Source organism: Arthrobacter sp. ISL-5 (assembly GCF_018613835.1).
Classification (GTDB): domain Bacteria; phylum Actinomycetota; class Actinomycetes; order Actinomycetales; family Micrococcaceae; genus Arthrobacter.
The window spans coordinates 115,344-170,188 of record NZ_JAGGPM010000013.1 but is presented as its reverse complement, the minus strand read 5'-3'; the positions used below and the strand labels follow the sequence as shown (position 1 = coordinate 170,188).

General features: G+C 62.7%; 53 protein-coding genes (1 of these 53 only partly in view). 34 read left to right on the top strand and 19 right to left on the bottom strand.

Going from position 1 to position 54,845, the window contains the following annotated elements; translation table 11 throughout:
- On the top strand, positions 1–767 hold a 767-nt coding region (locus J7I89_RS07420), incomplete at its 5' end, for a Na+/H+ antiporter NhaA (RefSeq protein WP_214968711.1).
- A 77-nt stretch (positions 768–844) separates the two neighbouring features.
- On the opposite strand, the gene J7I89_RS07415 is transcribed toward J7I89_RS07420, so the two are convergent.
- Positions 845–2,368: a SulP family inorganic anion transporter gene (locus J7I89_RS07415; RefSeq protein WP_214968709.1), complete on the bottom strand. Its 1,524-nt coding sequence runs from the start codon at positions 2,366–2,368 to the stop codon at positions 845–847.
- Positions 2,369–2,542: 174 nt separating this feature from the next.
- On the opposite strand from J7I89_RS07415, the gene J7I89_RS07410 reads away from it, so the two are divergent.
- The 4 genes from J7I89_RS07410 to J7I89_RS07395 all read left to right on the top strand — a co-directional run bounded on the left by J7I89_RS07410 (position 2,543) and on the right by J7I89_RS07395 (position 6,356).
- A complete protein-coding gene (locus tag J7I89_RS07410) occupies positions 2,543–2,926 on the top strand; it encodes a MerR family transcriptional regulator (RefSeq protein ID WP_214968708.1) in 384 nt (127 codons plus the stop codon).
- 159 nt (positions 2,927–3,085) lie between these two features.
- Complete coding sequence (locus tag J7I89_RS07405; protein WP_214968706.1) at positions 3,086–3,994, top strand: ABC transporter ATP-binding protein; 909 nt, start codon at positions 3,086–3,088, stop codon at positions 3,992–3,994.
- The gene (locus J7I89_RS07400) at positions 3,994–5,613 is read left to right on the top strand and encodes an ABC transporter permease (RefSeq protein ID WP_214968704.1); all 1,620 of its coding nucleotides are present in this window, start codon (positions 3,994–3,996) and stop codon (positions 5,611–5,613) included. Before J7I89_RS07405 ends, J7I89_RS07400 begins: the two co-directional genes overlap by 1 nt.
- A 365-nt stretch (positions 5,614–5,978) precedes the next feature.
- A complete protein-coding gene (locus J7I89_RS07395; protein WP_251045040.1) occupies positions 5,979–6,356 on the top strand; it encodes a potassium channel family protein in 378 nt (125 codons plus the stop codon).
- 455 nt (positions 6,357–6,811) lie between these two features.
- Here J7I89_RS07395 and J7I89_RS07390 read toward each other — a convergent pair whose 3' ends face one another.
- Complete coding sequence (locus J7I89_RS07390; RefSeq protein WP_214968702.1) at positions 6,812–7,459, bottom strand: low molecular weight phosphatase family protein; 648 nt, start codon at positions 7,457–7,459, stop codon at positions 6,812–6,814.
- 233 nt (positions 7,460–7,692) lie between these two features.
- Here J7I89_RS07390 and J7I89_RS07385 point away from each other — a divergent pair, with 233 nt between their 5' ends.
- Positions 7,693–8,802 (top strand): alkaline phosphatase family protein, encoded by a 1,110-nt coding sequence (locus J7I89_RS07385; RefSeq protein ID WP_214968700.1) that lies wholly within the window; start codon positions 7,693–7,695, stop codon positions 8,800–8,802.
- A gap of 30 nt (positions 8,803–8,832) precedes the next feature.
- Here the strand turns inward: J7I89_RS07385 and J7I89_RS07380 are convergent, their stop codons facing one another.
- Entirely contained in the window at positions 8,833–11,418 is a 2,586-nt protein-coding gene (locus J7I89_RS07380; RefSeq protein ID WP_214968699.1) for a bifunctional lysylphosphatidylglycerol flippase/synthetase MprF, read from the bottom strand.
- A gap of 521 nt (positions 11,419–11,939) precedes the next feature.
- Here J7I89_RS07380 and J7I89_RS07375 point away from each other — a divergent pair.
- Together J7I89_RS07375 and J7I89_RS07370 are read left to right on the top strand one after the other, a co-directional pair.
- Entirely contained in the window at positions 11,940–12,353 is a 414-nt protein-coding gene (locus J7I89_RS07375) for an SRPBCC family protein (protein ID WP_214968697.1), read from the top strand.
- A 143-nt stretch (positions 12,354–12,496) separates the two neighbouring features.
- Complete coding sequence (locus J7I89_RS07370; RefSeq protein WP_214968695.1) at positions 12,497–13,390, top strand: SGNH/GDSL hydrolase family protein; 894 nt, start codon at positions 12,497–12,499, stop codon at positions 13,388–13,390.
- On the opposite strand, the gene J7I89_RS07365 is transcribed toward J7I89_RS07370, so the two are convergent.
- The 6 genes from J7I89_RS07365 to J7I89_RS07340 form a co-directional block, all read right to left on the bottom strand.
- The gene (locus tag J7I89_RS07365; RefSeq protein ID WP_214968693.1) at positions 13,383–13,589 is read right to left on the bottom strand and encodes a hypothetical protein; all 207 of its coding nucleotides are present in this window, start codon (positions 13,587–13,589) and stop codon (positions 13,383–13,385) included. The genes J7I89_RS07370 and J7I89_RS07365 overlap by 8 nt on opposite strands.
- Before the next feature lie 462 nt (positions 13,590–14,051).
- Positions 14,052–14,399, bottom strand: a complete 348-nt coding sequence (locus J7I89_RS07360) for a VOC family protein (protein ID WP_214968692.1) — start codon at positions 14,397–14,399, stop codon at positions 14,052–14,054.
- A gap of 72 nt (positions 14,400–14,471) precedes the next feature.
- Positions 14,472–14,804, bottom strand: a complete 333-nt coding sequence (locus J7I89_RS07355; protein WP_251045038.1) for a hypothetical protein — start codon at positions 14,802–14,804, stop codon at positions 14,472–14,474.
- Between the two features lie 450 nt (positions 14,805–15,254).
- Positions 15,255–15,431, bottom strand: coding sequence for a hypothetical protein (locus tag J7I89_RS07350; protein WP_214968690.1), 177 nt, complete (start codon positions 15,429–15,431; stop codon positions 15,255–15,257).
- A 148-nt stretch (positions 15,432–15,579) separates the two neighbouring features.
- Positions 15,580–15,849: a hypothetical protein gene (locus J7I89_RS07345; RefSeq protein WP_214968688.1), complete on the bottom strand. Its 270-nt coding sequence runs from the start codon at positions 15,847–15,849 to the stop codon at positions 15,580–15,582.
- A gap of 141 nt (positions 15,850–15,990) precedes the next feature.
- Positions 15,991–16,674 (bottom strand): hypothetical protein, encoded by a 684-nt coding sequence (locus J7I89_RS07340; RefSeq protein ID WP_214968687.1) that lies wholly within the window; start codon positions 16,672–16,674, stop codon positions 15,991–15,993.
- 200 nt (positions 16,675–16,874) lie between these two features.
- Here J7I89_RS07340 and paaA point away from each other — a divergent pair, with 200 nt between their 5' ends.
- From paaA to J7I89_RS07310, 6 genes are read left to right on the top strand one after another with little or no spacing between them, the layout of a single operon-like run.
- Entirely contained in the window at positions 16,875–17,906 is a 1,032-nt protein-coding gene (gene paaA, locus J7I89_RS07335; protein ID WP_214968685.1) for a 1,2-phenylacetyl-CoA epoxidase subunit PaaA, read from the top strand.
- Positions 17,903–18,217, top strand: a complete 315-nt coding sequence (gene paaB / locus J7I89_RS07330) for a 1,2-phenylacetyl-CoA epoxidase subunit PaaB (RefSeq protein WP_214968683.1) — start codon at positions 17,903–17,905, stop codon at positions 18,215–18,217. Before paaA ends, paaB begins: the two co-directional genes overlap by 4 nt.
- The gene (paaC, locus tag J7I89_RS07325) at positions 18,214–19,116 is read left to right on the top strand and encodes a 1,2-phenylacetyl-CoA epoxidase subunit PaaC (protein WP_214968681.1); all 903 of its coding nucleotides are present in this window, start codon (positions 18,214–18,216) and stop codon (positions 19,114–19,116) included. Before paaB ends, paaC begins: the two co-directional genes overlap by 4 nt.
- Positions 19,117–19,127: 11 nt before the next feature.
- Complete coding sequence (gene paaD, locus J7I89_RS07320; protein WP_214968742.1) at positions 19,128–19,667, top strand: 1,2-phenylacetyl-CoA epoxidase subunit PaaD; 540 nt, start codon at positions 19,128–19,130, stop codon at positions 19,665–19,667.
- A 10-nt stretch (positions 19,668–19,677) separates the two neighbouring features.
- A complete protein-coding gene (gene paaE / locus J7I89_RS07315) occupies positions 19,678–20,916 on the top strand; it encodes a 1,2-phenylacetyl-CoA epoxidase subunit PaaE (RefSeq protein WP_214968679.1) in 1,239 nt (412 codons plus the stop codon).
- 38 nt (positions 20,917–20,954) lie between these two features.
- Positions 20,955–21,734 (top strand): enoyl-CoA hydratase/isomerase family protein, encoded by a 780-nt coding sequence (locus J7I89_RS07310; RefSeq protein WP_214968677.1) that lies wholly within the window; start codon positions 20,955–20,957, stop codon positions 21,732–21,734.
- A 49-nt stretch (positions 21,735–21,783) separates the two neighbouring features.
- On the opposite strand, the gene J7I89_RS07305 is transcribed toward J7I89_RS07310, so the two are convergent.
- Positions 21,784–22,344: a VanZ family protein gene (locus J7I89_RS07305; protein WP_214968675.1), complete on the bottom strand. Its 561-nt coding sequence runs from the start codon at positions 22,342–22,344 to the stop codon at positions 21,784–21,786.
- Between J7I89_RS07305 and galU the strand changes: the two genes are divergently transcribed.
- Entirely contained in the window at positions 22,343–23,236 is an 894-nt protein-coding gene (gene galU / locus J7I89_RS07300) for a UTP--glucose-1-phosphate uridylyltransferase GalU (protein WP_214968673.1), read from the top strand. The two genes, J7I89_RS07305 and galU, sit on opposite strands and share 2 nt — an antisense overlap.
- A gap of 164 nt (positions 23,237–23,400) precedes the next feature.
- Here galU and J7I89_RS07295 read toward each other — a convergent pair whose 3' ends face one another.
- The 4 genes from J7I89_RS07295 to J7I89_RS07280 all read right to left on the bottom strand — a co-directional run bounded on the left by J7I89_RS07295 (position 23,401) and on the right by J7I89_RS07280 (position 28,825).
- Positions 23,401–24,000 (bottom strand): LPXTG cell wall anchor domain-containing protein, encoded by a 600-nt coding sequence (locus J7I89_RS07295; protein ID WP_214968672.1) that lies wholly within the window; start codon positions 23,998–24,000, stop codon positions 23,401–23,403.
- 168 nt (positions 24,001–24,168) lie between these two features.
- Entirely contained in the window at positions 24,169–26,007 is a 1,839-nt protein-coding gene (locus J7I89_RS07290) for a DUF4012 domain-containing protein (RefSeq protein ID WP_251045037.1), read from the bottom strand.
- A 51-nt stretch (positions 26,008–26,058) separates the two neighbouring features.
- On the bottom strand, positions 26,059–27,372 hold the full coding sequence (locus J7I89_RS07285; protein WP_214968670.1) for a UDP-glucose/GDP-mannose dehydrogenase family protein: 1,314 nt from the start codon (positions 27,370–27,372) through the stop codon (positions 26,059–26,061).
- 64 nt (positions 27,373–27,436) lie between these two features.
- A complete protein-coding gene (locus tag J7I89_RS07280; RefSeq protein ID WP_374102005.1) occupies positions 27,437–28,825 on the bottom strand; it encodes a sugar transferase in 1,389 nt (462 codons plus the stop codon).
- A 363-nt stretch (positions 28,826–29,188) separates the two neighbouring features.
- On the opposite strand from J7I89_RS07280, the gene J7I89_RS25910 reads away from it, so the two are divergent.
- The 8 genes from J7I89_RS25910 (at position 29,189) to J7I89_RS07240 (ending at position 38,346) form a co-directional block, all read left to right on the top strand.
- Positions 29,189–29,626, top strand: a complete 438-nt coding sequence (locus J7I89_RS25910) for a DapH/DapD/GlmU-related protein (RefSeq protein ID WP_214968667.1) — start codon at positions 29,189–29,191, stop codon at positions 29,624–29,626.
- Between the two features lie 201 nt (positions 29,627–29,827).
- A complete protein-coding gene (locus J7I89_RS07270) occupies positions 29,828–31,312 on the top strand; it encodes a polysaccharide biosynthesis tyrosine autokinase (RefSeq protein ID WP_374102004.1) in 1,485 nt (494 codons plus the stop codon).
- Positions 31,313–31,490: 178 nt separating this feature from the next.
- Positions 31,491–32,807 carry a polysaccharide biosynthesis C-terminal domain-containing protein gene (locus J7I89_RS07265; protein ID WP_308159825.1) on the top strand — a complete coding sequence of 439 codons (1,317 nt, stop codon included), beginning with the start codon at positions 31,491–31,493 and terminating at the stop codon, positions 32,805–32,807.
- Positions 32,808–32,851: 44 nt separating this feature from the next.
- On the top strand, positions 32,852–33,991 hold the full coding sequence (locus tag J7I89_RS07260; RefSeq protein ID WP_214968661.1) for a glycosyltransferase: 1,140 nt from the start codon (positions 32,852–32,854) through the stop codon (positions 33,989–33,991).
- 400 nt (positions 33,992–34,391) lie between these two features.
- On the top strand, positions 34,392–34,985 hold the full coding sequence (locus J7I89_RS25760) for a glycosyltransferase (protein ID WP_214968659.1): 594 nt from the start codon (positions 34,392–34,394) through the stop codon (positions 34,983–34,985).
- Between the two features lies 1 nt (position 34,986).
- Positions 34,987–36,030 (top strand): glycosyltransferase, encoded by a 1,044-nt coding sequence (locus tag J7I89_RS07250; RefSeq protein WP_214968657.1) that lies wholly within the window; start codon positions 34,987–34,989, stop codon positions 36,028–36,030.
- 10 nt (positions 36,031–36,040) lie between these two features.
- The gene (locus tag J7I89_RS07245; RefSeq protein WP_214968655.1) at positions 36,041–37,258 is read left to right on the top strand and encodes an O-antigen ligase; all 1,218 of its coding nucleotides are present in this window, start codon (positions 36,041–36,043) and stop codon (positions 37,256–37,258) included.
- On the top strand, positions 37,255–38,346 hold the full coding sequence (locus J7I89_RS07240; protein WP_214968653.1) for a glycosyltransferase family 4 protein: 1,092 nt from the start codon (positions 37,255–37,257) through the stop codon (positions 38,344–38,346). Before J7I89_RS07245 ends, J7I89_RS07240 begins: the two co-directional genes overlap by 4 nt.
- A gap of 495 nt (positions 38,347–38,841) precedes the next feature.
- On the opposite strand, the gene J7I89_RS07235 is transcribed toward J7I89_RS07240, so the two are convergent.
- Both J7I89_RS07235 and J7I89_RS07230 read right to left on the bottom strand, forming a co-directional pair.
- Entirely contained in the window at positions 38,842–39,933 is a 1,092-nt protein-coding gene (locus J7I89_RS07235; protein WP_214968651.1) for an acyltransferase, read from the bottom strand.
- 374 nt (positions 39,934–40,307) lie between these two features.
- The gene (locus J7I89_RS07230) at positions 40,308–40,772 is read right to left on the bottom strand and encodes an Lrp/AsnC family transcriptional regulator (RefSeq protein ID WP_056634206.1); all 465 of its coding nucleotides are present in this window, start codon (positions 40,770–40,772) and stop codon (positions 40,308–40,310) included.
- A 159-nt stretch (positions 40,773–40,931) separates the two neighbouring features.
- Between J7I89_RS07230 and pdhA the strand changes: the two genes are divergently transcribed.
- The 8 genes from pdhA to J7I89_RS07190 all read left to right on the top strand — a co-directional run bounded on the left by pdhA (position 40,932) and on the right by J7I89_RS07190 (position 48,391).
- Positions 40,932–42,194, top strand: a complete 1,263-nt coding sequence (pdhA, locus tag J7I89_RS07225) for a pyruvate dehydrogenase (acetyl-transferring) E1 component subunit alpha (protein WP_214968649.1) — start codon at positions 40,932–40,934, stop codon at positions 42,192–42,194.
- Complete coding sequence (locus J7I89_RS07220) at positions 42,191–43,294, top strand: alpha-ketoacid dehydrogenase subunit beta (RefSeq protein ID WP_214968648.1); 1,104 nt, start codon at positions 42,191–42,193, stop codon at positions 43,292–43,294. The genes pdhA and J7I89_RS07220 overlap by 4 nt, the downstream gene beginning before the upstream one ends.
- Positions 43,295–43,298: 4 nt before the next feature.
- Positions 43,299–44,795: a dihydrolipoamide acetyltransferase family protein gene (locus J7I89_RS07215; RefSeq protein WP_214968646.1), complete on the top strand. Its 1,497-nt coding sequence runs from the start codon at positions 43,299–43,301 to the stop codon at positions 44,793–44,795.
- Positions 44,796–45,330: 535 nt separating this feature from the next.
- Positions 45,331–46,146, top strand: coding sequence for an MBL fold metallo-hydrolase (locus J7I89_RS07210; protein ID WP_214968644.1), 816 nt, complete (start codon positions 45,331–45,333; stop codon positions 46,144–46,146).
- An 87-nt stretch (positions 46,147–46,233) separates the two neighbouring features.
- Positions 46,234–46,419 carry a hypothetical protein gene (locus J7I89_RS07205; RefSeq protein ID WP_214968643.1) on the top strand — a complete coding sequence of 62 codons (186 nt, stop codon included), beginning with the start codon at positions 46,234–46,236 and terminating at the stop codon, positions 46,417–46,419.
- Between the two features lie 49 nt (positions 46,420–46,468).
- Complete coding sequence (locus J7I89_RS07200) at positions 46,469–46,612, top strand: hypothetical protein (protein ID WP_214968641.1); 144 nt, start codon at positions 46,469–46,471, stop codon at positions 46,610–46,612.
- 183 nt (positions 46,613–46,795) lie between these two features.
- Positions 46,796–46,942 (top strand): hypothetical protein, encoded by a 147-nt coding sequence (locus J7I89_RS07195; RefSeq protein WP_214968640.1) that lies wholly within the window; start codon positions 46,796–46,798, stop codon positions 46,940–46,942.
- 219 nt (positions 46,943–47,161) lie between these two features.
- Complete coding sequence (locus J7I89_RS07190) at positions 47,162–48,391, top strand: MinD/ParA family protein (RefSeq protein WP_214968638.1); 1,230 nt, start codon at positions 47,162–47,164, stop codon at positions 48,389–48,391.
- A 132-nt stretch (positions 48,392–48,523) separates the two neighbouring features.
- Here the strand turns inward: J7I89_RS07190 and J7I89_RS07185 are convergent, their stop codons facing one another.
- Positions 48,524–50,134: a hypothetical protein gene (locus tag J7I89_RS07185; protein ID WP_214968636.1), complete on the bottom strand. Its 1,611-nt coding sequence runs from the start codon at positions 50,132–50,134 to the stop codon at positions 48,524–48,526.
- Between the two features lie 800 nt (positions 50,135–50,934).
- Complete coding sequence (locus tag J7I89_RS07180) at positions 50,935–51,186, bottom strand: hypothetical protein (RefSeq protein ID WP_214968634.1); 252 nt, start codon at positions 51,184–51,186, stop codon at positions 50,935–50,937.
- A 33-nt stretch (positions 51,187–51,219) separates the two neighbouring features.
- Here J7I89_RS07180 and J7I89_RS07175 point away from each other — a divergent pair, with 33 nt between their 5' ends.
- Together J7I89_RS07175 and J7I89_RS07170 are read left to right on the top strand one after the other, a co-directional pair.
- Positions 51,220–51,507, top strand: coding sequence for a hypothetical protein (locus tag J7I89_RS07175; RefSeq protein WP_214968633.1), 288 nt, complete (start codon positions 51,220–51,222; stop codon positions 51,505–51,507).
- Positions 51,508–51,657: 150 nt separating this feature from the next.
- The gene (locus J7I89_RS07170; protein ID WP_251045036.1) at positions 51,658–52,854 is read left to right on the top strand and encodes a S1C family serine protease; all 1,197 of its coding nucleotides are present in this window, start codon (positions 51,658–51,660) and stop codon (positions 52,852–52,854) included.
- 148 nt (positions 52,855–53,002) lie between these two features.
- Here J7I89_RS07170 and J7I89_RS07165 read toward each other — a convergent pair whose 3' ends face one another.
- Positions 53,003–53,935 carry a LysR family transcriptional regulator gene (locus tag J7I89_RS07165; RefSeq protein ID WP_214968629.1) on the bottom strand — a complete coding sequence of 311 codons (933 nt, stop codon included), beginning with the start codon at positions 53,933–53,935 and terminating at the stop codon, positions 53,003–53,005.
- Between the two features lie 83 nt (positions 53,936–54,018).
- Here J7I89_RS07165 and hisD point away from each other — a divergent pair, with 83 nt between their 5' ends.
- Positions 54,019–54,845, top strand: partial view of a histidinol dehydrogenase gene (gene hisD, locus J7I89_RS07160; protein ID WP_214968627.1) — the 5' portion only. The gene runs 493 nt beyond the window's last position; 827 of the gene's 1,320 nt are visible here — the first part of the coding sequence; it begins with the start codon at positions 54,019–54,021; its stop codon lies off the right edge, out of view.

Sequence of the window (54,845 nt, the reverse complement as noted above, 5' to 3'; positions counted from 1 at the left end):
ACTCCAGCGACATCCAGGCCGGCCCGTTGCTGCTGGCCCTCATTCCGCTGGCGGTTTATACCTTCCTGGCGCAGAAGTACCGCCGGTTTTTTGGCACCAGGCCCGCTGCGGCGTGGGTGATCCTTCTTCCCTTGGGCGTGATCACCTGGGGGTTGGTGCATGCATCCGGTATCCATGCCACCGTCGCCGGTGTGCTGCTGGGGTTCGCCATCCCTGTGGTCCGGTCGCAGGCCAGCGGCGGCCCCTCTGCGGGTCCTGGCCTCTCTGAGATCTTCGAACACCGGTTCCGGCCGATTTCCGCCGGGATTGCGGTCCCGGTCTTTGCGTTCTTCTCCGCCGGTGTCGCCGTGGGTGGCTGGGACGGTTTGATCTCGGCTGTGACTGACCCTGTGGCCATCGGCATCATCGTGGCGTTGGTGCTGGGTAAACCGGTGGGGATCCTGGGCACCTCCTGGCTCCTGACGAAGGCCACCAGAGCGTCCCTGGACCGGTCCTTGAAGTGGATCGATGTGTTCGGGATGTCCCTTTTGGCCGGGATCGGCTTCACGGTTTCGCTTCTCGTGGCGGAGCTGAGCTTCGGGCAGGGCAGCGCCCACGATGACCACGCCAAGGTGGGAATCCTCGCCGCGTCGCTGCTCGCCGCCCTCCTGGCGGCGGCAGTGTTGGTCACCCGGAACCGTCAGTACCGTGCCGTGGAGGCGGAAGAGGCCATCGACACTGACCGGGACGGCATCCCGGACGTTTACGAAGAAGACCGCCGCCCGTGACCTGACCCGGTCCACACACGTGGAGGGTCCCCTACCGGCTATGCGGTAGGGGACCTCCCCGTTAAGAGGCGGCGGGGTCAGTGGCCGGCACCGAGTTTCCCGCCGAGGCGTTCGCGCATCAGGACGCTGGCGTCGTTGAGTCCGATGATTTTCACGTCCGTGCCGTGGTGGCGGTACTTCTCGGTGATCGCGTCCAGGGCCGCGATGGTGGACGCGTCCCAGAGGTGGGAGGCGTGCATATCGATGATCACGTGCTCGGGGTCCAGGGCGTATTCGAACTGGGTGTAGAGGTCGTTGGAGGAGGCGAAGAACAGTTCACCGTCCACGACGTAGGTCGCTGTCTGGTGCCCTTCTACTGTTTTCACGGTCCGTTCGACGGTGACGAAGTGGGCGACCCTGCGGGCGAAGAGGACCATGGCGACAATCACGCCAACCCCGACGCCGATTGCGAGGTTGTGGGTGGTGACTGTGCCGATGACGGTGGCGACCATGACCAGGGTTTCGCTCTTGGGCATCATCTTCAGGGTCCGGGGGTGGATGCTGTGCCAGTCGAACGTGGCCCAGGAAACGAAGATCATCACCGCGACCAGGGCGGCCATCGGGATCACGGAGACGACGCCGCCGAGGGCGACCACAAGGATGAGCAGGAAGACGCCGGCGAGGAAGGTGGAGATCCGGGTGCGGGCGCCGGAGGCCTTGACGTTGATCATGGTCTGGCCGATCATGGCGCAGCCGCCCATGCCGCCGGTGAACCCGGTGACGATGTTCGCCACGCCCTGGCCCCAGGCTTCACGGGTTTTGTGGGAGCGGGTGTCGGTGACGTCGTCCACGAGCTTGGCGGTCATCAGGGATTCGAGCAGGCCCACGAACGCCATGGCGAGGGCGAAGGGGAAGATGATCTGCAAAGTTTCGAGGTTGAGGGGCACGTTCGGGATGAAGAGGGACGGCATGGACTCGGGCAGGTCGCCCTTGTCGCCCACGGTCGGGACAGTCACGGAGGCAAAGACCGTGATGAGTGTCAGCACGATGATGGCGACCAGCGGGGCCGGCACTGCCCTGGTCAGCTTCGGCAGACCGAACACAATCACCAGCGCCAGCGCCACCAGCGGATAGACCAGCCACGGAACATTGATCAGTTCGGGAACCTGGGAGATGAAGATCAGGACGGCCAGGGCGTTGACGAAGCCCACCATCACAGAACGGGGAATGAACCGCATCAGCTTCGCGACCCCGGAAACGCCCAGGATGATCTGGAAGATCCCGGCCAGGATGACGGCGGCAATGAAATAGTCCACGCCGTGGGATTTGACCAGCGGGGCAATGACCAGGGCGATCGCGCCGGTGGCGGCGGAGATCATCGCCGGCCTGCCTCCCACGAACGCAATGGTGACGGCCATCGTGAATGAGGCGAACAGTCCCAGGCGCGGATCGACGCCGGCGATGATCGAGAAGGCGATGGCTTCCGGGATCAGCGCCAGTGCGACGACCAGTCCGGCGAGCACTTCGGTCTTGAGCCGACGCGGGGACTTCAGGGTTTCCCGAACAGACTGCAGCTGTTCGGGTGTGTAGGCAGGGGCTTCCCCGCCGGTTTTGACGGCCATTGCTGGCTCCGTTCATGGTCAGGAAGGCGCACGGCAGCGGCTTCGCTTTTTCGAAGAATGAAGGGGCGCAGCAGCGCGCCGGGAAGAAGGGAACTGCCCTTGAGGGGCTACTCACCACGAACTCTACCCTAACGTGATGGTAGAGTCTGAATCGGAACAGGATGGAGGCCCCTGATGACAGCAAAGACGAGCACCAGCACGATGCATATCGGTGAACTGGCAGAACGGATGGGCCTTTCCCTGAGGACCATCCGCCATTACGACGACGTCGGCCTGTTGCCCGCCACAGCGCGGACCGACGGGGGCTTCCGCGTCTATACGGAGGATGACTTCGCACGCCTCATGGTCATTAAGCAGATGAAGCCGCTGGGGTTTTCGCTGGAGGAAATGGCCGAAATCCTCGGCATCCTGGCCTCAAGCGAGGCCAGCGGCACCAGGGAAGAAGCGCCCGCCAGACTCTCCGAGATCCTGGAGAAAGCGGTCCATCAACGGGCCAAGATGGCCCGCAACCTGGCCCAAGCGGACGAGTTCATCCAGAGGCTCAGCGCACAGCCCTGACGGGCGGTTGCCGGTGGCTCTTCCCAGGCGGGTTGGACCGGACGTAGGCTGTGGATCGGAGAGCCGGGAAGCCTGGTCGGCCCGCGGGGTAGCGTGCCCGCGGAACGCCGTGGCAGCCGCCTCGGTCGTTGTCGCTGGACCGAGGGAACGAGACCCACCATGACATCAGCAGCAGATCCGGTCGTTGACGCCACACGGCTCGTGAAGACTTTCGGCAGGACCCGCGCCCTGGACGGCCTTGATCTGCGCGTCGGCCCGGGCGAGGTCCACGGTTTCCTTGGCCCCAACGGGGCCGGCAAATCAACAACCTTGCGGGTGCTCCTCGGCCTTATCCGCCCGATCTCGGGAACGGCGCGCGTGTTCGGGCTGGATCCCTGGCGGGACCCGGTCCGCGCCCACCGGGACATCGCCTATGTTCCCGGGGATGTGAGCTTATGGCCGAACCTGTCCGGCGGGGAAGTCATTGACCTGCTCACCGGACTGCGCGGCGGCTCCGAGGAGCGGCTGCGCCGGGAACTGATCGATGAGTTTGAGTTTGATCCGCGGCGCAAGGCCCGGACGTATTCGAAAGGCAACCGGCAGAAGGTGGCACTCATCGCAGCGTTCGCCCGCCCGGCCCGGCTCTATCTGCTCGATGAGCCCAGTGCGGGCCTGGACCCGGTGATGGATTCGGTGTTCCGCCGCCAGGTCCAGCGCGTCAGCGCTGACGGTGCCACGGTTCTGCTCTCCAGCCATATCCTCAGCGAAGTCGAGCAGCTCTGCGGCCGGGTGACGATCATCCGTTCCGGCAGGGCCGTGGAATCGGGGACCCTGGCTGAGCTGAGGCATCTGAAACTCACCCACTTCCGCATCGAGGGGGCCGATGCTGGCCTGCTGGCAGCCCTGCCCCGGGTGCAGGGCGTCGTGATCGACGGGGACGTTGCCGAGTTTGACGTGGACGCAGCCGACCTCGCACCTGTGTTGGAAGCGGTCGCGGCGGCCGGGATCAGCGGTCTGAGCGTTTCCCCGCCATCGTTGGAGTCCCTGTTCCTGAGCCATTACAGCGACTCCACCGGCCAGGTGCTCTGATGTCCGGCATCATGGGCCTGGTGCTGGCCCAGGCACGCAGAGACCGGATAGTCCTGCCCGTCTGGATCATGGGCATCGCCCTTCTGGGATTCGCCGTGGCAGGTGCGGTGGCCACGGAATTCGCGGACGAGGCCGACAGGGCGGCGATCATCAATGTGGCGGCGGTGAGCCCGGCGTTCCTGTTCGTCCGCGGCCTGCCCGACGGGACCAGTATCGGAGCGGTGGTGTTCTTCCAGGGCTATGCCTTCACCGCTGTGCTCGCAGGACTGATGAGCACGTTTCTGGTCATCCGGCATACCCGTACCGATGAAGAGCTCGGACGCGCGGAGCTCATCGGCTCCGTGCCGATCCCGCGGGCCGCGTCACTGACAGCAACCCTGATGCTGGGGGCAGCCGCGAATCTGGTGCTGGCTCTGTGCGTGGCCGCCGGTTTCGCCGCCGCCGGGCTGCCCGGACCCGGGGCAGTCACAACCGGGGCCGCCGTCGGCGCTGTCGGGGCCTTTTTCGTGGCCGTCTCCGCGGCCATCGCACAGGTCATGCCCTCCGGGCGGGCCGCCAACGGCGCGGCCGCGGGTCTGGTCGGTGCAGCATATTTCCTTCGCGGTATCGGCGATGCGTTCGGCACCCCGAGCGCCGATCTGACCCAGGTCACCAGCGGATGGGTTTCGCTGCTCTCGCCCATCGGGTGGGGCCAACGCTCCCGCCCCTTCTCGACCGCCGATCCCGCGCCGCTGCTGGTCCTGACGGCGGCGGCCGCCGCCCTGGCCGTTACCGTACTGGTCGTCAGAAGCGGCAGGGATCTGGGCGCCAGCCTGCTGCCTGAACGTGCCGGCAGGGAGCGTGCCGGCGCCGGGGGTGGCTCGTTCCTGGGCTTGGCTTGGCGCCAACAGCGGCCCACCCTGATCGGCTGGTGCCTTTTCGCAGCCCTGCTGGGAGGGATCGCCGGGGGCCTCGGGCCCGTGGTCAGTGACGTGATTGGCGGCAATGAATCGCTCCGGGGGCTGATCCTCCGGCTCGTCCCTGGCAGCCGGGCGGAGATCATCGATGTGTTCACCACCGCCCTGCTGGGCATCGCCGGTGTCCTGGCCGCGGCCGCCGGTATCCAGGCGGTGCTGCGGCTCCGCGCAGAGGAAGCCGAGGGCCGGGCCGAACTTCTCCTGGCCACGCCCCGCTCCCGGGCACGGTGGCTTGGCGCGAACCTGGTACTTGCCGCGGCCTCGGTGGCGGTCGTGGCCGTCGTCGCCGGGACCGGAGCGACCATCGGCCTTAGCCTCTCCGGCGTGGTGAACGGCCCGCCGGGCCTGCTGGTGGCCGCTGCGTTGGCGCACGTCCCGGCCGCCGCCGTGTTCGTCGCGGCAACGGCGGTCCTCTTCGCAGCGGTGCCCAGGGTGAGTATTCCCTTGGCGTGGGGCATGTTGGCCGGCGGCCTGGTCGTGGGTCAGTTCGGTGAACTGCTGCGCCTGCCTGCCTGGCTGCAGGATGTGAGCCCGTTCCGGCACTCTGCGGCGATGCCCGTCGAGCCGTTCGACCCCGCAGCTGCCCTGACCATGTCCGCTATTGCCCTCGCCGGGGCAGGGATCGCTGCCTACCTGCTTCGGCGCCGCGACCTCACGGCGTGATGCCGACCGCTCGGAGAAGTGGTGCTCGCTGTGTGGCTGGTGCCGCACCGGACCGTCGTCGGCCACGACCACCAGCGATGACGGTGGCCGGCCCGTCGTCGCTTTCCACTCCAGGCCGCACCCGTGGGCGGTGCACCGGTGCCGACACTGCCCTGACCGTAAGGTGAAGCATGGACTTCCCAGACGTTCTGCTGACCGTCATACACTCCCCTATCCTCACGGTGCGGGTCCTGTATGCAGGATGATCATGCGCGCATTGTGGCTGCTGTCCCGACGGTTATCCGGCCGCGCCGCCACCGTCGCAGCCCCCGTCGCAATGGCAGCGCCCCCACCGAGGGGACCTCACCGAAGCCCTATATATCTCGATGGTCAGCCTGTCCACGGTCGGCTACGGTGAAATAGTTCCGGCGGCACCCTTGCTTCGCCTCGTCACTGCAGCGCAGGCCGTCACCAGCTTCGGGTTGCTCACAGCCACGGTCTCCTGGATTCTGCAAACATATCCCGCCCTGAGCCGCCGCCGCGCTCTTGCCCACGAACTGAACCTGTTCAGACCGGCCACCGGCCCGCAGGGCATGTCCGCGCTGGAACCCGGACATGCCGCTGCACTGCTCGAATCGTTCGTCAGGGGTGTAGCCACGGTCAGCAGGGACCTGCTGTCATTCAACGGAACGTACTACTTTCACGGCGCTGCTTCCGCGGCGCCATCGTGTCCTCGATCAACATGGCATCAATCGCCGGCTTGAAGGGCTCCAGCCGTCAGGACACCTCTTGTCTCGGCTTGCGTTCCGGTGGGGTAGCTGATTCAAGCGCCTGCCGCACCGTTCTTCGGTGAATCCCGTGCCGGGCCGCCAGCGCACGAAGCGACACGCCCGGCGTCCCTTCGGATCCGCGCGAACAACTCCACTCTCGACTCCATCCAGACCAGCCTTCCGCCGCATCCATCCAGTGACGAATCCAACGTTGAAGGCGGGGCCACATATAACCGTCACAAGTGCCCGGAGAGTCACGAAGTGGGGCCAGAAATAGCCGTCCTACCGGGGCCATCCAAACCTGTCACAGTCAGAACGGTAAGTGGCAATAACGCCGAAAAAATTCACCCTCGACGGCGAAGCCCAGTTCCAGCTGCTCGACGACGCCGTTCTCTGAGGTACAGGCTTAGGCGGCGTACACGCTGCCTTGGTACTGTCGCGGGCCCGTGTCAGGAGGGGGCGTTCAGCCGGGCGAAGCGCAGGATGGAGATGATGGACGGGGCCAGTTCGTCTTCCATCTGGTGGTAGTACTCGGGGCTGCGGCGGTACGGGTCAACGACGTCGTTGTCCGCGGCTTCCGGTGCAAGGGCAAGGTGCCTCACGGAGGCGGCCCGGGCCGGGAGCTTGCGCCACAGCTTCGTGTTGGCGGCGAGCTTTTCGCCGTTCAGGAGGCCCGCCTGGCCAGGCTCGGTTCCTTGGCCCTCGCCTGCATGGCCTTCCCGCTCCTCGAGCACATCCAGCATCCGGGCGAACTCGCGGATGGTGAAGGTCCGCTTCAGGAGCGAGGCGTCCAGCTGGAGCACCTCGCCGCGGTGTGCGGAGGTCATGGTGAGGACCAGGTCCACCTTGCGCAGGATCTTGCCGGTGAGCTGGCGCGCCGCGAAACCGTCCGCGGTGCCGCCGAACGTGCGGATGATGCCCGCGGACAGCGGCTGGACAGGATCGCCCACCATGGCCCGGGTTCCGGCGCTGCGGACCTCGAAGCCGCCGGGCAGCACCTGGTCCAGCCCTGCCTGCAGCAGCCGTTCCGCCACGGGGGAGCGGCAGATGTTCCCCGTGCAGACGGTCAGTATTCGGACTGGCGAAGGCGATTCCACGTGTTGGCTCTTTCCGGCGGCAAAGGCGGACAGGTCTGTCCGCATATTTCAACTTAACACGCGGACCCCCGCGGACTCCGGGGGAATCGCCTGCAGTTCGGCAACCCCTATTAAGGAAATGCCCTTCCCACCTAACTCTCAGGTTCCCTTCATCTGGATTCGGGGGACACGGTGGCACGATGGAACCCTTGGATGGATGGGCGCCCCGGCTTTGCCTTAGGAGGCACGATGCCATGACCGCTGGCAACAGCCGGCTACGGAACGGAAGAAGCGGGAACCTGCGCCGCGCGTCAATCCTCCTGGCATGCGTTGCGCTGGTGGCGGCGCTCGCCGCCTGCCAGCCGGGCCCCGGCCCGGGCCCGTCTCCTTCCCCGTCCGGGGCGGCAAAACCGGGGCATGTCTTCGTGATCAATCTGGAGAACAAGTCGTACCGGGACGTCTGGGGCGAACAGTCTGAAGCCCCATACCTGTCCCGGACGCTGCGTCCCCAGGGCGAGCTCCTGACGCAGTACTACGCGATCGGCCACTCATCGCTGACCAACTACATCGCCCAGCTGTCCGGTCAGGGGCCCAACCCCGCCACCAGCCACGACTGCCCTACGTACGCGCCTTTTAGCGCCACGGGCACGGCACCCCTGGGCCAGCTGCAGGGCAGCGGCTGCGTCTATCCCGACTCCGTGGCCACGCTGGCAGGCCAGCTCAGCGCCTCCGGGAAGACGTGGAAGGGCTACATGGAGGACATGGGGACGCCGTGCCGCCATCCGGAGCCGGGCGCCAGGGACCCGAACCAGAACGCGGGCCCGGACGGACAATACGCCACCCGTCACAACCCGTTCGTCTACTTCACCGCGATCACGGCCTCATCCGAGTGCCAGAGCAACGTGGTGGACTTCAGCAACCTCGACGCCGACCTCAAGTCGGCCGCCACGACGCCGAACCTCTCCTACATCAGCCCCAACCTCTGCAACGACGGCCACGACAGCCCCTGCGCTGACGGGCGCCAGGGCGGCCTTGCCTCCGCTGACGAATGGCTCCGGCAGCACGTCCCGGAGATCCTGTCCTCCGCCGCCTTCCGGCAGGACGGGCTCCTGGTCATCACGTTCGACGAGGCTGAGGGGAAGGAAAGCGCCGAGTCCTCCTTGCCGGGCGGCGCCGGCGGCGGCCTGGTCGGGGCGCTCGTGCTGTCACCGCTGGTCAAGGCCGGTTCAGCCTCTGATCGGGCCTACAACCATTACAGCCTGCTGGCCAGCATCGAGGACGCCTTCAACCTGCCCTACCTGGGCTACGCTGCTGCCCCGGATCTCAACCGCTTCGGGCCGGACGTCTACAACGCCGGCTCCTGACGCAGCGCCACAGGTGACTGGTTGGCCGGTTCACCTGTCCGCGCGCGGCCGGGAGAAGAGGCCGCGCGCCAGAGTGAGGCCCTGGCCCAGCTTGACGGTGGGGAGATAGGCCCGGGTGATGGCATTGGCGATGGCTGGCAGCGCGGCAGCATCCGGGAAGAGCAGGTACATGGGCGTGTAGTCCGGCTTGAACTTGGCCTTGAAGGCCAGCAGCGACCGGAAGCCGTAGACGGGTTCCAGCGTGGCCCCCAGCCGGTCGAGCAGCCGGTCAAGGCCGCCGTCGTAGTCCGGCACGGAGTGGGCGGCCAGCGAATCCCGGGGCGGGCGGGCAAGCGGTGCCCCGGAGAGGCTGATGAACTCACAGCCTTCGTCCTTGAGGCTCAGCGCCGCGGAAGCTATGAGGAAGTCGATGCTGGCGCGGAAGCCGTTGCTGCGCCGCCGCATGAAGTCCAGGGTCCAGCCGACGATGCGGCCGTTGCGGTAGACGGGCAGCCAGGACGCCACCGCGTGGACCGTATGGTGTCTGTCCACGGCGAGCAGGCAGCGGACCTCGGGGTCGTCCAGCTCGTCCAGGCTGCCCAGGGTGAAGCCCATCTCGGGCACCTTCTTGTCCGCGACCCATTCCTCGGACAGGGCCTGGATCTGGGCCTGCACGGAGCGGGGCGCGGCCGCGTAGGTGGTCCACTGCGCGCGGATGCCTGCCTTGGCCGCGTTGTTCAGCGCGGTGCGGATATCCTGGAATTTCTTGCCCCGGAATGACAGTGAGTGCAGGGGCAGGACGGTCTCGTGGGCCACCAGCACCGATCCCCAGCCCAGCGAGGCGGCGTGGCTGCGGAGGTCCTGCGGCACGAAGTAGAAACAGGGCGTCCATCCGTTGAGCCGGCAGTAGTCGGCGAACTCCGTGAAGGAGGACTCCCTGTCTGATCGCGGCCCCACCGGGACGCCGAGTGCCAGCGCAATGCCGGCGATGACCCTGTACGCGACAAAGCTCTCCCCGGAGGCGGAGAACCAGTAGCTGTTCCCGGCCCAGGTTGTCATCCAGGACAGCGAGCTGCCCTCGTGCGCCTTGAGGATGGCCCTGGCACGGTCCTCGTCGGCACTGTGCCGGCCATGGGCCGGCCGCAGGAAGGTCCGGAGCAGCAGGATGCCGGTGACGGCCCAGAAGACGACGCCGATGCCCTCGTACAGCAGCACGGCTGCGGTGCTTTCGGGAAAGAACGCGGGGGACAGGTCAACCAGGAAGCCCAGCGGAAGGAACCTGTCCGGCACGTCGGCGATCAGTTCGGGCAGCCCCGGAGCGGGCGTGAAGCCGCTGGACAGGGCCAGCCCGGCGCCCACATACGCAACGCCAAGAACAACCCAGGCAACCACCACGCGCCTGGCCAGCCGCCGGTAGGTCCCGCGCGGGGCAGGAACGGGGAACAGCGTCCGTCCCAGCAACAGGACCGCCGTCAGAAAAACCGGAAGGAGCATCGGCAGCACCAGGCTGAGCGGGTGGGAATAGCCGGACAGCTCGATCCCGCCGACTCCCTCCCGGGCCGCGGAGTCGGGAACGCTGTCCGGAACAGCGGGCTGCAGGACGCCGGCGATAGTGACGGCGGCCAGCACGGACAGCGCCACCTGCATCAGCAACGCCGCAGCCCACGCGAACCGGCGGCCGCGGCGAAGGCCGTCCGCGAGCAGGAGCAGCAGAAACGACGGAAGGATGGCCATGAAGAGCCCGCCGGCGCCGGCCCGCTGCTGCAGCTGGGCCGCCGCACAGTCCTTGGCCTCCGCCGGGTGGGAGCAAAACTCCTGGAGGGCCTGCGGATCTACGGGCTGGATATTGGTGAACAAGTACCGCAGAACGGACAGCGGACCCACCGCGTGCGGCGCCAGGCCCGCCACCACCGGGCCCACCGCCGCCACCACCACGAGCAGCGCCACCAGGACGCGGCCCTCGTGCCGGGAAACGGCGGGGCGGCCGAACCGCGGCCGCCGTCCCAGCAGGACCGGGCCCAGGAGTGCCCCAGCTCCAGCGGCCCCGAGCCTGACCAGGTCCTCGAAGCCGCCCGCGTATAGGGCGAACAGCATCAGCACGGCAACGATGACCACGCGGATGCGTCGCCGCCACAGGGTGGGGGTGGCGGCGGTGGCGGCCATGGCAGCCCCGCAGACCAGCGCGCTGGGCCCCATGAAGTAATGCCCGCTCAGGTCCCGGGTCCAGCTGCCCATCAGCGTTCCGGCCACTGCCAGGAACCCGAGCGTGGAGCCGACGCCCAGAACGTGTGCGCCCACGGCCGCTGCGGTGAAGCGCAGGCTTCCCAGCTTCCGCTCCAAGGGTAGACCGACGAGAAGCACCAGGGCGGTGCCCAGCACATACCCGGTCAGGTCGCGCTCCCAGAACCCGGACAGCAGCACCGCCCACCAGTGCCCGGACAGGGAATGCACGGTGGCCGCCACGTGTGGCCGCAATCCTTCGGGCGGGCCGGACAGGAGGCTGGAGGACAGGGCGCCGGCGGTCCAGAAGATGGCGACGAACCAAAGCGTGGCGGGGGCGCCGCGCAGTATTCCGGACCAGCCGCGAACCGTCCGGGCGTCGAGGGGAAGAGGGAGCCCCGGTTGCGGCAGCGGCATCGGGACTCCTTTCGCGGGCGGACGGAGCTGGCCGCCTTAGATTCTCCCACACACGCGCACTCGGCAGCCTCCACCTGAACAGGAGTTCATTAGTTACCGGCATTCACGAAGACGTCATCAGGGCGTCATGCCGATGCAACTAACGCAGCCCACACTGGTGCCAGTAGGCAGGGAAAGGAGCCGTCATGGACGGTCTAGGAAGGCATATCCGTTCCTGCGCAGAGCTTTCTCCGGGGGACCGAATTGAAGCGTGGCGCGGAGACCGGCCCCTGTACCGGGGCCGCGTGCTGGCAGTGGTCCCGGAACTGGATATGTTCTGGATTCGTGATTCACGGACAGGCACGCGCCAACTGCTGGATCTCGATCAGCTGCGCGTCCTGCGGTGCCCGCTCCGGGTTTTACCGTCCCCGCCGGACCGGGATCCCGGACCGACTGCCGCCTGACGTTTACCCAAGCGAACATTGAGTGAACTTCGGCCAGGGCAGGGATTTCGCCGTCACCCTGGCCCTACCATTTCCCGCATGCATTCCGCCCTGATCAACGCGCGCACCTCGACGGTCTGGGCTGTCCTCACGGACACGGGCGACCTGACCGTCTGGGAATCAGGCATTACCGCTGTCGACGGCGAGCTGCGCAACGGCGGACGGGTCCGATTCCACACCACGGGCACGGGGCGCAGAAGCGTCCGCGTGAGGGTCCAGCAAGTGCCCGGCCGTGTCATGACCTGGACCGCAAGCCTGCCTCTGGGGCTTTCAAAAACCATCCGGACCTTCACGCTCGCACCTGCAGAAGGCAAGACCCGCTTTCACGTGAAGGACGAGCACAGTGGGCTTCTCCACCGGCTCGGCGGACACACCCTGCACCTCAGCGACCGGCCCTTGGCCGACTTCGTCAAGTCAGTCAAGAAGCGCGCCGAGCTGCTCGACCGGCTCTAGGGCCTCTTGGACCGCGCGGGCAAAGTTCGGACGAAGATTCTCCAGATTTAACGGGCTTTTGCGGAATTCCGGACGCCTCTGGAGCGTTTTGTCAGTAGCGCCCCCGGCGTACCGCACCGGGGCGGCTTGGGAAGGACGAGGCGATGCACAACGTCGGCCACTTTGAACCCCGAGGCTCCGCTGCGGAACGCACAGCGGCCCCCCACCCCTGGAGCCGCTACGTGGCAGTGGGGGATTCATTCACCGAAGGCGTGGGCGATCCGGAGCCCCGCAGCCCGGGCGGCCTGCGCGGATGGGCGGACCGCGTAGCGGAAGAACTAAGCATCGGCCATGAGGACTTCGCGTACGCCAACCTGGCCATCCGGGGACTGCTACTGGAAGAGATCCTGGACCAGCAGGCCGGGCCGGCGCTGGCCCTGAAGCCGGACCTCATCACCCTTTCGGCGGGAGGCAACGATCTTGTCTTCCGCGGCACGGACCCGGACCGCCTGGCCGTGGAGCTAGACGCCGGCGTGCAGCTTCTGGGGCTATCGGGGGCAACGATTGTCCTATTCACCGGGCCGGACTGGGGATCCACTCCCGTGCTGGGCCGCAACCGCGCCAAGTTGGCCATCTTCAACGAGAACATCAGGACCATCGCGTCCCGGCATGACGCCCTGATCGCGGACCTGTGGGCCCTGCGCCAGCTCACCGACCCGCGGATGTGGGATCCGGACCGGCTGCATTTTTCCCCGCTGGGCTATCACACCATCGCAATGATGGTGCTGGACACCCTCAACGTCCCCCACACCCTGCAGCCGCTGCATCCCAAGGACCTGCCGGAGAGCAGCTGGCGGACCGCCAGGGCCAGCGACCTCGTCTGGGCGCGGAACTACCTGCTCCCGTGGGTGGTGCGGCGCATCCGGCACCAGACGGCGGCGGAGCTGAGGGCGAAGCGTCCTTTGGCGGGGCCCGTCTTCGGCGCCGGAATGCCGCCGGGGACGTTCATCGGAACAGGCGGGCAGGCCGAAGCGGGCGTCGCCAAGGGCCTCAGATGATGAGGGCCACTGCGTGGGCGCACACGAGGGCCAGCAGCACAAAGCCGCCCGCGGCCTCGATCACCAGCAAAATTGTGTCCCGCGGGGACGGCGGCATGGTATCCGTGGGGCTGAACGCCATGGAGTTGGACGCCGAGAAGTACAGATAGTCCACGACGGACGCCACCCAGCCCGTCTTCAGGGAAGACCTCGTGGCCACCTCCTTGACGGCGTCGTGGTCCTCGTCCTGCGGAAAGCGGAAGTCGGCGGCCGGGAGGTCTTTGCGGTCGGCGTGCCGGCGGGAGACCGGGCCGCCGCGGTCCAGCTACCCGTCCTGCTTCCGGACGAGGTCAGCAGGATGATCAGCAGCGCCACCTCGTTTGACGGCGGGCCAGCGGTGTTCGGCCCGGGCGTCAGGCTTCTCGTCGAAAGGCATCTGATGAGTCTAGGGACCCGGGAGGGTCTGCGCGCGGTTGCGCCGCGTTGTTCGACGCGGGCCCGTGGGCGTGTCTCCTTATTGGGGTAGCCAGACGGCGACTGCATAGGGAACGACGGCGATTAGCCCTACGAGGCAGATGACGTGAGCGGCGATGCACGTATCGAAGGTGACGACTTTCATGAGACGAGGGGTTGCCGGCTCCGGCCCCGAGACTTGATCGGCGGGACCGGCGCCCCCGTCGGCTTAGACCGACTGTTTCGGCCGCCACACACCGAGCCGGTTGCCCTGCGGGTCAACGAGGTGCGCGAACTCGATGGCGCCGTTGTCAACGAACGGTACGGCGACGCTCGCACCGAGCGACTCGGCTTGGGCGATAGCGGCCTTCACGTCGTCGACCTGCACGTAGAAGATCGCCCAGGCGTTTCCGCCCAGCGATGTGGTGTCCCACAGGCCGCCCTTGTCGCCGTTGACCATCCGGTAACCGGCCGGCGAGGGCTCACCAAAGGTCCAGTCGAATAGTGAGCCGTAGAAGCTCCGTGCGGCATCCGGGTCTGGCGAGCCGACTTCGAAGTAGTTCACTACGGCGGCCATCGCCGGCTCCTATCCATATCGACCACAATCGCATGACCGCCCTCCGGACCCCTCGGCAGCGTCCCCCAGTCGTTAGGGCATGACCTTGTACAGATCGATGACGGTCTCTTCCGGAGGCGATGCGAATCCGCCCTCGATGCCCTGCTGCATCCGGGGAAGGAGGATGCCGTCACGGAATTTCTCCCAACTCTCCTTCGACTCATGGACAGCCATGACCGTCCAACCACCGGCAGAAGAGCCTGCAGCATGGAAGATCTGACCGTCGGGTAGGCGCCCCTCGCCTGGGTGAACAGCGGCAAGTGAGGCCTCGTACTGGTCCTTGGTGCCTCCTGGGAAGAAGTGCACGATTCCGTAGGGCGCGGCGTCCATATCTGCTCCTTGGATGGTCTGGATTGTGTTGGACATGCCAACCAATAGACCCCGCCACGCTGGATGTCAATGGTGGCCGGTGCGGTGGGCTCATGAGATGAACTCCTTCGACGCCGTTTCTGCGGGGTGTTCGGTGCACGACGACGCCAAGAACGTCCGCATAACGGACGATTCGGCCACCAGAACCGCCACTCCTGTTTGGGTTCGCCCAACCGTGAACACCACGGAGCCGGATCCGGCGCCGAACCCTCCCCACAGCCTAGTTAGTGCGACGGTCCAAGGGCTCCCGGCAGGCCACGGTTGGATATGAAGTGGCGGGACAAGGTGGAGTGGTACCAGATGGCTTGCCGTGGCGTCTGCGCTTTGCGGCTTGTCGTTGGCGTCAACTGAATCACCACCAAGCAGCCTCAGAGCCCATGCAGGTGGACGAGAGTGTGATGCAAGCAAGGCAGTCGACATCTAGCTACGCCAATAAGGAGACTCGCCCTAACCGCCCCAAACCGAGGACGAGCCGGAGTGCCCGGTGATGATGCTCTGGTAGATCAGGAAAAGCCCGGCCAGCACGCCCGCGGTCAGGAGGGCGATCCTGATCGGTCGGGATTCCTGGAGGCCAGCCAGCGCGCGCACCCGCTGGGCCAGCGGCGCGTAGGTGGCTGCGAGCAAATCAACGCCACCACAACAAGGAAAACCACCGCGGTGTATTTGAAGATGTCACCCTGCCGGGCGTGTGCCTGGATCATGTCGGTGGCGCCCCGGGTGGCCTGCAGCTGCTCGCCCACCTGGGCCGTGATCAGGGACAGGGGAGCGAGGATCAGCGCAAGCACGCCCAGCGGCCACGCCAGGCGTGTGCCTGGATCATGTCGGTGGCGCCCCGGGTGGCCTGCAGCTGCTCGCCCACCTGGGCCGTGATCAGGGACAGGGGAGCGAGGATCAGCGCAAGCACGCCCAGCGGCCACGCCAGATAGTTCCGGGTCCTGGCGGCAAGGCCGTAGACGACGGCGCCCAGCCCGGCCAGCGGCCCGAAGACCACCACGGCGTGGACGAGAAGAATGTGGGCCGGAAGGCCGCCGATCATGATCACCGGTTGCTCCTTGCAGGACGGTTACCGCATGGCAGGACAGGTACTGCGTGCTGTCACGCTAGCACCAGGCAGAGGCCAAGGGCGCCAAGAACCAGACAAGAACTTGCCGTCCACAGAAGGGCGCCGATATCAGGTGCAGCGTTACGGCCGGAGGCCGTCGTTTGGGGGAACTTGGGGCGGCATACCCTCCCGCAGCGCCCCGTCCAGTTGCATTCGTGCGCCCATCTGAAGCGCAGTTGCGATCACGCCGAACAACAGGCCCAACGCGATCAGCGGGAAGTCGACGGTCGCGAACGGAAGGTCCACTACCTCGCGGGAGTCGATCTGGTCCGGCCCCGGAAGGCCCAGGGATTCTGCGGAAATCATGGTGGCCATCGACTCGAACATGCCCGGAAGCGCTGCCGCCGCTACAAATATGGACCCAACCACTACCAACGCAATCTGGCTCGACTTGGCGAACGGTTTGTACTGCAGAATGCGGCGGCAGACGAGGATCATCGCAACACAGATGGACACCATCACAAGGCTGCGCAACACTGCCGCCGCGGTCAGCAGCAGGCTGGCAGGCAGGGGCATGCCGTTCACCGTTAGCCAGGCCCGGTCATATGAGCCGGCCAGGACCCGGGGATTGCCTTCGGCCAGCTCCGGGAAGTAGCTGTTCGCAACCGAGACAGACAGCTCGGTGTCGCCCTGCCAGATGCCGAAGACCTGGAACCCAGCGAGGACAACCGAAATCAGAAGTCCGGCAAGGGACGCCCAGAGCAGGGCCGTCAGAGTCACGCGCTCCGCCCCTGACAGTTTCCCGGTGGCTGTCAGTCCATTCATGGCTTCCCCCAATGCTTGAGCGGCGGTCCCGTTCGTTCGGAACTATGCCGTGGAAAAGCTTATGCGCCGCCAAAAGCAAAGCGTTGCAGCGACGCCCGGAAGTAGCCGCCGTGCTTGACGCCCCTCGCGGCTTCCGCATATCCTGAACGAACGGTCGGTAAATAAATTCCCAGTTCGCACGTGAATGCATAGGAGCAACCATGGCATCGCAGAATCTGCAGCCAGTGCCTGAGGCACTGTCCCCGGAGGATCAGGAGCGGGCGGCACAGCTCGAGGCGGAGGGGCAGGCGTACTTTGACCGCGTCATGTCGGACGACTCCCGGATCGAGCCGAAGGACTGGATGCCTGCCGCGTACCGCAAGACCCTCCTGCGCCAGATCTCGCAGCACGCGCACTCGGAGATCATCGGCATGCAGCCGGAGGCCAACTGGATCTCCCGCGCGCCGAGCCTGAAGCGCAAGGCCATCCTCATGGCCAAGGTCCAGGACGAGGCCGGCCACGGGCTCTACCTCTATTCGGCCGCCGAGACGCTGGGCCAGAGCCGCGACAAGATGATGGACGACCTCATCGCCGGCAAGGCCCGCTACTCCTCGATCTTCAACTACCCGGCACTGACCTGGGCGGACATGGGTGCGATCGGCTGGCTGGTTGACGGCGCCGCCATCTGCAACCAGGTGCCGCTCTGCCGCGCGTCCTTCGGCCCCTACGGCCGGGCCATGGTCCGCATCTGCAAGGAAGAATCCTTCCACCAGCGCCAGGGCTTCGAGATCCTGCTGGAACTCTCCAACGGAACGCCCGCGCAGAAGCAGATGGCCCAGGACGCAGTGAACCGCTGGTACGCCCCGGCCCTGATGATGTTCGGCCCGCCGGACGACGATTCGCCCAACTCCAAGCAGTCCATGGCCTGGAACATCAAGCGCTTCAGCAACGACGAACTGCGCAGCCGCTTCGTCGGCATGATGGTGGAGCAGGTCAGGGTCCTCGGCCTCACCCTCCCGGACAGCGAAGTCCGCTTCAACGAGGAAACCAAGAAGTGGGAGCACGGCCCGCTGGACTGGGAAGAGTTCAAGGAAGTCCTCGCCGGCCGCGGCCCCTGCAACGCCCAGCGGCTTGAGCGCCGCCGCGAAGCGCACGACGACGGCGCCTGGGTTCGCGTAGCAGCGGCCGCTTACGCGGAAAAACAGCTGGCAAAACAGGCACGCAAGCACGCAGAAAAGGAATACGCAGCATGAACCCCAACGATGAGGTTTCGACAAGTTCAACCAGCGTCTGGCCGCTCTGGGAGGTCTTCGTCCGGTCCAGTCGCGGGCTGTCGCACGTCCACGCGGGCAGCCTGCACGCGCCGGATGCCGCCATGGCCCTGCGCAACGCCCGTGACCTGTACACCCGCCGCAACGAGGGCGTGTCCATCTGGGTGGTCCCGGCCGATGCCATCGCCGCCAGCGATCCGGACGCGAAGGGCTCGTTCTTCGAGTCCCCGCAGGGCAAGGATTACCGGCACGCCACGTACTACACCAAGAGCGAAGGAGTGAAGCACCTGTGACCCCGGAACAGACAGAGACCACAGGCCACGGCGACATCTCCGTGGGCGTCGCCGGCAGCGGTGACTCGTCCGCCAGCGCCACCCGCATCACGCCGGGGAACGCGCTCCGCCCGGAGGACATCGCGCTCGAGGTCCGCACCGGCCTGGTGAAGCCCTCCGAGGACGTGGCCGAGTACGCCCTGCGCCTCGGCGACGACGCCCTCATCCTGGCCCAGCGCCTGGGCCACTGGATCTCCCGGGCCCCCGAGCTGGAGGAGGACGTGGCCCTGGGCAACATCGCCCTGGACCAGCTGGGCCACGCCCGGTCCTTCCTCACCTACGCCGGGGGAGCGTGGGAGAAGAGCGAGGACGAGCTCGCCTACTTCCGCCGCGAGCACGAGTTCCGCTCCGCCCACCTGTTCGAGCAGCCCAACGGCGACTTCGCCGTCACCATCGCCCGGCAGTTCGTGGTGAGCTACTACCAGTTCGAGCTCTACCGCCGGCTGACCCAGTCCACCGACGCCACGCTCGCCGCCATCGCCGCCAAGGCCGTGAAGGAAGTGGACTACCACCGCGACCACAGCGCCCAGTGGATCCTGCGTCTCGCGCAGGGCACCGAGGAATCCCGCCAGAAAATGATCCATGGCCTGAAGCTGGTCTGGCCGTACGTCGCCGAGCTCTTCGCGGATGATGAGCTGGCCACGCGCCTGGCTGAAGCCGGTGCCGCCGTCGAGCCTTCCAGCCTGAAGGCGGACTTTGACCGCCTCACCGGCGAGGTCCTGGCCGAAGCCGAGCTGGAGGTGCCGCAGACGCCGGCAGCGCCGGGCGGCGGACGCCGCGGCAAGCACTCCGAACACCTGGGCTACATCCTCGCCGAGATGCAGGTGCTGGCCCGGGAGCATCCCGGAGCAAGCTGGTGACCGCCGTGGCCATGTACGTATCGGACTTCGAAACCGTAGCCGGACCCACCGCGGAGGAGAAGGCCTGGGCCATCGCCGCCACGGTCTGCGATCCGGAAATCCCCGTGCTCACCATCGAGGATCTGGGGATCCTCCGCAGTGTCCGGCTGTTCGACGACGGCGGGCTGGTGCCCGCCCTACAGGTCACCATCACGCCCACGTACTCGGGCTGCCCCGCGATGGACGCCATCCGCGACGACCTCAAGGCCGCCTTCCAGAAGGAGGGCTACCCCAGCGTCCATGTGGAGCTGGTGCTGGCCCCGGCCTGGACCACGGACTGGATGACGGACGCCGGCAAGGCCAAGCTGCGGGAGTACGGCATCGCCCCGCCCAGCGGCAGGGCCGCGGCCGGGGGACACTCCGGGCCGGTCCGGCTGGGCCTGGCCGTGAAGTGCCCGCAGTGCTCGTCGCTGAACACCAAGGAACTCACCCGCTTCGGTTCCACCTCCTGCAAGGCGCTGTACGTGTGCCAGGACTGCAGGGAACCGTTCGACTACTTCAAAGTCCTGTAAGGAATCTCCCATGCCCGTTGTCCGCCAGACTGCCGCCGAATCGGCGCAGGCCACCGGCCGCCGTCGTCCGTCCTTCCACAGCCTCACCGTCGCGGAGGTGCGCCGGCTCACCGAGGACGCCATTGAGGTGACCTTCGCGGTGCCGGCCGAGCTCGCCGGGCATTTCGACTACCTGCCGGGCCAGTACGTGGCCCTGCGCACCACGCTGCCGGATGAGACCGGCGAGCCGAAGGAAATCCGCCGCAGCTACTCCATCTGCGCCGAGCCGCGGAGCTTCGCGGACGGCAGCAGCGAGATCCGGGTGGCCATCAAGAAGGACCTGGGCGGGCTGTTCTCCACGTGGGCCAACGCCGGGCTGAAGGCCGGGGACACGCTGGACGTCATGAGCCCCATGGGCGCGTTCGTGTCCAAGCACGGCCGGGACGGCCAGGCCGTGGAGCAGAACGTGATGAGCTCGATGAACCGCCCCCAGGAAATGGCAGGCGAGCTCGCCGGGCAGCCGGGAAGCTTCGTGGCGATTGCCGCGGGCTCGGGCATCACGCCGGTGATCGCGATCGCCCGCACGCTGCTGGCCGCCAGCCCCGACACCCGGTTCGACCTGATCTACGCCAACAAGGCCGCCATGGACGTGATGTTCCTGGAGGAGCTCGCGGACCTGAAGGACAGGTACCCGTCGCGCCTGGCGCTGCACCATGTGCTGTCCCGCGAGCAGCGGATCGCGCCGCTGCTGAGCGGACGGATCGACGCCGAGAAACTCCGGGCGCTGCTGGGCACCGCCATCCACGCGGATGACGTTGACGAGTGGTTCCTGTGCGGGCCGTTCGAGCTGGTGCAGCTGTGCCGGGACACCCTGGCCGAGCGCGGCGTGAAGCCCGAGCACGTCCGCTTCGAGCTGTTCACCTCCGGCAAGCCGGACCGCCCCGAGGGCAACGCGGGCAGGCCCGTCATCGAGGACGAGTCCAAGGAGACGTTCAAGATCACGTTCAAGCTGGACGGCCTGCAGGGCGACGTCACCAGCCCGACGCACGCCCGCGAGTCCATCCTCAACGCGGCGCTGCGCGTCCGCCCGGACGTGCCGTTCGCGTGCGCCGGGGGAGTGTGCGGCACGTGCCGCGCCAAGGTGGTCGCCGGCACCGTGACCATGGACGAAAACTACGCGCTGGAGCAGGATGAACTGGACAAGGGCTACGTCCTGACCTGCCAGTCCCACCCAACGAGCAAAGAAGTCACGGTCGACTTCGACGTGTAAGTTTTTCCCGAACATCCGGTCTCAACACGAGGAGCCCAATGATCTCCCTCTCCATCGCCAACGGCATCGCCGAAGTCGTCCTGAACGCCCCGCACAAGCTGAACTCCCTCGACGAGCAGGCCCTCAGGGATTTAACACAGGCGTACGACGACGCCGCTGCCGCCGCCTCGCGCGGTGAGGTGCGGGCGCTGCTGCTCAGGGGAGAGGGACGCGCCTTCTGCGCGGGCCGGGACATCGCCGGCGTGACGCCGGAAAACGACGACGCCGAGGCGTACCTGGGCGGGCTGGTTCAGCCGCTGCTGCAGAAGATGAGTGCCTTCCCGGCACCGACGTTCGCAGCCGCCCAAGGTGCGTGCCTGGGCGTCGGCCTGGGGCTGCTGCTGGCCACGGACGTGGTGTACGTGGCGGAGAACGCGAAATTCGGGTCGCCGTTCGCCAAGCTGGGGGCGACGCTGGATTCGGGCGGCCACTGGTACTTCACCGAGCGGCTGGGCATGCACCGGACGCTGGACCTGATCTACACGGCGGAGCTGATGACAGGCACCGAGGCGGTGGCGAAGGGCATGTTCAGCCGTGCCATGCCTGCGGACGAACTGCTCGACTCCACCCGCGCCATCGTGGCCAAGGTGGCCACCGGCGCGACGGGCGCGTTCAAGGCCAGCAAGGAGCTAGTGGCGCACATCCGCGACCAGCGCCTGGGTCTGTGGGCGTCCATGACGGAAGAGAACGCCGAGCAGGCCAGGCTGTGCAAGAGCGAAGACTACGCGGAGGGCTTCAGGGCCTTCCAAGAAAAGCGAGAACCGCAGTTCAAGGGGTAGTCGCTGGTTGAGCTTGTCGAAGTCAGCCTTCCGAAACCGCGGGTCGAAATCAGCCTCTCGACCCCCACTGATTGAGCTTGTCGAAATCAGCCCGTCTCAACCAGTCCTCCAACACACCCAAAACCCAAATACCCAGCATCGCCCCACTCGTATTCGCCACAATATCCATGGCACTCGGGACCCGGTCATGCAGAAACAGCAGCTGCCCCAGTTCCATCCCGCAGGAAACTAGGAACGCGGCGAGGACAATCCGTCCACGGTGGAAGGCTGGAAATGCCAGTGTTGCCAAGGCCCCGATCGGCGCAAACATGAGGATGTTGGACGCGAACTCCACGAAGTTGTAGTTGATCAGTTGGGGGAGGCTGGCCTGGTGCAGGGCAAACAGCACCGTCTGGAGCCGGCCCGCGACTGGCCGGTCTACCGGCGTTGGCCAGAATGCCACTACGGCGAGCCCAACGAGGTAGACAGCCAGCAGCACGCGCGCCGCGCTTTCTGCGTTCGATTGCCCCCATTTGCCCATAGATACGAAGCTACGCGCACCAGCCTGCGGGACCGAAATCTTGAGCTTGAAATTTCGCATTTTGCGAGTCAATTTATAGAGTTCGTCCATGAATACATTGGGGAATCAAGTTCGTAAGGCAGTTATTCCGGCAGCCGGTTTGGGCACGCGTTTCTTGCCTGCCACCAAGGCGATGCCGAAGGAAATGCTGCCGGTGGTGGACGCACCGGCCATTCAGTACGTAGTCGAGGAAGCCGTGAACGCCGGCCTGACCGACGTGCTGATGATCACCGGCCGCAACAAGCGGGCACTGGAGGATCACTTCGACCGCGCGCCTGCCCTGGAGCGCACCTTGGAACTCAAGGGCGACCAGGCGCGCCTGGACGCCGTCCAGCACGCCTCCGGACTGGGACCCATCCACTACGTACGCCAGGGCGAGCCCAAGGGCCTGGGGCATGCCGTCCTGTGCGGCCGCCAGCACGTCGGGGACGAGCCCTTTGCAGTTCTGCTAGGCGATGACCTTATCGACGAGCGTGACGAGCTTCTCACGACGATGATGGAGGTCCAGGCGAAGACCGGAGGTTCGGTGATTGCCCTGATCGAAGTGGAGCCGTCCCAGATCAGCGCCTACGGCTGCGCGGACATCTCCGCCATACCGGGGGAGGACTACGTCCGCGTCAACAGCCTCGTGGAGAAACCGTCAATTGACGAGGCTCCATCGAATCTGGCCGTCATTGGCCGCTACGTTCTACACCCGGCCGTGTTCGACGTTCTGGAGAAGACCGAACCTGGCCGTGGCGGCGAGATCCAGCTGACGGATGCTCTGCAGACGTTGGCGGCCGGCGAAGGGGAGGGATCCGGCGTGTACGGTGTAGTGTTCCGCGGCCGCCGCTACGACACTGGCGACAAGCTCAGCTATCTGAAAGCCGTGATCACTCTGGCCACCGAACGCGCGGAATTCGGGGAGGACCTGAAGTCCTGGATGAAGGAATTCAACGGCTAAATCCAACAAAATCCAACGAAGAATGCCCGTCGCGAATCTCGCGTCGGGCATTCTTGTCTGTTAGTTAGCCCGGACCCGTCGGGACGGGGTCAAGCAAAGAGGCGGTTGCTTCTCCGGAAGTCCGGAGAAGCAACCGCCTCTCGTAATGCTTTTGAAGCTGGTGCTTAGGCAGAGGCCTCAGCGTTGGCACGGCGGCGAACTACTACCACCGAGGCAGCACCGGCTACCAGTGCGCCGCCACCAACCAGCGACCACAGGATGAGGCTGGAGTCCGCACCCGTGTTAGCGAGGCCGGCGCCGGTGCTACCACCGGCGTTGGGCAGGGCAGCTGCGGCTTCGCCTGCGACCGTGACGGTGACCGGGTCGCTGGTGAACCCGGAGTTAACGCCGGTCGCAGTTATCGTGTAGGTGCCAGGTTCGCTGATGGTCAGCGGGATTGCGACTGCACCTGCAGCGTCAGCGGTTGCGTTGATCTCCTGTGCTGCCAGGAGAACACTGATCTTACTGGGTACTGAGCGGCTTGCACCGCCGGCGATGCTAGCGCCAGTTGCCGCCGGAGCGGCGCCCGGCGTTACCCGGATGATCAGGGGTTCGCCAGCAAAGAACCCCCTGGCGGAGAAGGTGAAGGCTTCGCCGGGTCCAACAACGCCATCAGAAACGGCGGCGTTGGCCGGCGGTGCCGGGTAGTTGGCGGCAAAGGCCGGAGCGGTGCCGGTGAGTGCGATGGTTCCTGCAAGCGCGAGCGCAGCAATAGACTTCTTCAATTTGTCCCCCTGAGACCTTATAACACGGATGTCACATTATTGTGGAGATTCCCCATCCCCATGTGACCGTGGGGTGAATCTCGTTGTCTTGCCCAAAAAGAGATTATCACCCTAGTAGGGGTGACTCCAAAGTGAATCCAGACACTTTACATACTGTTAATGCATTGGCTATGCAGCCGGCACGCATTTCGCGGGAACCGTGTCCAAAACCACGTCCTTAAGCGCTTGTACGGTTGGTGTCACGGATAGTTGAGGCTCGGTGTGCTGCACTATCTTGTCGAAAGTAAATTCGACGGTGCTGCTTTGGCCAGGACCGAGGCGAACGGTGACTGACCCGACTGGTCGGCCGCTGTGCCTATGAGATGCGAAAGCTGACTTCTTGCCGGCCACGTACACCGTTTCGACGTTCGACTGGACGGGGCCGTAAGCGACGATGTTTGTCTGGACCGTGCCTTCAGGTACTCCGAAGACGCCGCCGCCAGTCACATACGAGGGCAGCGAAGTGGCGGCGTCCGCCGGTGCGTTGTTCGTGCTGGTCACGCGGACTTTGACCCGTACGTAACCGTCATCGGTGCATTCCGTCACCAGCTGAGCGGTTCTCTTTACGTAGTAATCCATCTTTGCGCCCGTGCCATCGTTGAAATAGACGCCAAATTGTGCGGGAGAGATGCTTGGGCCCGCAACGGATCCACTGAGCTGATATTTCGCAAGCACTCCCTGTTCATTGGGCGCGCTCGACCACAGGAGAACGCGTCCCTCGGATGTTCCCCGAGCTAAACCTTTGACAAGGTCCTTTGCATCGCCCTTACCGCTGGATAGGGCGCTGAAGATTTCCTGCGCAACTCCTGCGAAATACGCATCTTGCAATTTGGGCTGCTCGATCTTGGCATAGACGTCGGAGAGCAGGGTCGGCACAACGTTTTTGCCGTTCAGTTCAGTCGGCAAGCCGCCACCGGCCAAGGCAACTAGCTCTGGCTGGCTGATTTTGATCGGGCCTGTTGCTTCCAACATGTAGCCGAGAGCAACCGGATCTATGGACAGTACCCCGTCAACCCGTTGCTTTGTCTTTCTTTCCCACATCGCCTGGGCGGTGGCGGCGGCGGTTGGGAAGTCAGGAGTCAGATTTACGTCCTGCATGTACTTACCGATGCGGGTGGAGTAGATCTGCCTCTGTTCGGCGTCTACGGTCAACGTTGGTGACATGACCCCAACGCTTCCGGCGCTGCTTTGTGGACCGAGTGTCAGCTTGCCCTTGTCCACAGTCAGCACCGCTAGCGCACCTGGGATTCCGCCAGATGCGCGCGCTTCGGCGTTGTTCTGAATCATGAGCAAATAATTGCGAGGGCCGTCGGCCCCCAACATAACCGGAGCGAGCTGGGAGGCGTCGGCTGCATCATCAAGGGCGCCGGTAACGGCGTTCAACTGTTCTTTTGCCCGGAGGACAGGTTCGGCAATTTGTGGCAGCAGGCTACCAAGTTCTATGCTTTCAAGTCTTTCTGCCGAGACGCGGACGGCATGGGCGGCGGATGAAACGCTCGGGGCTGCTTTCCTCAGAGGTTCCAAGCTCCTACCTGAATTGCGCGGAAGCAAGCTGTCCCACTCTAGGGAACCAAGCACTTTTACTAGCGGAGATAGTCCCAGGTTGGCAACGTCGTCTGCCGACCGGGCAACCTCAGCCACAGCCCCAAAATTTCCCCCGAGTCCAGGTAGGGCAGACGCCAAAGTCCAAAGAGGATCTCCCGCTGATTCGCGGGCGGCGGCCGTGTGTGAGCGTAGAACTAGGACTGTCTCTGCTGCTGCATTTGGTTGGTCGGAGGATATCTCCTCCTTCAGTTGCGGAATGAGCTGTGTTGCGGCCTCGAGCTCGCTCTTGATGGTTTCGGCCTTGACGCCGAGCCAAACGGCCGAAACCAACGTTACGACGAACATTGCAGCAACCGATGCCGCAATGATCAATCGTCTGCGGCGACGCCGGCGGAGGCCGGCGGCACCATCGGGGATTCGCATGATGCTCCCTCCATCGCGGGACCTTGAGGCCTCGAGAGTTTCTGTCATCGACTAAGGACGTCCGAGGCCTCGATAGCTCCAGCCCGCTGCCCGCCATTTTGCGGGATCAAGGATGTTGCGGCCATCGAGGATGCGAGGTGCTGCGACAATGGCACCGAGTTCGTAGGGGTCGAGGTCACGATACTGTTGCCACTCAGTGAGAAGTAGTAACGCATCAGCTTTTGCAAGCGCCCTGGTGGTATCCGGTTCGTACTGTAGCTCCGGAAACCTCTTGGCCGCGTTGGCTAGTGCCTTCGGATCCGTCACCGTGACCACTGCACCTTGCAGCTGCAGTTGAGCGGCGATGCTGAGGGCGGGCGAGTCTCGGACATCGTCGCTTTCCGGCTTGAAAGCGGCTCCAAGCACTGTGATGCGCTTGCCAAGTAGGGTCCCGTCGCACAATTCACGCGTCAGTTCAACGACGCGAGTTCGGCGTCGCATATTGATGGCGTCCACCTCGCGGAGGAACGTAAGAGCTTGATCTGCTCCGAGCTCGCCGGCCCGGGCCATGAAGGCACGGATGTCCTTCGGGAGGCACCCTCCCCCGAACCCGATTCCTGCATTGAGAAATTTCCTGCCAATGCGGTCATCCAGACCGATGGCATCCGCCAAACGAGTCACATCGGCGCCGGCAGCCTCGCAAAGTTCAGCCATGGCATTGATGAACGAAATCTTGGTGGCCAAGAATGAGTTTGCGGCGGTCTTGACCAGTTCTGCAGTGGGATGATCTGCGATCAGCCGGGGAGTGCCAGCCGACAAGGGCACAGCATAGACCTCGTCCAAGATGGCTACTGCAGGATGCTCTTCCGAGCCATCTTGAACGCCATAAACGAAGCGATCGGGACTTAGCGTGTCAGCGACGGCATGACCCTCGCGGAGAAACTCCGGGTTCCAAACCAAGTGCGCCTCAGGTTGATGGTCTTGGACATAACCGGACAAGCGGGCTGCGGTGCCGACTGGCACAGTTGATTTGCCCACCACGACGTCTCCGGGGGCAAGGTGCTCAAGAAGGCCCTGGGTGGCGGCGTCCACGTACCTCATATCGGCCCCATTCTCCCCCTTCTTTTGTGGTGTTCCTACGCAAATGAAATGCACACTGCTTCCGGCAGCGGCGGACATATCCGTTGTGAACGACAAGCGACCAGTTGCTTGAACTTCCTCAAGTAAAAGATCGAGTCCCGGCTCGTAGAAGGGGGACCTCGCTGCAGCCAGTGCGTCAATTTTTTGCTGATCCACGTCAATTCCGACGACGTCGTGCCCGAGCTTAGCCATGCATGCGGCATGAACCGCTCCGAGATAACCACAGCCGATTACTGAAATACGCATAATTGTTGCCTTTCCGTACCAGGATGTTGCGGCATTTGGCCGCGGACGTTGAAGCGGATCCTGGTCAGACCGCACCGGTGCTTGCAAATACTGCCTTGAAAGTCTTGAAAAGTATCAATACGTCGCCCATGAGCGACCAGTTCTCCACATAGTAGAGGTCGAGTCGGATGCTTTCTTCCCAGCTCAAATTTGAGCGTCCGCTCACTTGCCAGAGGCCGCTCATGCCAGGGCTGACATAGAGCCGGCGGTGGGCGGCGTCGTCGTATAGGGCGACCTCGCCCTCACGTTGAGGACGTGGGCCAACAAGGCTCATACTCCCGCCGATAACGTTCAGTAGTTGAGGAAGTTCGTCCAAGGAATACTTGCGCAAAACTCGGCCTAATGCTGTTATTCGGGGATCATTCTCAATTTTGAACAGTGGGGTCTCCCCCGATCCCTGTGCCGCCAATAGGGCATCAAGTTCGGCGTCCGCGTTGACCTTCATTGATCGAAATTTGAGCATGTTGAAAGTCGTACCGCGCAGACCAATCCTCTCCTGCCGGTAGAAGACAGGACCAGGATCGGTGAAGCGGACAAGAACCGCCAATACAAGGAAGACGGGGGAGAGGAGGGCCACTAGCATCCCCGCAATGGCCACATCAAACGCCCTCTTGGCAACCTTCTTGCCTCCGGTAAGTTTGGGCGTGGAAACGTGGATCAGAGGAAGGCCAGCCACAGGCTGCGTGTGTATTCGTGGTCCCGCCACGTCCGTAAGCGCCGGAGCCAAGATCATGCCGATGTCTCTTGCCGCTAATTCCCAGCCCAGTCGTCGAAGATCCTGAGGGTGCATATTGACTCCGGCGGACACGGCAACCGCATCAACGTCCGTGGATAGAATCACGCCCAAGATTGCTTCGAAGTCGGTGTCAACGCCAGTTACTGGAACCGTGATCCCAGAAAGACTACGAGCTTCTGGGATAGCCCCAGGCAGGTGGGCGGCGACCGGCAAGTATCCCGCATCGGGAACGCTGCGCAGGGAGCGAACCAAATGCGCTGCAGAATACGGTCCGCCGATAATCAGCACGCGTGAACTGCTCTTGCCGCGCCGCCGTTCGAGGCTCAAGTGTTGACGAACGAGCCAACGGGCAACGATTAGTCCAAGCGCGCCAGCCGGGAAAGCGAGCCCCACGAATCCTCTGGCCGTATCAATTCGCAGCGCATACGACACGACGGCAACGACGCCGAAAAGCCATGCTGAGCTGGCTATGACCCGCTTGTATTCCTCAGATCCGGAGCCGAGCACGCGAGCGTCCCTGGAACCCCAAAATTCCAACATCAGCCACCAAGCCATCACAAGAACCGCAGATAGCAGCAAATAGTCAACGTCTCGTGATCCGGTAGTAGTGACGTCGGTGAATCCGAATCGAACTCCGTAAGCACCAGCTACGGCCCAGGCCACAACTCCGGCGTCGATAAGCCTGAGCCGAGTTGAGTACTTGCGCCTCCACGGCTCTTGTGCGCGCGAAGTTTCCACCTTCTACCCCCCATGTACTGAATGACCCAGCATCGGTCCGTGACTGACCTGCATCGGTCTGAATAATACTTGGTCACGGAAGCCGGACGAGACCGAAAGGCTGCCTCAAGCTCGAGATACGGCACGTCGCCCGTCTAAGAAGCGCCAGCGGGATATGACTTACAGGGCCCCAAACAGGCATTTATGACAATTTTCGTCAACAAATGTTGCGAGTCACTCTGGTGGCGGCCGGATGGTGGTGACCCTCGTCACGAGGCGCAGTGGTCTCCTTCTAAGGGCGGACATTCCTGAGAGTATTACGTCATGGCACTTCTTGAAAAACTCGTTTACGCCGTCCGACTGCCGTTGTTTGGACGCGCCGCCACCATTCTGACTCGCGCCTTGGGTGTGAACATTCCACCCAGCGTGAACATAGGCGAGGACCTGGGCTTGCCTCACGGTGCTGTTGGGCTCGTAGTCCATGAGCGATCGCAGATTGGAGCCCGCGTTAAGTTGTATCAAGGCGTTACGTTGGGACGATCGGATACACATTTAGCACCGGAGCACACAAATCCTGGCGGAGGAATCCAAGTCGGAGATGACGTAATCATCGGAGCCAACTCGACGGTACTCTTCCGGTCGGGGGAGGTTTTGAGCATCGGTGACAGGGCCGTCGTGGGAGCAAACTCTGTAGTACTGCGCAGTATTCCGGCCGGCGAGATATGGGCTGGCAACCCAGCCAGGCGTGTGTCGACGCGCTAGTGGTGTTCTGGAGGCATTGGAGCCCACCCACCCAGAATGCCAGCTCGTCCTAGATTGCTAGTTTCTTTTTTTACTCATCATTGCACCAGCTAGACTGTCGGGGACCACACGAATAAACGCTGTGCCGGAAGTGCCGACTGGTGCCATCTGCGTGCGGCGCAACAGGGGGACCCGACATTGGCTGTACATGATTACCTACTTATGGTGCGGCGAAATTGGCTGATCGTCGTTGCCTGCACCCTTGTTGGGCTCGGATTCGGCGGTGCGGCGTCCTTGTTGGTCAAGCCAACGTACACTGCTGAGACCCAATTGTTCGTTGCGATCCAGGGAACTGGCTCCGTGCAGGAACTTCAGCAAGGCAATACGTTCAGTCAGGCTCGTGTCCAGTCCTACGTCAAGACGGTTGTTACGCCGATCGTACTCCAGCCCACAATTGACAAGCTTGGCCTCACAATGTCATCGGAGGAGCTTGCAACCAAGGTCAAAGCAAGTACAGATCTCAACACTGTCCTGATCAACATCGCGGTGTCCGACACTTCTCCCGTTCAGGCGGCAGCCATAGCTCAAGCGGTAGCGGATAGCCTCGTGGCAGCTGTTGAGTCTCTGGAAAAGCCGAAAGCGGGCGGATCGTCGCCGGTGGGGCTTTCCGTTATTACGCCAGCAGCAGCGCCCACCAGTCCCTCCGCCCCTAACACGAGATTGAACTTGCTTGTAGGACTCATCGGGGGAATGGCTGTCGGCCTAGGCGCCGCTGCACTGCGTTCCGCGCTGGACAAACAGCTTCGGGGAGAGAGCGACGTTCGGCGCATCACGGATGCGCCCATTCTCGGACGCATCGCCTTTAGTCAAGACGCCTCAAAGAATCCGTTGCTCACGCAGGCTCCACTTCAGGGACCTCGCGCAGAGTCCTACCGCCAACTCCGCACGAACATGCAGTTCGCCAGCGTTTCAACCGTCTCGCGAAGTGTGGCAGTGACCTCGTCAATGCCAGGTGAAGGCAAGAGCACTACGGCTACTAACTTGGCCATTGCTTTGGCTCAGTCGGGCCAGGCAGTCTGTCTGGTAGATGCCGACCTGAGAAGACCAATGGTTAGCGAATACCTAGGACTCGACAGGAACGCAGGACTCACGACTACCCTCGTCGGCGCAGCGGACGTCAATGACTTGCTCCAACCATGGGGTGACGGAAATCTTTACGTTTTGACCTCGGGACAGATACCGCCGAATCCCAGCGAGCTCTTGGGTTCAGAAGAGATGAAGCAGCTTTTGATTAGGCTTGAGCAGGCATTTGACGCCGTGATAATTGATGCTCCTCCGCTATTGCCTGTAACCGACGCCAGTGTTCTTGCCCAGCAGGTGGGAGGCGTCTTGGTTGTGGTTGGATCCCGAAAGATCAAGCAGCATGACCTGGAGAAATCGTTGGGTGCGCTTGAGTTGGTAGGAGGGAAACTACTAGGAGTGGTCCTCAACCTGCTCCCCAGCAAAGGCCCGGACGCCTACTCGTATGAGTACCGGGCCTATGATGCGCATGAAAACTCTCCCAAGAGCTCCGCAGGGATGCGACGAGGCGTCTCGCCCAGCCGAGACAACGGCAGGAAGTCAAGATCAGACAGCCAGCCTTTGAAGCCCGGGGGCGGCCACTCCAATCCTGTAGGGGCGATGCCCGGCTCTGACACCCGTCGGTAAGGTCCGTTCTAGCAATTTGGCTTAGATCAGCGGTAGCCGCCCAATCGATGGAAACTGAACGGCGCGCAACGGGACTTGGCGTGGTATCGCTGAGAGACCATTCTCCACTTGGCGCCTGGGCGCAATAGCTCGTCCACCCCATAACGATTCGGGCAGACAATAATTGGAAGCGACGAAAATGGCCACTGCGACTCGAACGCAATCTGGTAGACGGTCTTCTTTTCACGTCATAACAATGACGTTGGGTAACCTCATCGGACCAGTGTCGACGCTTCTCTGTGCTCCGATACTGGCATATCAGCTGGGGGTACAAGGCCGCGGTGAATTGGCCGCGTCTACTATGCCGCTCGTTCTGCTAAGCGCTTCCCTCACCCTGGGCTTGCCCGAGGCTCTTACCTACCGCCTCGGCCGCTTTGCTGGAGAGAGTCGGCAAGCGCTCAAGATGGCGACCCTCGCTCTATCCATTTCAGGAGCCATCGGCGCCGTTGTCTTGCTTCTCTTGGCTCCGTGGCTTGCGACGGATTCACCCACCGTCATCGACCTCGTTCAGCTCTCGGCACTTGCCGCGATTCCAACTGTAGTCCTATGGGGGCTTCGGGGAACGGCCCAAGGACTACAACAATGGGCGACGCTGAACATGGAAAAAGCTGTAACCGGCCTCGTGCGGCTCGGGGGTATCGCCGGTTTGGCCATCTCCCAGTCTTTGACCGTTCACAGCGCATTTCTTGTCATAGTGGGTGCACCCATTCTTGGCTACGTGGCCTACATAAAGATGCTTCGCCGCATGCCGGCAGGCGGACCGAAGCGTGATGGATTGCTCCGCAAGATGAGTTCGTTCGGAAGTAAAGTATGGCTGGGATCGATTGCTGGAATATTGATCACCCGGCTAGACCAGGTGCTAATCCTGCCACTGTCCTCGGCCGAACAACTTGGGTTGTATGCTGCAGCCGTCAACGTTGGCGACATACCATTTTTCCTGACGGCCGCCTTCGGCAGCATTATCCTCGCAAAAGAAAGTTCCGACTCCTCTAATGGGCGAGTTGAATTCGCTTCAAGAGTCCTCTTCACCGTAGTCCTGGTTGTCACAGCAGTTGTTGCCGCGACCAGTCATCTTTGGTTCGGGTTTCTGTTCGGACCAACGTTCGCCGAGGGTTCGAACACGGCGGTTGTATTGTTGCTCGCTGCCTTGGTATCAGCTCCGGGAACTATTGCAGGATCTACGCTCACCGGTAGGGGCCATGCGCACGACAGAAGTGTTGCATTGGCGGCGGGCCTCATCGTCAATGTTGGACTGCTGCTAGGTCTCGTTCCCACCCTTGGGTCGCTTGGTGCCGGTTTAGCAACCCTGGGTGGGATCGTGATGGTGACGTCGGTCAGCCTCGTTCAGCTTTGGATGAGGCTGGGCATTAATCCAGGAAGAATGATTATTCTCCGGCGGTCTGACCTGAGGAGGCTCAATGCGGAGCTTCGACGACGTAAAAGTGACGCTCGCTGAATTTTTTGTTGTGTACTTATTAGGTTTCGTTTAAGGGGGCATCTATGTCTGGAGTCTTGGTTCATGAGTGGCTAGGTCAGACAGGGGGCGCAGAAAAAGTCCTCGACGTTCTGGCAGAAATATACCCCGATACTGACATCTATTGCCTTTGGGATGACACCGGTCGGCGCGAACGGCGCCACCTTCGTGAATCCTTACTTGCGAAGACTCCCCTGAGGCGCAGCAAAGCCCTGGCGCTGCCGTTCATGCCTTTCGTCTGGCGCCAGTTGACCTCGGATAAAGACTATGACTGGATGTTAGTGAGTTCACACCTGTTTGCGCACCACGCTCGGTTCAGGGGAAGAAACGCAGGTGTTCCTAAGTTTGTTTACGCGCATACGCCAGCCCGCTACATTTGGGAACCCGAGCTCGATGAACGTGGAAATAATGTTTTGATTAGGACCGCGAGTCAGGTTTTTCAAGCTCTAGATCGAACTCGATCCAAGGAACCTTTATCAATAGCAGCAAACAGCATGTTCGTAGCCGCTCGAATCGAAAGATGCTGGAACCGCGAAGCGCAGGTCATCTACCCACCCGTTGACGTCTCCCTGATTCGATCGACGGAAGACTGGACGAGCGCTCTTGGAGATGGGGAGGAGATTCAATTGGCGGCGCTACCTAGTGAGTTTGTGCTTGGCGCTTCCCGTTTCGTTGGTTACAAGAAACTCGACATTGCAATTCGCGCCGCGGAGCTCGTAGGACTGCCGGCGGTTATCGCTGGATCTGGTCCAGATGAAGCTCAGCTACGCGAGCGAGCAGCTTCGTCATCTGTTCCCGTAACTTTCATAGTCCATCCAAGCGATCACATGCTGTTCGCTCTCTACCAAAAATGTAGCGTGTATGTTTTCCCTCCAATCGAGGACTTCGGCATCATGCCAGTGGAAGCGGCCGCAGCCGGGGCGCCCGTTGTGGCGAATCGAGTCGGCGGAACGTCAGAAACTGTTTGGGACGGGGAGTCGGGCTATCTGGCCGCCATGGACGATGACCAGGATCTAAGATCAGCCGTTGAGCGCGCCATGTCATTGGACCGATCGAAAATCGCGCCTACGTCTTCGCGATTCTCAACCGAGAAGTTCCGCCAGAACATATTGGACTGGATCCCTTCAGGTCCGTTTGCTACGCATGACCACATGGAACGGGGCTAGGGTAATGCTGTACGTAGATCAGCGATGGCAGGGCAGGCATGGCATCGGAAGATTTGCCCTAGAGGTATCGAGCAGGCTGGCTATCGGCTATGAGTCTCTCACGAACTTTGGAACACCATCTTCTCCGTTGGATGTGGTTTCCCCGGCTAGATTGCGGTTGCGCGCAAGTGATGTGGTCTATTCACCCGGATATAATGCCGGACTGACTAGAGCCACCCAGATCCTTACCCTTCATGATCTTATTCACCTTCACTCGGAAAGTCGGAGAGCGCGGTTACTCAAGTCGTATTATGAGCTCGTCGTCAGGCCCACGGTAACCCGCGCCGGATCGGTTTTCACAGTTTCAAGGACATCAGCCAACGTAATCGAAGAATGGCTAAGCGACCCCTCAGTCCAAGTTGTGAACGTTGGTAACGGATGTTCAGACATTTTCTCGCCCTTGGGAGACGCGGCTTCAATTCAGCGTCCATATTTCTTGTACGTTGGCAATCTAAAGCCTCATAAGAACTTCGATGTGCTTTTAGAGGCCCTAAGGAAACGTCCGGAGCACAGCCTGGTTGCGATTATTAACGATAAGGCGAACGCCGAGGCGGCCATAGAGTTGTCTGGGCTAAGCGCGCAAGCGCGGGTTGTATCGGGAGTATCTGATATTGAACTGGCAGAACTATACCGCGGTTCAATTGGGCTGTTGATGCCATCTCTGACGGAAGGGTTTGGCTTGCCTGCCGTTGAAAGCCTTTCCTGCGGCCGCGCCGTGGCCTACTCAAAGACATGCACCAGTGTTGCTGAAATAGTTGGTGACTTTGGCGTAGCCGTCGAATACGGTATTGACGCGGAAGAATGGGCCAATGCCATGGACACTCTTGCCGAATCCGAATTATCCTTCACACACCCTGATGGAGAGTGGCGGAATCAGTATAGATGGTCAAATGTGGCCTGTAATGTGAGCAATCACCTTATGTCGGTTCAATCCCTTAATGCGCGGAATGTCTAAAATGAAAATTCTGTTTCTAAGTCATACGCCTGATAATGGCGTCTTCAAGGTCGGAAGCCACCACCTAGCCCGCGAACTGTCGAAGGCTTCCTTGTCTGTTGCGCATATCTCTACTCCCCGTTCGCTGGTACACAAGGCTCTCGGTAAGGGGGCAAGCGGCGTAGGTGATACCGGAACTCTGGATGAGTTCGGCACACTGCACGTTGTGCCAAATCTCATCTTGCCAATCCAGTTTGCAAAAGCCGGTCGAGCACTTGGCGACATAGTGAAAAGGTTCGGTTTCGATGACGCCGACTACATATTAGTTGACCAGCCCCTGATGGCGGGTTATGTCGAGTCCAATCGGCCCAGAGGCAAAGTGGTGTATCGTCCCACTGACACCTACAGCACGATACCAGCCGCCTCACGTCAGTCGCGTTTAGTCAACGCCGCCGATGGCGTGATCGCGACGTCGGCCGCAGTCCTTCAGGGCTTGAAGCTTCCCGACGGAGTTCCGCGTATGGTGCTCGAGAATGGCGTTGAACTGGCACGTTTCATGCAGAAGAGTCAATTTGAGAGATCGGGATTCATATACGTCGGTGCAGTCGACTATAGGTTCGATTGGGAGAGCGTGCTTACCGTTGCTGAGGCAAACCCTACCGAGAGAATAGAGATAATCGGACCAGTTTCTCGTAGTCGAGATCATCTGCCGACTAACATATCCTTACTTGGATCCGTCCCGTATGAAATGGTGCCGAGTTATCTGAACCGTGCGCGAGTAGGACTTATACCGCTGAACGCCACCGACGTGAACCAGGGTCGAAGCCCTATGAAATACTACGAATACTTGGCCTCCGGACTCAGCGTCCTCGCCACTTCGACCCCATCGCTCCGAGAGCGCCATACTTCGCAGACATTCTTATTCCACGGACCTGGAGACGTGGGTGCCCTGTCAAAGGCTGCACTAAGCGCTGCTTCGCCCAACCTGCGCGGGTTGCAAGAATCCACGGAGCAGGACTGGTCTGCGAAGGCGTCGACGTTGCTGTCATTCCTAAAATCGCTTTAAGGGAGTAGCGATGAGAAGACGTTCAATAGAACTGTCGGTGGTAGCTGCCTTTGTCGTGCTTTTGATTTCCCGATCCGTCATTCTGCCTCCCTGGGCGTCTCAGGTTGCACCTTTGCTCGCTGGCGTTTTGATATTCGCGGGAACAGTGCCACACATCCGCCAGTTCAGAATTCCACAAGCCACTCTGTGGGTTTTTGCGCTAGTCGCTACGTACGTTGCGGCTAGCGCCGCATCAGGTATCACCGACAACTTCATCAAGTCGCTCAGTATCGGTTTTTTGTGGTTTATGGCATTCTTTGTTGGAATTAACGTTGACGACCGCGAAAAATCTCGTTTTTACAAATCAATATTGATTTTCGCGGCTCTAGAAACCGGTTTGGCTGTTTGTGAAACACTTATCGGATCGGCTGACATAAGAACGCTGTTGGCTGCTACTCAAGATGGTACGTATACGGTCCGACCCAACACCATCCTAGGACCATGGACGAATAGGGCTCAGGGGACAATTGGTTACCCTATCCCACTGGGACACTTTTTGGCTATTGCACTAGCCGTTGTTATTTTCTCCGCTCTTCGCTTATCAACGTTGCAGCGGGTTCTCGGTGGGCTGGTCCTTTTTGGTGGAATATTACTCACAGGCACACGCTCTGGAATTGCCGCGGCCGTCGCCTTGATTGCTGCGGGCGTATTGTTTACACAACGGGGCAAGTATTCCGGCCTACGCTTCTTAGTAATTGTAGTCCTAGGTGCTTTTGCGTTAATTGCGGCAGTTACCTTGCTTGATGAGGATCAACTTGCCTCTGACGGATCTTTTACCCATCGTGTCGGCGTTCTAACATCAATAGGGGAGATTCTTCGTTTACCGGCGGAGAGGGTCCTATTCGGTTCGGGGCTTAATTCGCACGAGGGCCTGTTCGAATTGGGCTATCTGGGAACGAATGGCACTTTTGCTGTGGACAATGGGTTCGTGACGCTCCTGATCTATGCTGGCATTTTTGGGCTTGGAAGTTTCTTTATAATCACGGGTCTGGCCTTAAGGCGCGGAACTCCCGATGAAGTTGCGATCATCGCGGGTTCTCTTACTTTCTCAATGACATATGATTTCGTTAATTGGCACTTGCTGGCGACGCTCTTTTTTGGGGTGGTTGGTTTAGCTTTGAGTCGAGAGCCCAATGGTTCCTTGAAGGAACATTCAAAAAACCAATACTCCATGAAGCGTGAGACATGAATAATAACAATGAGTTGAGATTTGTTGCCACAACGAGTTTTGAAGGCGGGGCTGAAAAGTATATCGCGTCATTGGCGGAGTTGTTTGCTGCCGCCAAGCATCCAGTTCGTCTTCTCGGCGACCTTCGAACTTGGCCAGGCGGATTGCCTCATTGCTCCCTAGGCGCCGGCCCAAAATGGAGCCTGAGGACACTGCCTTTGGGGCTCTGGCGCCTCATTGGAGAATTGCGTACATTGCGGAAGAGTACGGCGGGGCTAGGACCGGGCGTCTATCACTTGCACTTCAAGCGCGAGCAAATTGGCTTTTCGAAGCATCTGAGTTCTCTTGGGAGAGTCGTGTGGACGGAACATGGAAGGTTCCCCACCGGCCCATTCGGCCTGATCATTCGGCCGTTCTATCGGCACGCTTCGAAGCGTGTCTCAACAGTGGTTTGTGTTTCGGACATAGTTGCCCGGGACATAGCACGTTTCGTGGCGGATCCAGCCGTGATCGAAGTTATCGACACTGCTGTCGATCTTTCGAAATACTCGGTGCCGACGGAGGAGTTCCGCCAGCGAGTGCGCAGAGAGTTGGGCTTGGATGATCGTCCTGTGGCTGTGTACGTCGGCCGTATTGAGCCGAATAAGCGCCCCGCGTTGGCCATCCGAGGGGCTTTGGAGGCCGGTGCCCAAGTCCTTGTCGCCGGATCAGGCTCTCAGCTTCTTCACCTGGCTGATGTTTTTGGGTCGGAGGAGGACGTTCACTTCCTCGGCCAGTTGGACAATGCCTCTCACATTTTTGCCGTCGGTGACGTCCATATTTTCTCATCAACGGGGGCGGGGGAGGGATTTCCGACTGTTATCATCGAGTCAGCAGCCTGTGGCCTTCCGACGGTAGCAACTGCGGACGCTGGCTTCGGAAAGGCCGTCGAATCCGCCGGGGGATATTCGTGCGAGCCGACTGCCGGCGACGTCGCAGCTGCCGTCAAGGAGATCCTTGCAGATCTCCCGCCCCGTAGGGTTGCAGCACGGAACTGGGCAGAGTCTCGCGATCAGGCGACTTGGAGGGATCACTACGGTCGAGTCCTTTTCGGCGCGGCAGGGCGCTGAGAGGCGGACTCGGTCGGGCCAAAGCGCGTGATCGAGGCACTGATATGGTCAGTCGCCCTTCGTTCATCATTTATTTGCCAGCGCCTTATTCGCACTAATGAACAGCAAATCGGCAGACATCAAATTGATCGGCTTGCTGACTAAGTGCCGTCGATCCCTCATGACTCCAAGCCTTGAGCCAAAGTTGTAAACTCCGTACCGTAGAGACGGTTGCCGGTCCAATCGCTGGCTTGGACCAAAATATGTAGGCCAACGCGCTGCGGCCTTCATCCGGTTCGAAGTTTGAGCCCATGACTGGTGACGTCCACGCGCCGGAGCGTTGCTGGCGGCGGAAGGCACGTCCCGATTTTCCGTCGAATTGATCGGCCATGCGCTGGACAAAGTCCAGACGGTCTTGGGCTAGAAGTCATTCCGTCTGTGACCTGACTTTATGCCGGCTGCGTTCCACTTCCTCGGCCGTCCGCCAGCGTCAGGCGTGCCCAGCCTAGGACAGTTTCAATTGGTTATGACGCGGTGGGACTCGGCGGGTTTTTTGAATGCTTTTCTGCTGTCAAAGCGACGTCTGAGTAGGGAGGCCGGCCTCTCAATTACATACCAACTGATCGTTGCAGCGAGCAATGTGGCGACGATGGATGCACTGCCTTGGAAGAAGCTTAGAGGTCTTTCGCCAAACCAGTTGGCAATGGGGTAGTTCCAGAGATAAGCGGCGTAGGACACGGTACCCAACCAATGGAGCGGTTTTAAGAAGGCGCTCGGGAGGCGAACCCACGACTTACATTCGAAGATTATCGCCACGGAGCACAGTGCGATTAGCGGCCCGAGCGCCAGGTAAGTGCCGGGCCAATCTTTGGCTTCCGGAGCGAAACTCAACACAGATAGGATCGCGACGGCAACGATTGCAAACGTCCTGGAAGTCTTTCCAGTCAAGAACGCGCCAACTTGAACTTCCCTGAGCCTGGCTAGGGCGCCAATCAACATGGCGGCAACCCACGACGTAGGCAGGCTGTATATCTTGTAGGTCTCGGGAGATACAACGACAATGGAGGCTGCACAGATCCCGAGTGCCGCTAGGATACTAATGCAAGTCATCAGATCTGCTTTAGCCCGTCTAATTCCAAGTGCAAGAGCTATCGGCCAGAGCAGGTAGAACTGCTCTTCCGTAGCCAGCGTCCAGAGGTGGCTCAGGGCGCCGCTGCCGTGATCGATGCCCGGAACATTCATCGTGTATGTCAGCCCGACAATAATGGATTGTCCGATGAGATGACGATCACCCAAGAGGTTCCAGAGACCTTCTATCACTGCGAAACCCACGAGCATGAACGTTAGGGCGGGCATGAGGCGAAGCAACCTGTGGACATAGAATCGTTGATAACGGACTTTGTCGAAATCCCGGATGTCTCGCTCCAAAAGCCCTGTAATCAGGTAACCGCTGAGAGCGAAAAAAACAACAACGCCGACAATCCCAGCTAGGCCAAAAGTCTCCGGCCAGGCATGTCGTAGGAGCACCAGCAAAATCGCGAATCCACGAATCGTGTCCAGTCCTTGAATTCTTCTGCTGTGAACTGGGACGGTACTCAGAGCCGTCATACTGTTTCCCCCCGTTGAAGCTGTATTCTGCCGTTTGGCTGGGCAGCCTCGATCCATTGACTTAGATTCTATCCGGGACTGTCGGGAAGTTCCCAACCTCACGCTAGTCGCGCTCCGGCTCGCTTTACATGTTCCACAGGTTTCCGTTTGAAGTGTCTGGCTATCCACACTGGTTGATGCCGCACGGAATGGTTTGTTCTTAGCGGTCCTTCTTGACGTCCTGGCCGCGACAAACGAGGTGTGAGTAAGTCGGTATTCCTGACACTTTCAGAGCCGAGCTGCCAAGGTGGTCATTAGACGAGCCGCTTGGAACTGTGCCACTCGGGGCCGCCGTATGCACGCGTCCTGCGGGACTGGGTGCCGCGTCATCCGCGTTACCGCGTATCAACGTCCTCAAACACCAGGAACGTCTGCGTATCCAGCACACCGGGCATGGACTGCAGCTGGTCAAAAATCACCCGCCGCAGGTCCACGTTGTCCACTGCGCGTACCAGCAGGATGACGTCGAAGTCTCCGCCCACGAGGGCGATATGGTGCACCTCCGGGATCGCCCGGAGCAGCTCCCGCAGCTCGCGCCAGGAATGCTGCCGCACCTTGAGCGTCACATAGGCGGATGACTTCAGCCCCGCCTTAATAGGGTCCACGAGTGCCGTGAACTTTGTCAGCACGCCCTCGCCCGTCAGCCGGGCAATCCGCGTGTAGGCATGGGCCCGCGAGATGTGGACGTTCTCCGCCACCTGCGTCACGGACATCCGCCCGTCCCGTGTCAGCTCGGCGATGATGTTGCGGTCCACGTCGTCCAGCGGCACCGCCACCTGCTCAGGCTCCGCTCCAGCCATTTGTCTACAACCCCTGTCGGTAATCCAGCTCACAGTTACGATTTGTCTTTCAGAATAGGGGAATCTGCCGTACTTCTCCACGATTCCCATCGGGGCTGGATACGAAACATCGTCCGGGACCATACTGAAAGTGAATAGTGGCTACAGAAGGACGGACCAATGACGATCTCCGCGGACCACGCTGCGCCCGGTCAGACGGCGCAGGGCCGGCAGTCGCCGGACCACATCGAGGAGCCCCGCAATGAAGGCCCCGTTGCCGAAGCGGTGCGCAAATTCGGCATCACAGCGGAGGACTACATGCTGCCGGCCCGCCACCAGATCCAGATGGTGGACCAGGACGGCAACCTGAAGCCGCACTCCGAACAGGGGGCCGAGCCAGGGCACGAGTACCCGCTGCCCGGCGACGAGGAACTGCTCGCTGCCTATGAGCAGCTGGTCGTCGGCCGGCGAGTCAATGACCAGAACTCCGCCCTGGTCCGCCAGGGCCGCATGGCCGTCTACCCCTCCAGCCACGGCCAGGAGGCCTGCCAGGTTGCGGCAGCGCTCTGCCTGTCGGAGGGCGACTGGCTGTTCCCCACCTACCGGGACTCCGTGGCCGTCATGACCCGCGGGGTTGACCCGGTGCAGACCATGACCCTCTTCCGCGGCGACTGGCACAGCGGCTATGACCCCGCCAAGCACAAGGTCGGCATCCAGTGCACGCCGCTCACCACCCAGCTGCTCCACGCCGTCGGAGTTGCCCACGCCGCCAAGCTGCGCGGCGAGGACACCGTGGTCCTGGCCATGTGCGGCGACGGCGCCACCAGCGAAGGCGACTTCCACGAGGCCCTGAACTTTGCCGCCGTCTTCCACCTGCCCGTCGTCTTCTTCGTGCAGAACAACCAGTACGCCATTTCGGTGCCGCTGGCCCACCAGTCCGTGGCGCCGTCGCTCGCCCACAAGGCCGTGGGCTACGGCATGGCCGGCGAACGCGTGGACGGCAACGACGTCGTCGCTCTCCTCGCTGTGCTGGACCGCGCCGTGAAGCTCGCCCGCGAAGGCTCCGGCCCGTTGCTGGTGGAGGCGCACACGTACCGCATGCAGGCGCACACCAACGCCGACGACGCCACCCGCTACCGCCAGGACAGCGAAGTGGCCCAGTGGGTGGCGCGGGATCCGCTGACGCGGATGCGGACCTACCTCACGGACAAGGGGCTGCTGGACGACGACGGCGAGTCCCGGATCGCGGAAAAGGCGGAAGCGGTTGCCACGCAGCTGCGCAACGGCCTCAGCGATGACGTCCCGGTGGACCCGCAGGACCTCTTCAAATACGTCTTCTCGACGCCGACCCCTCAACTCAAGGAACAGTCCGCCCTGCTGGCCGACGAACTCGCCCGCGACGCCAGCGCCGGCGCTTCAACCAACCCGGAGTCCGCAAAATGAGCACCGCCACGTCCGCAGTCAACGGAAACGTCAGTTCCGCCACGGCCCGGGCAGCCGCCTCGGCCGCGGCCACCGCGGAAGCAACTGGACCGCAGCCCGTCACCATGGCCAAGGCTCTGAACACCGCCATGGCCGACGCGATGCACGCCGACAAGTCCGTCCTGGTATTCGGCGAGGACGTCGGCATGCTGGGCGGCGTCTTCCGCATCACCGACGGACTGACCAAGACCTTCGGCGAGCAGCGCTGCTTCGACACCCCGCTAGCCGAGTCCGGCATCGTCGGGATGGCCGTCGGCATGGCCATGAACGGCATGCGCCCCGTTGTTGAGATGCAGTTCGACGCCTTCGCCTACCCGGCCTTCCAGCAGATCGTCAGCCACGTGGCCAAGATGCACAACCGCACCAAGGGCGCCCTGAAGCTGCCCATGGTTATCCGCGTTCCGTACGCCGGCGGCATCGGGGGAGTGGAACACCACTGCGACTCCTCCGAGTCCTACTACGCCCACACCGCGGGGCTGAAGGTCTACGCCCCGGCCACCGTCGCCGACGCGTACCGCATGCTCCGCGAAGCCATCGACTCCGACGACCCCGTCATGTTCATGGAGCCCAAGAAGCTCTACTGGTCCAAAGACATGGTGGACCTGGAAGCACTCCGGGACCAACACGCCGCGAACACTGCGGCCGGGACTTCCACCGAAGGCCGCGCCGCCGTCGCCCGCCCTGGCACCGACGCCACGCTGATCGCCTACGGGCCGTCCGTCCCGACGGCGCTCGCTGCGGCTGCCGCTGCCGCCGAGGAAGGGCGCTCCCTGGAGGTCATCGACGTCCGCTCGATCGTGCCGTTCGATGACGAAACCGTGTGCGCGTCTGTCCGAAAGACCGGCCGCGCCGTCGTGATTGCCGAGGCGCACGGGTTCGCGTCCGTATCCTCCGAAATCGTGGCCCGGGTCCAGGAACGCTGCTTCCACCACCTGGCCGCACCGATCCGCCGCGTCACGGGATTCGATGTGCCGTACCCGGCACCGAAACTCGAGCACTATTACCTGCCCGGCGTGGACCGCATCCTCGACGCCGTAGACGACCTCCAGTGGGAAGACTGATCAGATGAGCGAAACGAAAGTGTTCCTGCTGCCGGACCTGGGCGAAGGCCTCACCGAAGCGGAACTCGTCAACTGGCTGGTGGCCGTGGGCGACGAAATCCGCGTGGACCAGCCCATCGCCGAAGTGGAAACCGCCAAGTCGATGGTGGAAGTCCCGTCCCCTTACGCCGGCACCGTCGCCGAGCTGCATGGTGAGCCAGGCCAGACCCTGGACGTCGGCAAGCCCCTAATCACGGTGACCGCGCCGGAATCGCTGGTTGAAAAGGAACCGTTGGCTGAGCTTGTCGAAATCGAGCCCGCCGAAACCTACCGCGAAGAAGTAAAAGCCGGGTCAGGCAATGTGCTCATTGGCTACGGAACCCCAGGAGGGGCGGCAACAGTTCGCCGGACCCGCCCCCGGCGCGTTTCGTCGCTGGTTGAGCCTGTCGAAACCCGCATCCCGCTGGTTGAACCTGTCGAAACCAAGGGCGCCGAAACCAAGCTCACCACCTCCGCCGATGACCGCCTTCTCCTGCGCACTCGCGTACCCGGCAAGCTAGGTGCCGTCATCTCGCCGCTCGTGCGCCGCATGGCCAAGGAGCACGGCGTCGACCTCGGGCACCTTCAGGGCTCAGGGGACAGTGGGCTGATAATGCGCCGCGACGTCGAGGCCGCAATCAAACCGGTTGTTGAGCCTGTCGAAACCCGGCCGCGTTCGCAGGTTGAGCGCGTCGAAACCCTACCGCGTTCTCTGGCTGAGCCTGTCGAAACCCGCGCTCGCCCCATCGACCCCCGCACCGGCCTCGGCATTGCCAGCCGCACCCCGGTCCGCGGCATCCGCAAGACGGTCGCCACCAACATGACGCGAAGCCGCGCCGAAATTCCGGAAGCAACGGTGTGGGTGGACGTTGACGCGACGGCCCTGGTGGAGCTCCGCGCTGGACTCAAGAAGGCCGACCCCCACAACACACCAGGCCTGTTGGCCTTCATCGCGCGTTTTGTCACGGCTGGGTTAAAAAAGTACCCAGAGTTGAACACCCGGATCATCACCACCGAGGACACCGCGGGAGGCGAGCAGCAGGAGATCGTCGCTTTTGACGGCGTCAACCTTGGGTTCGCCGCGCAGACGGACCGCGGCCTAGTTGTCCCGTCCGTCCGTAACGCCGACAAGCTCAGTGCCCGCGCACTGGACGCCGAGATCCGTCGGTTGACAGCCGTCGCCCGTGACGGCAAGGCGACCCCCGCAGAGCTTGGAAGCGGCACGTTCACGCTGAACAATTACGGCGTGTTCGGCGTGGATGGATCTGCAGCGATCATCAACTATCCCGAGGTGGCGATCCTGGGCGTGGGCCGGATTATCGACAGGCCCTGGGTAGTGAACGGCGAACTCGCAGTCCGCAAGGTCACCGAGCTGACTCTGACGTTCGACCACCGCGTCTGCGATGGGGCAACCGCTGGCGGCTTCCTTCGCTACGTTGCTGACGCAATCGAGAATCCAGGCTCAGTCCTGGCCGACATGTAGCGCACCAATTGCGTTGGGCGGCCCGGCCTGGGTCGGCGGCCGGGCCACCTGCCCGTCATGATCTACGGTGCGCTGTTCCTGACTTACTAATCTGTCAGATCCGAGTGCTCCGAGCAATTGACCCTAGCCACCAACCCGCTGCCCTCGTGATTATAAGAAGTGACGTGGTTGGTTGTCGTGTTGCACTTCTCGCAGAAGTGCCGCTGTTGTTTGGTCCCCATGACCCCGATCATACCCAACCGGACATTTCGGCTGGGTTACTTTGACGCAAAGAGCATGAGTCAATAGGCACTGCGCCAAGGTCCTGCAGAGAGGAGGGGCAATGCGCTCCCTTCGCCCGCCAGGCATTCGGTACCGAGGAATGCTACAGTCACGTCCCGCGGCGCGTCCTAGGGGGAATCGAGGCATAGGTCGGGTGCTGGCGAAGGAGACTGCGGATACCCGCAGCGGTGGACAGTTCCCTGATAATCCCCAGCTTGATGGGTAGAATCGAGGCCTGAACAACGCAAGTGTTCCCCGGAATTACGGAGAAGAAATGTCACGATGGCTCGAAGTCGGCGCGGACAACTATGTGCTGGTGACCGAAGGTTCGAAGCTCAACACAGGCCTGATCGTAGGAACCGAACGGGCCATGGTGGTCGACACCGGGTGCGGCCCGCGGCAGGGACGGGAAATCCTGGACGCCGTGCGCGAAATAACGCCTCTACCTCTGGTGGTCGTCAACACCCATGCGCACTACGACCACTTCTTCGGCAACGCGGTGTTCGCTGAAGCCGGTGCCACCGAGTTCTGGGCGCACGAGAACTGCGCTGAGGAAATCGGCGAAAACGGCGACGCGCAGCGTGCCGCCGTGGCAGATCTGGAGCCGGAGATGGCCGCCGGCGAAGGCGACAACGTGGAACTCGTGGTGCCCAATGCCATCGTCCGGGACCAGCCCGTCCTGGTGGATCTCGGCGCACAGACCGTCACCCTGTTCTACCTCGGCCGCGGACACACCGACGGCGACCTGCTGGTGGGCACCTCCACCACCCTGTACGCCGGCGACCTCGTGGAGCAGGGTTCCCACCCGTCCTTCGAGGACTCGTATCCGGAAGAATGGGCCGATGCGCTCCGGCACCTGTCCGCGCTCCGCCACCGCTACGAGTTCCTGGTGCCCGGGCACGGCGAGCCGTGCAGCGACCGGTTCGTGAAGACGATGGCGGACACCATGACCACCGCGGTGCGCCAGGCCCGGCAGTCCATCCGTGACACCCCTACCGATGCCACCAAGGCGATCCCGGTGCTGCCCTACGGGCCGGAACAGTCGCGCTGGTTCATCAAGCGCCTGCAGGAGACGCGTCCGCAGCATTAGATCCAAGTAGTCCGTGCATTTGGAAGGACGAAAAAACAGGTAGTGACTACTCTTGGGGCTGCAGGCGGCCCACCCTAGGTTTGGGTCATGAAGACGGGTATCAGCGCAGCCATCCGACGGTTTATCGAGCAGCACATCGTCGCCGACGATCCCTACCCTGAGCGGTCCTGGCTCGACCGGCAGGACATGCCGTGCACATACCGGCGAACCAACACGACGGCGGACCGTCAGCGGGGGACGGGCCGCGCTAACGGCGTGCGGCCGGCGTCATAAATCGCTTGACTTGATTTTCCTGTAACACTGCGCATGTACCATCACCGCCATGGGGAACTATTCAAACGGGAAGATTAACAGGGAATCACGGCGGGAGTCCCGCCAACGGGCGCTTCGAGTCTTGGCTTACGTGGGACTGGGTGCGCTGGCCGTGGCCACGGCCGTTGTGGTGGTGATGGCGCTCCGGGGATAGGGCGGTGCAAGCCTCCGGTGGGAATGGTTGAAGGTTTGACAGAATTTGTCGAACACGTGACGGCTGGATAGGGTCTCTGTAGATCTGACTTGGGGGATCCCACTACCAGTTACTGTCGTCGCGGCCAGGGCAAGAGTGCCTTAGCGCGCGTCGAGAGTGTTACCGCGTTCCGGAGGTTCTTCCGTGGCTCTCACCGATTTTGTCCTCGCGCTGTCAGGCCTGCTGGGCAGCCTGCTGATTCCCTTCGCCGGGCTCTACTGGGTGCTCCGGTTCAAGCGCCGCGCGGTGGCACCCGCCCCGGCCGTCGTTGCTTCGGGGCGGGCGAAGTAAACGTGCCGTACGTCGACATCAACCCGCACCGCCACCGGCCCAAATGGTGGGGTTACGTTGTCCTGGCCGTCCTCCTGGTTGCCACAGTCGTGGTGGTGGTGGCGGCCCTCACGCGGGGCTGAAACCTGTCATTGGGCTGCCAGCGCCTAGAATTGCTGTTTGAACCAAACCAATCGACAAGAGCAGCGGGACATTGCTGCGAGTCCTGGGGGACCGAACATGCCCAAACCAGCGGATAACCAATTGGCCGACGCCGGCAGCGAGACGGAGCAGCCTGAGCTCCGCCGCCGCCGTTCCCGCCGCCGCGACGGCGATGCCTCCGACGACTGGACAGGAATGTTTCCCGCCGTGACACCTGACACCACCTCCACACCAGTAATCCCTGTCCGCAGCTCGTCCTGGGCGGAAGCCGCCGCCGTGGCGGATTCCGTCTCCGACGCGCCGCCAGCCCCAGCGCGCAAACCCGCGGGAGCACCGCCGTCGTATGCTCCGGAACCTGCGGCAGAAACTGACGCGCCGGAGCCGGACCTCACGGCACTGCCGACGTCGTTCGTCCGCGAACAGAAGCCCCGGCCCAAGAGCGGCTTCCGCGGCTTCCTGTACCGGGCGACCGGCGGAGCCTGGAACCTGGGCCCCAGCGCGCAGGAGCGCGAGGAGGACGAGCTGGCCCGCCGCATCTCCCGCCAGCTGCAGGGCAGCTTCAACACCGCCGTACTAAGCCTCAAGGGCGGCATCGGCAAGACCTCCACTACCGTGGGCGTGGGCCTCACCCTCGCCGAGTTCCGCGGCGACCCGCCGTGCGCCATCGACGCCAACCCGGACTCCGGCGACCTTGTAGAGCGCGCCCTGGGCGAGGGCATCTACCAGCAGGCCACCCCGCGGACCATCACCGACTTGCTCAAGAACATCGACTCCATCGACTCGCTCACCGGGCTGTCCCGCTACATGCACCACTCCGGCAGGCTGCACCTCATCGCCGGCGAGCAGGATCCCGAGGTTTCCGACTCGCTGACGGCCGAGGAATACCTGCGCATCCGCAAGGTCATCTCCGCCTACTACTCCGTGGCCCTGACCGACTGCGGCACCGGCGTGACTCACAACGCGATGAGCGGGATCCTGCAGTCGGCGGACAACCTGATCATCGCCGCTGGCTACGCGGTGAGCGGCGCCAAGCGCGCCCGCAGCACCCTGCAGTGGCTGGCCAGCCACGGCTACGAGGACCTAGCCCGCAACGCGATCGTGGTGATCACGGACAAGGACGAGGTCTCCACCCGCGTGGACAAGGACGCCATCGAGGAGCACCTCGCCGGGATGTGCCGCCAGCTCATCGCCGTGCCGCACGACAGGGGAGTGGCCGACGGCGACCTGGTCACCCTGGACGTGCTGAAGCCGGAGACCCGGAGGGCGTACAAGGAGATTGCCGCGGCGATTGTGGACGGGTACCGGTAAGGGTGTCCGCAAACGGGATCATGGCCCCGGCATCACGCTGGCAAGCTGAAATGGTGAATTGACAGAGCAAGATGCGTGTTCATTGTTGAAAGTCTCCTCCATGTTAGGGACTTAATCGTGCCTGGCCCGACGTCAGTAATAGGTCGCCGTCCCAAGAGTCGCGTTGGAGACGGTCAACCGGGCGTACCATCCGTGGGGAACTTCAATGTGGACGAGTTCCACCTGACCGGCCGTTGAGTTAGCCGGCTTAGTCCATGTGCCCAACGCCGTGTAGGTGACGTTGTCAGGCGACAGTTCAACCAGGCAAGTAGCGGCAGCACCCGCCGTAGCGTTGAATGTCACGGGAACAACGACGTGACGGTCGCCGGCACCCGTAAGCTGGGTTCCAGCGCCTGACGTGAAAGTTTTGGTTCCAAGCGTTCCGCCCTGCCGTGTCACGAACGCGCCGAGCGAATGGACCTGCGGCCCTGAAGCCGTGTACCGGTAGCGCAAGTACCCCTGAAAAGTCGTCCCGTCATAGGAGGTAACGATCAGATCCTGGTCGCTGTAGCCCGCGCTGCCGATGTTCGGCGGGTGGCTTACCATCGCGAACAGTGGGGATGACGCCGACACGGCAGTCCTGTTGAACAGGACGCCGCCTGTCGCGCCAGGTTCTCGGGTGGTCGAAAGTAGGTAGCGCTTATCGACTCCGTTTACGTCATTTCCAAAGCCGTTGCCGGCAATGGTGCCGGAGTGACCGAAAATGTGGCCAGCTTCGAAGACTGGAGTGAACCCCGTGCTGTTCACGAAGGCAATGACGCCCGTGTTGCCCAGGATCTTCGACCCTGTCCCGATAGATACCGATGTCCCGGCCGTCCCCGAAGTCATTTCGCCACGGATCGAAAGCGATGAATTGACGATATTCGTGAGGTTGTCTTGGAGCCGGAGGAAGGTCGGCACAACGGTGTTTGCTCCGTTTACTCCGGCTACGTTGCCCATGAAATTGATGTCACAGCCCAGCAGGGCGGCGCCGTTGCGCAGGAGGTATCCGATTTGCGCAGGCGAGCCTGCCGGGACGGCATTGACGTTGACCGTGAAGTTCAGGGCCTCCGCGTACATAAAGCTGTTCGTCCCGCCGTTGACGTCAAAGCAGACAGAAATAGTGTTGTTCTCGGCTACGGCGCCTTGGACGTCCAGACGTTCTGTCCATAGGCGTGTACCGCCGATGGCGATGTTTTGGAACCAGAAGCCGATACCACTGGTTCCAGTGAAGTTCGCTACTCGAATATCGCGGATCTTGGGCTTCACCAGAGAACTTATTCTCAGGCCGCAGGCGTTTATCCCTGCGCCTGCCCCTGAGACAAGGCTGAATCCGGAAAGCGTTCCAGCTGCGCGGCCTGAGAATGTGACCTGCGGCTTCCAATCGATCCCTACCCCGTCAAAATCTACTGCCAGGGTGGTCCTCATGGAGCCTTGCCCCTTGATTGAGTTGTTCACGTCTAGGGCGAGGGTCGATGAGATCGAGAAGCGACCGTCTCCGAGTTCCACGGACCCTGCAGTTCCCGCTGCGCCAAGTGCGGCAGACACGCTTGCTTTTGCCTTGCCCCAAGTGGCACCACTATCCGTGTCACTGCCCGTGGCTGAAACATAAACGGTCTTAGGGTTCTTCACAGTTGCCTCTACAGAGGACGGTGTGGCATAGGTGGCCGAAAGGTCTGGGAATAGGGCTGGCTGGATCTTTGATTCCATGTCCAGTGTTGCCACACCTAGCGGGGCACCCTTTTCGGACATGGGAACGTATGCGGTCGGCGGGGTTTTATCTCCCGGGCCCGCAACGGCCCTGCTGGCACCAATAGCGGAAATTGCGGAAGCACCAGTGAATGCAGTTATTAGGGTCCCGAATCTGAGCAGCCCGCGTCGCTTTACACCGGTGTCGGATTGGGACGTCGCATGATCCCTATCTCCAGTCTCCCCAGCCATGGCTGCGCCGCTACCTAACGGAACCGCACAGAGACGGTGGCACTGTGCCGATGAGCGTGGCCCTCGTTCCGCCGTATTGTGTGGACTGTTCTAAGAGTCAACATCCTGAGCCTCCAAAACTTACAAATCGTCGTCTCTAGAAGCTATTTCCTTGGAATTGCATAAACCACCGTGGAGGGTACGCGCTTTTATTAGTGGCGAGCACGTAATTGCAATCCAGGGGTACTCAGTTATTCGTCATGAGCATTTCCGGCTACGCGGGAAGGAATCCTGGAATCTTCGCCGCTGAATTCTTGACGAAACCTTGACGGATTTCGGCATGCAGTCCTGAGCAAGTAGCGGCAGTGTTCTTGCAACAGGCCCGGGGAGAGTCTTGTGGTTTTCGAAATCTGACGCTCTTCCTCGGCTCCAGCGACCGTGAGGGGACACACGCCGTGAGCATCGCGATTCCACAAGTTTCCCGGCAGCCGTGCGGGGTGGCCGGTGACTGAGCCTAAAGCCGCGCCGCCCGCCGGGGACTCATTCACGCCGAAGGTCGCAGGAAATTCGCGGCCGCGGCCGCAGTTCGGCGTGGATGGCGGCGGTCAACGCGGAAGTCGCCGGCCTGCCGAGGCCGCCGAGAGACGTGGCGGGCCCGGGTTGGGTGCGGCCGGTGGCGTCGCCAGCGTGCTGTTGATGGTCCTGGTCTTCGCCGCCCTTGCCCTGGTGGTCGTGCCCCAGGCTGCCGGGTACCGGACGTACACCGTGTCAACGAACTCCATGGCGCCGAAGTACCCGGCGGGAACCTTTCTGGCGGTGAAGCCGGTGGCGTTCAGTGAACTGAAATCCGGCGACATGGTCACGTCCAGCCCAATCCGGAGCGGCGGCAGGTGGAAACACAGCGGATCGTCGGGTTCGGCATCACACAGTCCGGCGAAAAAACCCTGATCACCAGGGGCGACAACAATGGCGTCACCTCCCCGACGCCCGTCCACGCACCCCAGGTCAGGGGGAGGCTTTTCTACGCGGTGCCTTTTGCCGGCTCCGTCGCGGACGCACTGGGGAACGCGGACCGCGGCCTCTGGATGACGGTGGCCGCTGCCGGCCTGATCGGCTTCGGTGCGCTGTTCATCTTCCGGGCGGTCCGCCGCCGTCGCCGGGCCGGAGGCCGGGGCTGACCTCCCGCGTGCCGGCCCGCCGTCGTCGTTCTCCTTCTTTGAAACGCTCACAGCCCGCTCACAGCGGCACAACAGGCGCACGATAGTCCCGCGTTCAAGTATTGGGTCATAGCCTCCGGGCAGTCGGAGCGGAACCCAAGGAGCACGATGATGAACGCCAGTGCAGGCGCCGAGAACCAGGCCGCCGGGACCCCGAAAACCCGCCGGAGGGCTGGGAAGCGGGTTGGGCCGGCGGTCTTTGTCACGAGCCTGGTGGCCGCGGGTCTCCTGGGCGGGGGCGCCGCAGCCGGGGCGGCATCCCTGTGGGGCACGCCTGCGCAGACGGCCTCCAGTGCGCAGACTGCCCAGTACACCCCGGTGATCGTCAACAACACTTCCAGCGTCAACGCGGTAACGGCCGCCGCGCTGAAGGCCTCGCCCAGCGTGGTGACCATCAGCGCGAGCTCCGGCAGTTCCGGCGGCACCGGCTCCGGCATCATCCTGGATGCGGAGGGCCACATCCTGACCAACACGCACGTGGTCACCCTGGACGGGCAGGCCGAGGCGGCGGCCATCGAAGTCCGCACCAGTGACGGGAAGGTCTATGCGGGTACCGTCGTGGGCACGGATCCGCTCTCGGACCTGGCCATCATCAAGATAACGGCTCCGGGGCTGGTTCCGGCGACCCTGGGTGACTCCGGCGCCGTCAAGGTGGGTGACACCGCCATCGCGATCGGAGCGCCGCTTGGGCTCAGTGGCACCGTCACGGACGGCATCGTTTCGGCCGTGGACCGCACCATTGAGACGGCGTCCTCGGCCGTGCCCAGCTCCGATTCCTCGAGCGCGGGGCAGGGCTCCATCAGCATCAACGTCATACAGACGGACGCGGCCATCAACCCCGGAAATTCCGGCGGCGCCCTGACCAACACACAGGGCGAGATCATCGGCGTGAACGTTGCCATCGCCTCGGCCGGTTCATCCTCCACCGCCCAGTCCGGCAACATCGGCGTCGGCTTCTCCGTCCCGATCAACGTGGCGAAGCGGGTGGCACAGGAGATCATCGCCACGGGCGCGGCGACGCACGGCCAGCTGGGCCTGTCGGTGAAGTACAAGGCGTCCGGAACGTCATCCGAGTTCACCACCGGGGCCGAGGTGGCCGCCGTGACCCCGGGGTCCGCGGCAGCCGAAGCAGGGCTGAAAGCCGGGGACGTGGTCACCGAACTGGCCGGCCACACCGTGACGGACGCATCCGAGCTGACGGCGGCTGCCCGGGAACAGGCAGCCGGGACCACCGTGAAGATCACCTTCCAGCGGGACGGACAGGATCAGGAAGCCGACATCACCCTCGGGGCGGCCACCGCCGGCTGACGCCGCAGGGACCGGTTAGTCGACGCCGGCCCGCTGCGTGAGGCGGCGGAAGTCCCTGGACAGGTACAGGGCGATGGCAGCCGCGTTGGCGCTGTGGACGGTGACGGCAACGGTCCTGTGTCCCAGCGTGTGCAGGCGCCTATCGGGTTCAGTTCCGAATCTGCCGACGGACGTTCTGCTCCGGGGCCACCTTGGCCAGCAGCGTCCGCTCGGCCATCTGGGCCATCTTGCGCGTTGCCGGGGAAAGGTATGCGGCCTCCCGCTGGATCAATGCGATCGTGTCGTACAACGGTTCGGCAAAAGGAACCGCCTTGATGTTTTTCGGGAAGCTCGGTCCGTTGAGGATCGCCTGCGGAACGAACGTATCCGCGGCCCCGGTGGCCACCAGCCCCAGGGCGGTGTCTACGTGCTCCACCTCGATGGCCGGATCGATTTTCAGGCCTTTGAGCCGGGCACGCTCCAGGATTTGCCGGCGCGTGGGGTCGCGCCAGCCGGCAAATGCGTCATAAAGCACCAGCTTTGACTCCGCGAGTTCCTCAATGGTCATGGGGCCGCGTGAGGGATCGCGCTGGGCTGATACGTAAAAAACTTCGTCCCGGAAGAGCGGCCTGACCTGGAGCCCCGTTTCCACCACGGGGAGAACGATAAGCCCCGCTTCAATTTCACCGGATGCCACAGATTCGGCCACAGCGACGGAATTCAGGCCTACCAGCCGTACCTTCACCTTTGGATAGCGCCGGTGGAAGCGCTGGACGAGGTCGGCGAGATCGTAGTGTGCCCCGTACCGCAGGACGCCGAAGGTGCAGACGCCCCCTTCCAGCGATGACATGGACTTCAACGCCTCCACTCCGTTGTCAAAAGACGTCACGGACTGCAGCGCATGCACCTGGAGCTCAACGGCGGCCGTGGTGGGAATGAGCCGTCGCCCGCCGCGGGTGAAGAGACTGTGGTTGAGCTCCTGTTCCAGCCTGCTGATGAGCTCCGAGACGGACGCCTGGCTTGTTTCCAACTTTCGTGCGGCGGCAGTGAAGGAGCCGAGTTCGTAAGCGGCGAGAAAAGCCCTGAGTTGCGTGAGGGTCATGGTTCACCCTATCGGACAACCCTATGGCACGCACGTGTTCAGGTCCCGTTGTGCGATGGTCCGACTGCACGTACGTTTAGCCCATGCAACTAACTGAACGTGACCGAGGGCACATCCGGGGGAACTTCGCCACCCTCAAGAGCGCCGCCGTCGGGGGTGTCCCCGCCCAGCGGCTGCCGGAGGTTATTCAAACGGTCTCGGAAATGCTTGGTGACATCGAGAAGAACGGAATTGACGCCGTCGTCAAATACTCGAAGCAGCTCGACGGATGGCAGGGCACAAGCATGGAGATCGGCCAGGATGAACTGGCCAAGACCGGTGACTTGCTCTCTCCGGAACTGCGGGAGGCCCTGATGGCCAGTGCCGAGCGGACCCGGCTTTTCGCCGTCGAGCAACGCGAGCACCTCACCGATTTTGAGGCCGAGCTCCTCCCTGGCGTCTTCACCGGGCACAAGTACGTTCCCGTCGCACGCGTCGGGGCCTATCTGCCCGCCGGCCGGTTCCCCATCCTTGCCAGCGCCTTCATGACGGTGGGGGTCGCGAAGGCGGCCGGCGTCCGTAGCGTCATCTCCTGCACTCCGCCTGCCGGGCCGGACCGCGGACACCCGGCCGTTCTGTATGCCGCGTACCTCGCCGGAGTTGACCGGGCCTTCGTTCTGGGTGGCGTGCAGGCCATGGCCGCCATGGCCTTCGGCCTTCTCGGAGAGCAACCGTCGGACATCCTGGTCGGCGCGGGCAACGCCTACGTCACCGAGGCCAAACGCCAGCTGTTCGGGCGCGTCGGCATCGACCTCCTGGCCGGTCCGTCCGAGGTCGCCGTCATCGCTGACGAAACCGCGGACCCGGAAATCGTCGCCGCGGATCTCCTGGGCCAGGCCGAACACGGCCCGCAGTCACCGGCGTCCCTCGT

Excerpts from the sequence above, each read along its gene's own strand:
- J7I89_RS07415 (WP_214968709.1), bottom strand. The coding sequence starts at position 2,368 with ATGGCCGTCAAAACCGGCGGGGAAGCCCCTGCCTACACACCCGAACAG.
- J7I89_RS07410 (WP_214968708.1), top strand. The coding sequence starts at position 2,543 with ATGACAGCAAAGACGAGCACCAGCACGATGCATATCGGTGAACTGGCA.
- J7I89_RS07405 (WP_214968706.1), top strand. The coding sequence starts at position 3,086 with ATGACATCAGCAGCAGATCCGGTCGTTGACGCCACACGGCTCGTGAAG.
- J7I89_RS07400 (WP_214968704.1), top strand. The coding sequence starts at position 3,994 with ATGTCCGGCATCATGGGCCTGGTGCTGGCCCAGGCACGCAGAGACCGG.
- J7I89_RS07395 (WP_251045040.1), top strand. The coding sequence starts at position 5,979 with ATGGTCAGCCTGTCCACGGTCGGCTACGGTGAAATAGTTCCGGCGGCA.
- J7I89_RS07385 (WP_214968700.1), top strand. The coding sequence starts at position 7,693 with ATGACCGCTGGCAACAGCCGGCTACGGAACGGAAGAAGCGGGAACCTG.
- J7I89_RS07380 (WP_214968699.1), bottom strand. The coding sequence starts at position 11,418 with ATGCCGCTGCCGCAACCGGGGCTCCCTCTTCCCCTCGACGCCCGGACG.
- J7I89_RS07375 (WP_214968697.1), top strand. The coding sequence starts at position 11,940 with ATGCATTCCGCCCTGATCAACGCGCGCACCTCGACGGTCTGGGCTGTC.
- J7I89_RS07370 (WP_214968695.1), top strand. The coding sequence starts at position 12,497 with ATGCACAACGTCGGCCACTTTGAACCCCGAGGCTCCGCTGCGGAACGC.
- J7I89_RS07360 (WP_214968692.1), bottom strand. The coding sequence starts at position 14,399 with ATGGCCGCCGTAGTGAACTACTTCGAAGTCGGCTCGCCAGACCCGGAT.
- J7I89_RS07355 (WP_251045038.1), bottom strand. The coding sequence starts at position 14,804 with ATGTCCAACACAATCCAGACCATCCAAGGAGCAGATATGGACGCCGCG.
- J7I89_RS07340 (WP_214968687.1), bottom strand. The coding sequence starts at position 16,674 with ATGAATGGACTGACAGCCACCGGGAAACTGTCAGGGGCGGAGCGCGTG.
- paaA (WP_214968685.1), top strand. The coding sequence starts at position 16,875 with ATGGCATCGCAGAATCTGCAGCCAGTGCCTGAGGCACTGTCCCCGGAG.
- paaB (WP_214968683.1), top strand. The coding sequence starts at position 17,903 with ATGAACCCCAACGATGAGGTTTCGACAAGTTCAACCAGCGTCTGGCCG.
- paaD (WP_214968742.1), top strand. The coding sequence starts at position 19,128 with ATGTACGTATCGGACTTCGAAACCGTAGCCGGACCCACCGCGGAGGAG.
- paaE (WP_214968679.1), top strand. The coding sequence starts at position 19,678 with ATGCCCGTTGTCCGCCAGACTGCCGCCGAATCGGCGCAGGCCACCGGC.
- J7I89_RS07310 (WP_214968677.1), top strand. The coding sequence starts at position 20,955 with ATGATCTCCCTCTCCATCGCCAACGGCATCGCCGAAGTCGTCCTGAAC.
- galU (WP_214968673.1), top strand. The coding sequence starts at position 22,343 with ATGAATACATTGGGGAATCAAGTTCGTAAGGCAGTTATTCCGGCAGCC.
- J7I89_RS07305 (WP_214968675.1), bottom strand. The coding sequence starts at position 22,344 with ATGGACGAACTCTATAAATTGACTCGCAAAATGCGAAATTTCAAGCTC.
- J7I89_RS07290 (WP_251045037.1), bottom strand. The coding sequence starts at position 26,007 with ATGCGAATCCCCGATGGTGCCGCCGGCCTCCGCCGGCGTCGCCGCAGA.
- J7I89_RS07285 (WP_214968670.1), bottom strand. The coding sequence starts at position 27,372 with ATGCGTATTTCAGTAATCGGCTGTGGTTATCTCGGAGCGGTTCATGCC.
- J7I89_RS25910 (WP_214968667.1), top strand. The coding sequence starts at position 29,189 with ATGGCACTTCTTGAAAAACTCGTTTACGCCGTCCGACTGCCGTTGTTT.
- J7I89_RS07270 (WP_374102004.1), top strand. The coding sequence starts at position 29,828 with ATGGTGCGGCGAAATTGGCTGATCGTCGTTGCCTGCACCCTTGTTGGG.
- J7I89_RS07265 (WP_308159825.1), top strand. The coding sequence starts at position 31,491 with ATGGCCACTGCGACTCGAACGCAATCTGGTAGACGGTCTTCTTTTCAC.
- J7I89_RS07260 (WP_214968661.1), top strand. The coding sequence starts at position 32,852 with ATGTCTGGAGTCTTGGTTCATGAGTGGCTAGGTCAGACAGGGGGCGCA.
- J7I89_RS07250 (WP_214968657.1), top strand. The coding sequence starts at position 34,987 with ATGAAAATTCTGTTTCTAAGTCATACGCCTGATAATGGCGTCTTCAAG.
- J7I89_RS07245 (WP_214968655.1), top strand. The coding sequence starts at position 36,041 with ATGAGAAGACGTTCAATAGAACTGTCGGTGGTAGCTGCCTTTGTCGTG.
- J7I89_RS07240 (WP_214968653.1), top strand. The coding sequence starts at position 37,255 with ATGAATAATAACAATGAGTTGAGATTTGTTGCCACAACGAGTTTTGAA.
- J7I89_RS07235 (WP_214968651.1), bottom strand. The coding sequence starts at position 39,933 with ATGACGGCTCTGAGTACCGTCCCAGTTCACAGCAGAAGAATTCAAGGA.
- J7I89_RS07230 (WP_056634206.1), bottom strand. The coding sequence starts at position 40,772 with ATGGCTGGAGCGGAGCCTGAGCAGGTGGCGGTGCCGCTGGACGACGTG.
- pdhA (WP_214968649.1), top strand. The coding sequence starts at position 40,932 with ATGACGATCTCCGCGGACCACGCTGCGCCCGGTCAGACGGCGCAGGGC.
- J7I89_RS07220 (WP_214968648.1), top strand. The coding sequence starts at position 42,191 with ATGAGCACCGCCACGTCCGCAGTCAACGGAAACGTCAGTTCCGCCACG.
- J7I89_RS07215 (WP_214968646.1), top strand. The coding sequence starts at position 43,299 with ATGAGCGAAACGAAAGTGTTCCTGCTGCCGGACCTGGGCGAAGGCCTC.
- J7I89_RS07210 (WP_214968644.1), top strand. The coding sequence starts at position 45,331 with ATGTCACGATGGCTCGAAGTCGGCGCGGACAACTATGTGCTGGTGACC.
- J7I89_RS07205 (WP_214968643.1), top strand. The coding sequence starts at position 46,234 with ATGAAGACGGGTATCAGCGCAGCCATCCGACGGTTTATCGAGCAGCAC.
- J7I89_RS07200 (WP_214968641.1), top strand. The coding sequence starts at position 46,469 with ATGGGGAACTATTCAAACGGGAAGATTAACAGGGAATCACGGCGGGAG.
- J7I89_RS07190 (WP_214968638.1), top strand. The coding sequence starts at position 47,162 with ATGCCCAAACCAGCGGATAACCAATTGGCCGACGCCGGCAGCGAGACG.
- J7I89_RS07180 (WP_214968634.1), bottom strand. The coding sequence starts at position 51,186 with ATGTCGCCGGATTTCAGTTCACTGAACGCCACCGGCTTCACCGCCAGA.
- J7I89_RS07170 (WP_251045036.1), top strand. The coding sequence starts at position 51,658 with ATGAACGCCAGTGCAGGCGCCGAGAACCAGGCCGCCGGGACCCCGAAA.
- J7I89_RS07165 (WP_214968629.1), bottom strand. The coding sequence starts at position 53,935 with ATGACCCTCACGCAACTCAGGGCTTTTCTCGCCGCTTACGAACTCGGC.